Origin of the sequence: Micromonospora sp. DT43 (genome assembly GCF_049841645.1) — a bacterium.
Classification (GTDB): domain Bacteria; phylum Actinomycetota; class Actinomycetes; order Mycobacteriales; family Micromonosporaceae; genus Micromonospora.
Map to the genome: position 1 here is coordinate 1 of NZ_JBNCKR010000007.1, position 56,855 is coordinate 56,855.

A 56,855-nucleotide genomic window follows, 5' to 3' on the forward strand; every position below is an offset into this window, starting at 1 on the left:
GCGTTCCACGCCTTGCGCAACCCAGCGAGGGACCATGACAGCGACGGCGTCAACGCCTCGTGCGCCACGCCGTAGGATCGCTCGGCGCTCCGCTGGTCCATGACCGCCTTGACCTTCGCCAGTGCCCAGTTATGCGCGACCCGGGCCGCCCCGGCATGCGCGAACACGTCACGTTCCTGGCCCGGGGTGAGGTCGAGGGCGAACCGGTACGCCTGGATCGTCTTCACACCGGAGCCTCGGTGGCGGCTTCGACTGCGCGGCGGGCGCGGTTCACGGCGGCGCGACGACCATACAGGCGGGCGCACAGCGAGGTCAGGATCTCGGTGACGTCGCGGACCAGGTCGTCATCGACCTCAGCCGGGTCGACCACCAGCAGACGCCGGCCTTGCGCGGCCAGCGCGGCTTCAACGTACTCAGCACCGAAGCGGGCGAACCGGTCGCGGTGCTCGACCACGATGGTTGACACATCCGGGTCGCGGAGCACGGCCAGGAACTCCTTACGGTGCCCGTTCACCGCGGACCCGACCTCGGTGACTACCCGGTCCACGCCGAGCTTCTGACCGGTGGCCCACACGGTCACCCGGGCGACCTGACGGTCCAGATCCGCCTTCTGATCGGCTGACGACACCCGGGCGTACACCACGGTCTGCCCGGCCTCGGCCGCCGTTGCGGTGACCGGATCTCCAACCATGATCAGGCGGCCGATCCGGTAGGTGGGAATGGGTAGCGTCCCAGACTCGTAACGCCGACGTGCCGTCGCGTACGAGATCCCCGTGGCCGCCGCCCATTCCTTCAAGTTCACAACACCGACTATAGCCCACCAGTGAGCGCTACTGACGACCGACACGCCAGCAGACGACTACCCCGGCTGAGCTGGCGTCCGAGGCGCCGCTGGCGCTGCTCGACCGCGCGTACGCCGAGCTGCGCTCCGAGTTCGCCACGCACGACCCGCAGGACCCGGCCGCCTCCTGGTATGCGCCGGGCCGGTCCGTCGGCTTCTGGATCCGCCGGATGGCGCAGGAGACCGTGATCCACCGCATCGATGCCGAGCTGGGCGTCGGAGCGCCGGTCGCGCCCGTTGCGGACGACCTCGCCGTGGACGGCGTCGACGAGCTGCTCCGTGTGTTCGTGGAGTACTCGGTGGCCGAGTGGGCCGACGCGTTCCGCGAGATCCTGGCCGGCTCACCGGGTTGGACGTTCGCCGTCCGGGCCGACGACACGGCGTGGACGGTGCGTACCGAACCTGCGGTGTTCCGCGTGACCGACGGTGTGGCCGACGCCGCCGACGTGACGGTGACCGGCCCGCCGGCGGCGATGCTGCGCTGGGCGTGGGGGCGGGAGCTGGCCGGCGAGCCGAGCGGCGTCCGCGTCGACGGGCCGGCGGAGGCGGTGGCCGAGCTGCGCCGCTGCATCGTCGCCGCCACCCAGTGAGGCGGCGCGAAGGCTCTGGCGGAGCCGGCGTTCCGGCGGTAAGCTCCGCCGCGATGATCACTTCCTCTCTTTTCAGATTGGGGGTCCGATCCGCGAACGGTGAGTGCTGATGCATTCCCGGGCCGCGAATGCGGATTCTCGACTGTCCTTCTGGCAGAGCGTGCGCGAGTTCGCCGTTCCGCCGTCCATGATCGAGCGCGCGACCGCTCGCCGCCGGGTCGGTGACTGGGCCGGGGCGTGCGCCGCGGCGCGTGTCGATGCCGACATCAACCTGCGCGCGGTCGCCGGCCGCCACGGTCGGGAGTTGGCCGCACGGGTCCGGGCCGACCTCCGTCAGCTGGCCCCGGACCTGCTGCGCTGGCACCTGCCGAGGGTCGCTCCCGACGGTCTGCTGCGTCCGGACCTGATCGTCTCGCTGTCCCGGTACGCCCCGGAGCGGCCCGACGGCGGCTCGGTGCACCTGGTTGCCCGGACTCCGCCGGCCTGGGCCGACGCCGGGCAGCGGATCAGCCTCGGGTTGTGGGACGGGTCGCGCTGCGGATCCGGCGCGCACCCTCACCCCGACCGGCGGTTCCGGCTCGACCTGCACCGACACCTGTGGGACGCGCGCCGGGCCGGTGAGCTGCGGACTCGATCCGGTGCGGACCGGCTGCCGCCCGACGCTGGACCCTCCGTCGTCCCCGACGGGTTGGGCAGGGCGGTGCCGGCATCCGGGTACGCGACGGACCGCTGGCCGGCCGAGGCGGCGCTTCTGCTCCGCGCCGAGGGGCGAGCCGGTGGAGCTGTCGCGGTGCGGCTCGGCCGCCGGCGGTTACTGGTCCTCACGGTGACCCCGGACGGGGACCACGGGCCACCTCCGGTCCGCGTCTCAAGAGCGGGCGGGGCCGGGCTTCCGGTGCTGCCCGACGCGGCGACCTGGGTGCCGCCCGACCTGGCGCTGCTGCGTGCCGGGCTGATCGAGGCCGACCGGCTGCATCCCCTGGTCGCGTCGGCGCTCGTGCCCGAGCATCAGGTGTCGACCGGCCCCACCGCACCGAAGCACGCCGAACTGCCGCGCCTGGTGCCGTGCCGAGGTGCCCTGCATCGCATCGGCCTGGTCGGGGGCGTGCTCGCGGCACTGGACCACGACCCGGCAGAGATCCGCCGGGAGGAGTTGCTGGCCGCGCTCACCGGGACACCGCTGCCCTGTCTGCGGGCGATCGACGAGGCGCACCGACAGCCGGAGTGCCTGCCCGACGTGCGGGCCCGCCTGGACCACGGGGACACCGCCGGCGCGCTGGACACCGTCGAGGCCCTGCTCGGCCCCGAGGCGCTTCTGCGCGACGGATCCCTGCGTGACGAACTCGAAACCGCCGCGCAGCGGCGGATAACCCACGGCCTGTTCCGGGCCGGCCTGATCGGGGCCGGGCCGGGCCCCACGGCACCGGAACCTCGCCGCTCGGGCAAGCGACGCCAGCGCTCGCGGCACGCGACAAACCGCTGACCGCGGAACGCCCCCACTTCACCCACCACGAACCCAAAGGTGATGACAATGCCTGCAACCAGTCCTCAGCTCGACGTCGCCCGCGACCTGCTCGCTCTGCTCGACGCGACCACCACCGAACCGCGCCCCGACACCCAGTTGGCGGCCCTGACCCTGACCGTGGCCGCCGACCTGCCCGTACTCCTCTGGGGTGAGCCCGGCATCGGCAAGACGGCGGCCCTGACCCACCTGGCCACCACCCTGGACCTGCCACTGACCACGGTCGTCGCCAGCGTCCACGAGCCGTCCGACTTCTCGGGGCTACCGATCATCGGCGCCGACCCCGCGAACCACGGTGTTCCGATGGCCCCACCGGACTGGGCCGTACGCCTGGTCCGGGCCGGGCGAGGGCTGCTGTTCCTCGACGAGTTGTCCACCGCCCCGCCGGCCGTTCAGGCAGCCCTGTTGCGCCTCGTGCTGGAGCGCCGCGTCGGTGCCCTGCGGCTGCCGCCCGGCGTACGGATCGTCGCCGCCGCCAATCCGCGGTCGTCGGCGGCCGACGGATGGGAGCTGAGCCCACCGCTGGCCAACCGCTTCGTCCACCTTCGGTGGATCCACGACCACGAGGTCGTCGTCCGGGGACTGGGCGGCACGTGGCCCCGGGCGGCACTGCCCCGGCTCGACCCGGAGCAGCTGCCGGAGGCCGTCGCCTTCGCCCGCCGCGCCGTGTGTGGCCTGCTGACGGTCCGCCCAGATCTCGTGCACCGGCTGCCCACCACGGACGCCGCTCGGGGCGGGCCGTGGCCGTCGCCCCGCAGCTGGGAGATGGCGCTGCGGTTGACCGCCTTCGCGACCGCCGCCGGCGTCTCCCGCGAGGTGCTGTCCCTGCTGGTGCGGGGCACCGTGGGCGACGGCCCAGGGCTGGAGCTGCTGGCCAGCATGGACCGGATGGACCTGCCCGACCCGGAGGACCTGCTGGCCGACCCGGCGGCGGCCGTCCTGCCCGAACGGGGCGATCTGCGCCAGGCGGTGCTGGACGCCGTCGTGGCGGCGGTCCGCAACCGCCCGGAGCGGCCGCGGTGGGACGCGGCGTGGGCCCTGCTGGCCCGGGCCGTCGAGACCGGAGCGCCGGATCTGGTCGTGGTGCCCGCGACCACTCTCGCCACTCTGCGCCGGGAGGACTGGGACGTCCCCGACACGATCGAGCGCCTCGGCGGGGCGGTGTCGCTGTCCCGGCGGGCCGACCAGGCGACGGCCCGCGTCGCGGCCGCCGCCGGGGTGCGACGGTGAACGCTCCGAACGCGACGACGCTGGACGCCGACAAGCTGTACGCGGCCCGACTGCACGCCGCCCGCGTCCGGCCCTACCTGGCGACGGCGTTGTTCGCCCTGCACCCCGTGGCGTCCCGGCAGGTGCCGACGATGGCCGTGGACCGGCACTGGCGCTGCTACGTCTCGCCGGCGTTCGTGGACCGCACCCCGTTGGAGGAACTGGCCGGGGTGTGGGTGCACGAGGTGTCGCATCTGCTGCGCGACCACCACGGCCGGGGTGACCGGGTCGCCCGGGAACGAGGGCTGAGCGGCCCGGGGGAGCGCCTGCGGATGAACATCGCCGCGGACTGCGAGATCAACGACGACGTGTTCGGTGACGGGCTGGCGACGCCCGAGGGTGCCGTCGAGCCGGCGTCGTTGGGCCTCGCCCCGGGGGAGTTGATGGAGGACTACCTGCGTCAGTTCGGGCTCGGCCCGCGTACCCAGGATCTGGTCTGGTTGGACTGCGGCAGCGGCGCGGACGGGCTGGCGCGGGAGTGGGACCTGGGGCCGGACGGCGCGCACGGCCTCAGCGCGCAGGAGCGCGACGCGGTCCGGTTCCGGGTGGCGGAGGGCATCACCGGGCACCCGGGGTCCGTACCCCGGGGATGGCGGCGGTGGGCGGAGGAGGCATTCCATCCCCCGCAGCCGTGGCGGGACCTGCTGGGCGCGGCGATCCGTTCGGCGGCGGTGGCCGCCGGGGTGGGCGCCGACCACACCTACGGCCGACCGTCGCGGCGATCCGCGAGCCTGCCCGGTGTGATTCTGCCCAGCCTGCGCCGCCGACCTCCGACGGTCTGCGTCATCGTCGACACGTCCGGGTCGGTCAGTGACGCCGAGTTGGGCAGCGCGCTGCTCGAGGTGGCGGCGATCTGCCGGGCGGTGGGCGGCCGGCGTGACCTGGTGAGCGTGTTGCCCTGCGATGCGGCGGCCCAGATCGTGCACTCCCTGTGCCGGGCGGAGGAGATCCCACTGATCGGCGGTGGCGGCACGGATCTGCGTACGGGCTTCGCCCGCGCGCTTCGGGCACGACCCTGCCCGGACGTCATCGTGGCGCTTACCGACGGGCAGACGCCCTGGCCGACCGCTCGTCCGGCGGCCCGGACGGTCGTCGGCCTGTTTCCCCGACGCCGCACCTCCTGGCGCGAGGAAGTGGACCAGGTACCGCGAACGCCACCGGCCTGGGCGCGAGTGGTGACCATCGGGCGCGCCTAGAATCGATTGACCTCACTGCTTCGGTGGTGTGGGGCTGGGGGGTTACCACGAAGGGCGGTGCGGACGATGGGACCGGACGAGCGGCGACGGTTGTTCGAGCAGGCACGGGAGCGCGCGACGCGACAGGACACCTGGGCGGAGGCCGACCGGCTGTGGGTCCGGGTGATCGAGGCGTACCGGGAGGCCGTGCCGGGTCCGGGTCGGGTGGCGCTGCAGGACCAGCAGCAGTTGGCCCGGGCGCTGTGGCGGCACAGCATGCTGCTGTCCGCGCTCGGCAGGGCCGCCGACGGGATGGCTCCCGGCGGTGAGGCGGTGGTCGTCTTCGAGCGGGCGTACGACGCCGTGGCGGCCGAGGGTGGAAACGTGGCGGCCGCGCCCCGGGACGACGCCCTCGCCGAGTGGATCACCGCACTGGTGGACCTGGCCGAGGTCTCGTTCGCCGCCGGTCAGCCCGCCACGCGGCGGGATCTGCTGGAACGGGCCGTGACGGTGGGCCTGACCTCTGCCGGGAATCCGCCGTCCGCCGGGCCCCGCACCCGGGAGGCCATGGGCACGGCCTACCACAACCAGGCGACGGCGCTGCTGCACCGGCACCTCACCCGGCCGTCGTCGGGCGACGGCGTCCAGGAGGCCGCGCTGGCGGCGTCGCGGGCCTGCGAGCTGCGGCAGGGACTGCTCGACCTGGCGCGTCCGCTGACCTTCTGGGAGATGGCCAACACCTACGGGGTGTACGCCCAGTGCCTGATCCTGATCGGCGACCTCGACCGGGCGGCCACGGTGCTGGCGATGGGCAACCGCTTCGTGGAGACGCTGGGGCCGGCCGCCGAGGAGCCCGCCCAGAAGCTGCGGACGGCGGCCGAGATGCTGGCCCGGGAGAAGGGTGGGTCGGGGCGGGCGACCGGCTCGCGCCGTTGGGGCTGGCGGCGGGGGTGACCTGCTGATCGGCCCGCATCCGCCCGTCCCAGCTTGCATGACATCGTCGTTGATCGATACTGTGCGTGCAGGCGCCGCCCCGCCGCAGACCACCACCGTCGATCCGAAGCGGGTTCCGCATGCGCACACTGAGACTTGTCACGTCGCTGGCCGTCGCCGGCCTGCTCGCCGGCACGGTGGCCATGATCGCCACGCCGGCCAGCGCGGCAACTGCCGCGTTCTCCGTGACGAACAGCTGGGGCAGTGGCTATCAGGGCCAGGTCACGGTCACCAACGACACCTCCGCGCCGATCAGCAGTTGGCGGGTCGAGTTCGACCTGCCGGCCGGGTCGACCATCAGCCAGTCGTGGAACGCCCAGCAGGTGACCTCGGGCAGCCACTACACGTTCAGCAACGTGTCGTGGAACGGCGCACTCGGCGCCGGCGCGTCGACGTCGTTCGGCTTCCTGGTCAACGGCTCCAGCACTCCGGTGAACTGCACAGTCAACGGCATCAGCGTGTCCTGCACCGGCGGCACGCCGCCCACGACCCCACCGCCGACCACCCCGCCGCCGACGACCCCGCCGCCCACGACTCCGCCACCTACGACTCCGCCACCCACGACCCCGCCGCCGACGACCGGGACGCCTGTGCAGCGGTACGGGCAGCTACGGGTCTGCGGCACGACGATGTGCGACAGGTCCGGGGCGCGGGTGCAACTGCGCGGCGTCAGCAGCATGTGGCTCAACTGGGAGACCGCGCCCTACGCCGAGAACCTGTCCGCGCTGACCTGGATGCGCGACAACTGGAACCTCCAGGTGATTCGCGCGGCGATGGGCGTGGAGCCCGCCGGGGCGTACCTGAGCGATCCGGGCAGGGCGCGGGCGCAGGTGGAGACCATCATCAACAACGCCGTCACCGCCGGGGTGTACGTGATCGTCGACTGGCACGCGCACGAGGCGCAGAACAACCAGTCCCAGGCGGTGGCGTTCTTCGGCGACCTGGCACGCCGCTACGGTCACCTGCCCAACGTCATCTGGGAGACGTGGAACGAGCCGTTGCAGTTCAGCTGGACCGGAGTCATCAAGCCGTACCACCAGGCGGTCGTGTCCGCGATCCGCGCCGCCGACCCGGACAACATCGTCGTCCTCGGAACGCCGACCTGGTCGCAGGACGTGGACGCCGCGGCGGCAAGCCCCGTCTCCGGCACCAACCTCATGTACACGCTGCACTTCTACTCGTGCACCCACGGCGCGTCACTGCGCGCCAAGGGTGACGCGGCGATCCGGGCCGGCCTGGCGCTGTTCGTCACCGAGTGGGGTGCCAGCAACGCCGACGGCGGCCTCGACGGCCGGGCCTGTCTGTCGGAGGCACAGTCCTGGATCGACTGGATGAAGGCGAACGGCATCTCCTGGACGGCGTGGAAGCTCGACGTCGGCACCGACACCACCAACCTGCTCAACCCCGGCGCGCCGGTGACCGGCGGATGGAACAACTACCTGCACGGCCACGCGCCGTTCGTGGTCGCCAACATGAGGTAACCCGGATCGCCGATGTCGGGGTGTCCAGTTGGCCGGGACACCCCGACATCGCCGATCCCGTGTCGATCACCCACGCGCAGCCCTCGCCGGGGCGGTCACTTCCGTAGGCGATATACCTCTCAGTCATATTCATACCTCTGAGGTATATCGCTCTCGATCAGATCCGACCCCGAGCGTCAGTTCAGGGTGTGAAGGCTCGCCGGTACGCGGTAGGGGTGGTGGCGAAGGCCCGCTGGAAGTGCGCACGCAGGTTGGTGGCCGTGCCCAACCCGGTTCGCCGAGCGATCTCGTCGACGCTGATCCCGCCGTCTTCGAGCAGCCTGCAGGCGGCGCGCAACCGTTGCTGGATCAGCCAGGCTCGCGGGCTCGTCTGGAACCGGTTCCGGAAGGCGCGGTGCAACGTCCGAGTGGACATCACCGCCTGCCGGGACAGGTCCGCGACGGTGATCGGGCGATGCAGGTTGTCGCTCGCCCAGGCGGTGACCACAGCCAGCTCGTCGTCCTCAACCGCCACGCCGGCCGGGATGAACTGCGCCTGGCCGCCCGCTCGGTGCAGTGGGGTGACCAGGTGACGGGCGCGCTCGATGGCGACCGCCTGCCCGTGGTCGCGGCCGACGAGGTAGAGGCACATGTCGAGGCCCGCGGCGAGCCCGGCGCTGGTGATCACCTGGCCCTCGTCGACGTACAGCGCAGTGGCGTCCACGTGCACCAGGGGGTGTTCGCGGGCGAGCGCCTCGGCGTGCGCCCAGTGGGTGGTCGCACGGCGGCCGTCGAGCAGTCCGGCCTGAGCCAGCGCGAACGCCCCGGTGCAGATCGACGCGATGCGCGCGCCCCGACGGTGTGCCAGCCGCAGCGCGTGGAGAGCGCGCGCCGGTGCCGGACCGCGGCGGAATCCGGGCACGATCACGGTGTCGGCAGCACCGAGGGCGTCGAGCGTCGTGGCGACGGTCAGGTTCAGGCCCTCGGTGGTGGTGCGGACCTGACCACCGTCCAGTGCGGACACGGTCATCGCGTACCGGCCGTGACCCTCGTGGCCGAAGACGTGCGTCGCGATGGTCAGGTCGAAGGCGACGACGCGGGGTAGGGCGAGGACGACGACCCGATGCGTGGCGGAACTCTTACGCATGATGGCAATGATGCCACTCGTGACCCTCCGGTCGACGGGAGATCCTGGCCGGGTGCGAATTGAGATAGTGGTGTTCGACGGCTTCGACGAGCTGGATGTCATCGGGCCTTTCGAGGTGCTGGCGATCGCCGGGTTCGACGTGGGCCTGGTCGCCGTCGAGCGGCCAGGGCCTGTCACCAGCATGCGTGGGGTGCAGCTCCAGGTCCCCGAGGTGCTGGGCCAGGCCGACGGCGTGATCGTCCCCGGTGGCGGATGGCTGAACCGGGCCGCCGAGGGCACCTGGGCGCAGGCACAGCGCGGCGTTCTTCCGGCGAAGCTGGCCGCGCTCGCGCCATCGACACGGTGGACGGCATCGGTGTGCACCGGCGCGCTGCTCCTCGCGGCCGCCGGCCTGCTGACCGGCCGGCGGGCGACCACCAACCGCGAGGCGTACGACGAACTGCGCGCCTACGACGTGACAGTCCTCGACGAGCGCGTGGTCGACGACGGCGACCGCGTCACGGCGGGCGCGCTCGCGGCCGGGCTCGACCTGGGACTGTGGCTCACCGAACGGGAACTCGGCGCCGCCACCGCCAAGCGGGTCGCCACGACCATCGAGTACGCGCGGACCCCGCCCCGGTAGCCGGGTTCGGTCAGCGTGAGCGTGGCGTGGGCGGCCGGGACGTGTCGGTCGGGAAGTCGATCCGCATGACCACCCGACGCAGCGTGGGGTGGCTGACCTCGGTGAACCCGGCCTCCTCGAAGACCTGCCGAACCCCGACGTGCGCCTCGCCCCAGGTGATCTGCTTGCCGGCCTCGGCGAGCATCGGGTACGCCTCCAGCGCCCGGGCGCCACGCTCCCGCGCGAAGCCCACCGCGGCGCGGGCCAGGGGATAGGTCAGGCCGCGACCCCGGTAGCCCGATTCTGCCTCGGTCGAGGTTCAAGTGTCCGAAGGGGATCAGCGGCACGCCTGATCGCTGGCTGCCCCCGGGGCAGAACGGAGCGTCACCTTAACGCGCCGGAAACACCCCCGGTACCAAGCCTGGGAACGCTCGTCGGACAGTCGAGACCACCGACACGCGAACCGGGGTGACCATGGTCGACAACACCACGAACGCGGCCACGTTCGACGGGCCGGTGGGCCGGTCCAACAACGGCCGGGCCGTGCCCACGCCCCGTCCCGCCCTGGCGACGGCGCTGCACGACGATCCGGCCGACCTCGCCACCATCGGCGTCGAGGAGGAGTTCCACGTCGTCGACCTGCACACCCGGGAGCTGGTGCCCCGGGCCGGGGAGCTGCTCGATCGGCTGCCGGCCACGTCGTTCACCGCCGAGCTGCACCGCAGCGTGGTGGAGACCAACACCGCGGTCTGCCGCACCCTGGACGAGATCCGCGCCGAGCTGACCCGGCTGCGTCAGTCGGCGGTGCAGGTCGCCGACCGGGCCGGGCTGGGCATCGTGGCGGCCGGTACGGTGCCGCTGCGCGCCGACGGCGACCCGAGCGTCACTCCCACCTCGCGCTACCGCCGGATGCTCGACGAGTACCAGATGCTCGCCCGGGAGCAGTTGATCTGCGGCGCGCAGGTGCACGTGGGCGTCTCCGACCGGGACCTGGCGGTGGCCGTGACCAGGCGGGTCCAGCCGTGGCTGCCGGTGCTGCTCGCCCTGTCCACCAGCTCGCCGTACTGGATGGGTCAGGACAGCGGCTATGCCAGCGTCCGCTCGCTGGTCTGGCAGCGCTGGCCCACGGCCGGTGACCCGGGCGAGGTGACAAGCGCCGCCGACCACGAGGCGCTTGTCGCCGAGCTGATCTCCTCGGAGACCATCACCGATCCGGCCATGATCTACTTCGATGTCCGGCCGTCGGCGCACGTGCCCACAGTGGAGCTGCGCATCACCGACGCCAACGCCGACGTGGAGACCATCGTCCTGCTCACCGGCCTGTTCCGGGCGTTGGTGCGCCGGGAGGTCGCCGCCCTGCGCGCCGGGGTCGAGCGCACCGCCGTCCGGCCGCCGGTGCTGCGTGCCGCCGTGTGGCGGGCCGCCCGCTCCGGGCTGGAGGGGGACCTGCTCGACCTGCCCCGCTCGGCCCGGCCGGTGCCGGCCGCCGAGGCGGTACGCCGCCTGGTGACCGATTTGCGCCCGCAGTTGGAGGCGACAGGCGACTGGGAGCAGGTCAGCGAGCTGACCCGATACGCGCTGGAACGCGGCAGCTCCGCCGCGCGGCAGCGGCGGGCGTACGAGCGGCGGGGCCGGTTGGCCGACGTGGTCGACCTGCTGCTCGACGAGACCCGTGGCCGGGTTCGTCCCTCTCTGCCCGTTATGTCGCCGCCGCCCGCGCTGTCCACGTACACCGACGCCGGCGACGAGGTCTTCGGCCCGGACGGGCCGGAGCCGGCGTTCCGTCCGCTGCTCGCCGCCCTGCGCACCCTCGGCGCCGCCGGCCTGCGGCAGCGCGAGCACGACCGGGACGAGGAGCAGCGCGCCCGGGGCGTGACCTTCAGCGTGGCCGGCGAGGCCAGCACCCGGCTCTTCCCTGTCGACCTGGTGCCCCGGGTCGTGCCCGCCGACGACTGGCGGACGCTGCGGACCGGCCTGGTGCAGCGCGCCCGCGCGCTCGACGCGTTCCTGCGCGACGTGTACGCCGACCGGGCGGTGGTGGCCGACGGGGTCGTGCCGGCCTGGGTGGTGGAGTCCTCACCGGGGCTGCGCCCGACCGGGGCGCTGATGGGCCGGCGCGGCACACGCGCCCAGGTGTCCGGAACCGATCTCGTCCGCGACCCGGACGGCGGCTGGTACGTGCTGGAGGACAACCTGCGGGTGCCCTCCGGGATCGGCTACGCCGTGCAGAACCGCCGGCTCACCCAGGCGGTGCTGCCGGAGCTGCCGGTGCCCGACGACCTGCTGCCCGCCGACGAGACGCCCGCGATGCTGTACCGGGCGCTACTCGCCGCCGCGCCCGCCGCCGCCGACGACCCCGCCGTGGTGGTGCTCAGCAGCGGCCCGGGCGACCCGGCCTGGTTCGAGCACCGGCTGCTCGCCGACGAGATGGGCGTGCCGCTGACCGAGAGCAGCGACCTGCTGGTGTCCGACGGCCGCGTCCACCTGGTCCGGGAGGGTCGCCGCAGCCAGGTCGACGTGCTCTACCTGCGGATGGACGAGGAGGCGTTGCTGCACGCCCCGGGCGCCGACGGCGTGCCGCTGGGCTGGCCGCTGCTGGCGGCGGTGCACGCCGGGCGGCTCACGCTCGCCAACGCGCTGGGCAACGGCGTGGGCGACGACAAGGCGCTGTACGCGTACGTGCCGCGGCTCATCGAGTACTACCTGGGGGAGAAGGCGCTGCTCGGCGACGTGCCGACGTACCTGTGCGGGCTGCCCGAGCAGCGTGCCGAGGTGCTGGGCCGGCTCGACGAGCTGGTGCTCAAGCCGGTCGACGGGTACGGCGGGGACCGGGTGGTGATCGGCCCCCGCGCCGAGGCGGAGGAGTTGGACGCCGTCCGGGAGCAGATCCTCGCCGCCCCGCACCGGTGGATCGCCCAGGAGGTGGTGGCGCTGACCACCCACCCGGTCTTCGACGGTACGGCCCTCGCGCCGCGCCACGTTGACCTGCGCGCGTTCGTGTTCCTCGGCGAGACTGCGGAGGTGGCGCCGGTGGCGCTGACCCGTGTCGCGCCGGCCGGCAGCATGATCGTCAACTCGTCGCGGGGCGGTGGGTCGAAGGACACCTGGCTGCTCGGCGGAGCCGATCAGTCCCCGGTGTAACTCACGCTTGACCTAGTTGTCATCGGGACGCAACCCGGTCCGCCAAGCCTGGACCGGTCAGCGGCCCGAGCGGACCGAGCCGATGAGAGGTGTGTGCCATGTGCGGTATCGGAGGCGAGTTCCGCCTCGACGGGGCGCCACCGGACCTGGCGGCGGTGCAGCGGATGCTCCCCGTCCTGTCCTCCCGGGGCCCGGACGGTGAGGGGAGCTGGCAGCACGGCCCGGCGGCGCTTGTGCACCGCAGGCTGCGCATCATCGACCTGTCCGACACCGGCGCCCAGCCGATGGTCGACCCCGAGCTGGGCCTCGCCCTGGTCTTCAACGGCTGCATCTACAACTACCGGGAGCTGCGTGACGAGCTGACCGCCGCCGGCTACTCCTTCCGGTCCACCTCGGACACGGAGGTGATCCTCAAGGCGTACCACAGGTGGGGGACTGCCTGCGTCGAGCGCTTCTACGGCATGTTCGCGTTCGCCCTGGTCGAGCTGGCCACGCACACGCTGGTGCTGGCGCGCGACAGGCTCGGCATCAAGCCGCTCTACCTGGCCGAGACGCCGGGCCGGATCCGCTTCGCGTCGACCCTGCCGGCGCTGCTCGCCGCCGGTGACGTGGACACCGACCTCGACCCGGTGGCCCTGCACCACTACATGAGCTTCCACTCGGTGGTGCCGCCGCCGCGCACCATCCTGGCCGGCGTCCGCAAGTTGCCCCCGGCCACCGTACGCGTCGTCACCGCCGACGGCCGCAGCACCGACACCGTCTACTGGCGGCCGGAGTTCACCCGTGCCGCCGCGCCGGCCATGTCCCCGCAGGAGTGGCAGGAACGGATCATGGCGGCGCTGCGCACCGCCGTACGCCGCCGGATGGTCGCCGACGTGCCGGTCGGCGTGCTGCTCTCCGGCGGCCTCGACTCCAGCCTGATCGTCGCCCTGCTCGCCGAGGAGGGCCAGACCGGGCTGGCCACCTTCAGCATCGGCTTCGAGGCGGCGGCGGGGGAGAGCGGCGACGAGTTCCACTACTCCGACCTGGTGGCCCGCGAGTACGACACCGACCACCACCAGATCCGTATCGGCGCGGCCCGGTTCGTGCCGGCGGTGCACGAGGCCATCGCGGCGATGAGCGAGCCGATGGTCAGCCACGACTGCGTCGCGTTCCACCTGCTCTCCGAGGAGGTGTCGCAGCGCATCACAGTGGTGCAGTCCGGCCAGGGCGCCGACGAGATCTTCGCCGGCTACGACTGGTACCCGCCGATGGCGAACGTGGCCCGCGCGGACGCCGTCGAGGCGTACGCCCGGGTGTTCTTCGATCGTCGGCACGACGCGCTCGCCGGGCACCTGGCGCCGGAGTGGATGCTCGACCACGACGCGAGCCTGGAGTTCGTCACCGCCCACTTCGGCGCGGCGGGCGCGGACACCGCGCTCGACGCGGCGCTGCGCCAGGACAGCCTGGTGATGCTCGTCGACGACCCGGTCAAGCGGGTCGACAACATGACGATGGCGTGGGGGTTGGAGGCCCGGGTGCCGTTCCTCGACCACGAGGTCGTCGAGCTGGCCGCCGCCTGCCCACCGGCGCTCAAGCTGGCCCAGGGCGGCAAGGGCGTGCTGAAGGCCGCGAGTCGGGGCATCGTGCCCGACGAGGTGATCGACAGGCCGAAGGGCTACTTCCCGGTGCCCGCCATCCGGCACCTGTCCGGCCCTCTGCTCGACGACGTGCGGGACGCGCTTACCGCCCGCCCGGCGCGCGAGCGCGGTCTGTTCCGCAAGGACTACCTGGAGGAGTTGTTGGACGCGCCGAACGCCCGGCGGACCACGTTGGGCTCCAACGCGCTCTGGCAGCTCGGGCTGCTGGAGCTCTGGTTGCAGCGGATCGGGGTTTAGATGAGCGTACGGACGCAGGCGCCACTTACCACCCGCCTGGCCCACCTGACCGCGCACCGGCCGGTGCCGCCGCTGCCGGCCGGCGAGGACTTCGCGCCCGCGCCGTCGCCGGACGGCCGACGGGTGGCGTACCTGTCGGACCGGGCCGGCACCCCGGCCGTCTGGGTACGCGACGTCGGTGCCGCCGAGGCCGTCGCGCTGCCCAGCGGCGACGAGCCGGTGCTGGCGGTCAGCTGGTCCCCGGACGGTCAGTGGCTGGCCTGCGTCGTCGCGCCGGGTGGCGCTCCCCGCACCGAGCTGTGGGTGCTGCGGCCGGACGGCACGCAGCGCCGCCAGGTCGCCGGGTTCGGCCGGCGCAGTGCGGCCCTGTCCGGTTGGCTGCCCGGCGGCGCGCTGATGGCGGTCACCGAGACCGCCGAGCGGGGCGCCGCCGTGCTCGTCGACGCCGGCACCGGGCACCGGCGGGTGCTCGCCGAGGGCGACCTGCTCACCCTCCTGGACGTCAGCCCGGACGGCGGATCCGCCCTGCTGCGGCGTGGTCCGCGCAACGCCCGCTGGCTGGAGCTGCTGGACGTGGCCACCGGCGACCGGGTACGCCTGCTGCCGGACACCGGCCGGGGCAGCACCGACCAGGGCTGGTTCGGCCCCGACGGGACGAGCGTGCTGGCGCGCACCGACGCGTTCTCGGAGCTGGCCGCGCTGGTGCGCGTCGACCTCACCCGGCCAGCGCCGACGCCGACGCGGCTCGCCGGCCGACCGGACGCCGAGCTGGAGCACGTCGCGCTGAGCGCGGACCGGCGACGCGCCGCGCTGCTGTGGAACACCTACGGTGGGCGCAGCGAGCTGAGCCTGCTCGACCTCACCAGCGGTGTGCAGCGGGCCGTCGCCGCCCCGGGTGAGGTGCTCGACGGCGTCGTCTTCGCCGCCGCCGCCGACCTGCTCTGCGTCACCGCGCAGGGGCCGGTGCAGCCCCGGGAGGTCTGGCTTGTCGATCCGGCCACCGGCACGCCGGGCCCGCTGCGGCCGGACACCGGCGCCGCGCGTACGGGCGACAGCGGTGTCGCGCCGCAGCTCGTCGACCTGCGCGCCCGCGACGGGATGCCCCTGTCCGGCTGGCTCTACCGCCCGCCCGGTCCGGGCCCCTGGCCGACGGCGATCAGCCTGCACGGCGGCCCCGAGGCGCAGGAGCGTCCCGGCTACAACGAGCTGTTCCAGGCCCTCGTGGCGCAGGGCGTCGCGGTGTTCGCGCCAAACGTGCGCGGCTCGTCCGGTTTCGGCCGCACCTTCGTGGCCGCCGACAACCTCGCCGGCCGGTACGGGGCCATCGCGGACGTGGCGGCGTGTGCCGACCACCTGGTCGACAGCGGTGTCGCGATCCCGGGCCGGCTCGGCTGCCTGGGCCGCTCCTACGGCGGCTACCTGGTCCTCGCGGTGCTGGTGAACTTCCCCGGCCTGTTCGCCTCCGGGGTGGCCGAGTGTGGCATCTCCGACTTCCGCACGTTCTACGCCGGCACCGAGCCGTGGATCGCCGCCGCCGCCGTCAGCAAGTACGGCGATCCGGTGCGCGACGCCGACCTGCTGCGGGACCTGTCGCCGATGACCCACATCGACCAGCTCGACGTGCCGGTGCTGCTGATCCACGGCGCCAACGACACGAACGTGCCGGCCGGCGAGTCGGCCCAGGTGGCGCAGGCCCTCGCCGCGCGGGACGTGCCGCACGGGCATCTCGTGCTCACCGGCGAGGGGCACGACTTCCTGGCCCGCGACAACGCCGAGACGGCGCGTACGGCCACCACCGCCTGGCTCACCCGGCACCTCGCCGTGACGGTGGCCGCCCTCGGCTGAGGCGTTATCCTGCGCCCGTGGACGTTGCGGCGCAGGGTGAGCGGCTGGCCGCCGACCTGGGCCAGTGGCTGGCCGAGCTGACATTCGTCGAGCTGGACACCGACGAGGTGACCGCGCGGATCATCGACGAGGTGGCGCGGTGGGGACAGACGCGGGGCTGGCGGGTCTACCGGCGCGCGCCAAGTGTCGTGCCGCTTCCGCCGCCGATGCAGCAGCGGCACTCCGTTCTCGACGTGGCGTGCGCCCGCCCGGACGGCCCGCCGGTGGTGATCGAGGTCGACCACACCGACCGGGCCCGTACGGTGCAGAAGCTGACAGCCGAGGCGGACGCCGGCCGGATCCCGCTCTGGGTGCGTTGGGGCGTCGGCCGCTTCACCGTGCCGCCACCGCCGGTGCGGATGGTGACAGTCGAGGTGACCCGCCGCGCCGGGCCGGCCGGGCGCGGACGCCTGCACAGCCGCACCGACGACCGGCCCGCGCCGGCGCACTCGACCGGTGGCGGCACGGCGGCACCGCAGGCGCTGCCGATTCCACTTGTCGACCCGGTTTCCGGCGCGGCCGAGGACGCGGGTAAGGGCACCTGAAGCGAATCGTAAGCGGGGGCCGGCAGTGTTCCGGGTGTCAGCAGGACACGACAGACACCCAGGAGATTCCGATGCGCAAGCTCATCAACTCGACCTACATCACCCTCGACGGCGTCATCGAGAACCCGATGTGGACCGGCCCGTACTTCGACGAGGAGTCCATCAGCCTGGCCGGCGAGCTGACCGACGGGGCGGACGCGATGCTGATGGGTCGGGCCACCTACGACGGCATGTCCGTCGCCTGGCCGCAGCAGGACGAGAGCGACCCGACGACCGGGGCTGCCTACTTCAACAACGTCAAGAAGTACGTCGCCTCGACCACCCTCACCAACCCCACCTGGAACAACACGGAGGTGCTCCAGGGCGACCTGGTCGAGGCGGTCACGGCGCTCAAGGCCCAGGACGGCAAGAACATCATCCAGTACGGCTTCGGCTCGGTCACCGCCCAACTGGTCACCGCGGGCCTGGTGGACGAGGTCCGCTTCTGGATCCACCCGGTGCTGCAGGGCGCGCCCAGCCTGACGGTGCCGCTGCCGGACTTCCAGACGTCGTTCGACCTCGTCGACACCCGGGTGCACAAGAGTGGCGTGATCGTCGCCTCGTACCGGCCGAAGACCGCCGCCTGACCGCCTCCTCGCCGCCGCCCCGCCGTCGCCTGACCGTCGCCTCAGAGCTGAGCCCGGGCCTCGCCCGGGCTCAGCTTCGTGCCCTCGGTGACGAGCGCGTCGAAGCGCTCCGGCCCGAGGGCGGCCCGCACGCGTCCGGTCACCCGGTCGACCTCGTCGCGTTCGCTCGGGGAGGCCGGGGCCTCCAGGGCCATCCGGGCTGCCGCCGCCACGCCGAGCAACCGGGCGGCTGCCTCCGGCGAGCGAACCGCCGACGCCATCCCCTCCACCGCGGCGACCCCGTCGCGGGGCGAGGCCATCGCCTCGGCGGCCTCGTACGCCTCGACGTGCAGGGCGAGCGCGACGTCGGGGTCGCCGCCCTGCTCGACGGCGTACCCCAGCTCCACCAGGACCATCGGCAGGTAGAGCGCGGGCCGCGTCTCGGCGCGCCCCCGCTCGGCGAGGTGGCTGAGGTGGGTGACGGCGAGGTCGAGCTTGCCGTCGCGGCGGGCGGCGAACCCGAGGCTCGTCTCGGCGAAGACCAGCGCGCCCGGCGCGTCCTGCTCGACCGCCAGCCGGTACGCGCGCTCGGCCAACTCACGCCCCTGCGGGTAGTCACGGGTCTGCACCGCCAGCCAGGCCAGCCAGGACAGTTCGGTGCCGACCTGCGGCCACAGCTCCAACTCCTCGGCCCAGCGCAGTCCCTCGCGGTGCAGCTCGACGGCGCGTTGGTGCTCGCCGCGCATCTCGGCCAGCCCACCCACCCACTCGCTGGCCTGGAGCCGCCCCCACCTGTCACCGAGGTCGGCGAACAGCGCGGCGCTGCGCGTCGAGGCGTACTCCAGGGCGCTCTGGTCGCCGGCGGCGTGCGCGAGCATGGCCCGGGAGGCGAGCACCGCCGCCTCGGTCCACGCGTCGGCCGGAGCGCGGGGCAGCAACTCCGCGGCCAGGGTCAGCTCGCTGTGCGTGATGACCGCGTTCGCCGCGAACCAGGCGCCTCGTCCGTCCGGGTCGTGGGCCAGTGCGGCACGAATGTCCTCCGGCGCGACCGCCTCGCCGCGTAGCAGCGCGAACCCGACCCGCCACGGGGTCGCGCGGGACTCCTGCGGCGGGTCGCCCGCCACGGCGAGGGCCCGTCGCGCCTCGGTGAGCCGGCCGCGCAGATACCAGTACCAGCTCAGCGCGACGGCCAGCCGCAGCCCGCCGCCGTGGGCCAGCGCGGCGCGCAGGTTCGCCGTCTCGGCGTCCAGCAGCGCCAGCCAGCGCCGCTGGTCGGCACCGCGCAACTGCGGGTCGGCGCGTTCGGCCAGGTCCGTGTAGTAGGCGGCGTGCCGCGTCCGGACGGCGTCGGCGTCGGCGAGGCGGTCCAGGCAGAACGCGGCTACCGATTCGAGCAGCCGGTAGCGCGGACCGGCCGGGGAGTCGTCAAGCACCACAAGCGACCGGTCCACCAGCCGGGCGAGGGCGTCCAGGTCGGCCTGGCAGACCTGTTCGGCTGCCTCCGGCGTGCAGCCGTCGCGGAACACCGCGAGCCGGGCGAGCACCTCCCGGTCGGCCTCGTCCAGCAGGTCCCAACTCCAACCGATCACCGCGGTCAGCGTCCGCTGTCGCGACGGCACGTCGCGCTGGGACGTGGTGAGCAGCCGGAACCGGTCGTCGAGCCGATCCACGACACCTCGCAGGCCCAACGCGCGGACCCGGGTCGCGGCCAGCTCCAACGCCAGCGGCAGGCCGTCCAGGCGACGGCAGAGCTGGGCGACCGCCGGCGCGGTGTGCTCGTCGAGGCGGAAACCGCGGTGCTGGGCGGCGGCGCGGGCGGCGAACAACCGGGCCGCCGCCGAGCGCCGGACCGCGTCCGGGTCGCTGTCCTGGGGCAGCGACAACGGGGGTACCTCCCAGAGCAGTTCCCCGGTCAGGCCGAGTGACTCGCGGCTGGTGGCCAGCACGCGTACCCCGGGCGCGTCGCGCAGCAGCCGGGCCACCAGCGCGGCGACCGGCTCGATGACGTGTTCGCAGTTGTCCAGTACGAGCAGCAGGTGTCGCTGCCGCAGCGCCGCGACGAGTCGGTCGGTGGCCGACAGGCTCGTGCCGGCGGCCTCGCGGGCGTCCAGCGCGCCGAGCACCTGCTCGGCGACGCCCGGGTCGCCGGCGGGCAGCGCTGCCAGTTCGACAAGCAGGACGCCGTCGGGAAGGGACTGGGTGCGGGCGGTCTCGGTGGCCAGCCGGGTCTTGCCGACGCCGCCCGGCCCGATCAGCGTGACCAGGCGCTGCGCGGGCAGCAGGGCCCGCAGCTCGGTGAGCGCCTCGGCTCGGCCGACCAGCTCGTCGAGCTGGGCGGGCAGGCTGTTGCGGATGATCGCGGCCTTCGGCGGCGCGCTCAGGCCGGCGTCCTGTTCGAGGATCCGGCGGTGCAGGGCGACCAGTTCGGGGCCGGGGTCGAGGCCCAGCTCGTCGGCGAGCCGGTCCCGCAGGTCGGCGTAGCTGTCCAGGGCCTCGGACTGACGACCGGCCGCGTACAGCGCGCGGAGCTGCACCGCCCGCAGGCCCTCGCGCAGCGGGTGCCGGGCGACCAACTCGGCCAGGTCGGCCGCGACGAGGTCGTGTTCGCCCCGGGCCACCCGGGCCTCCGCCAGCCGCTCCTGCACGGCGAGACGCTGCTCGGCGAGGCGGGTGGCCTCCGCACGGACGAACTCGGCGTCGGCCACGTCCGCGTACGCCTCACCCCGCCACAACGCGAGGGCCTCGCTCAACCTGTCGACGTCGGTGTGCCGGGCCAGCTCGGCGAACCGGTCGGCGTCGACAGTGCCGGCCCGCAGCAGGTAGCCGGGAGCGCGGGACTCGACGAGGTCCCGCGCGCCCGGCTCGGCGTCGTTGAGCGCCTTGCGCAACTGAGACACCCGCACCTGGAGGGCGCCGGAGGGGTTGGCGGGGGAGTCGTCGCCCCACAGGTCGTCGATGAGCCGGTCGGCGGAGACGACCTGGTTGCGGTTGGTCAGCAGGTCGGCCAGGAGGGCGCGGACCTTCGTGCCGGGCACCACCACCGGCTCGCCGGCGTCCGTGGTGACGGCGAGCGGCCCGAGCACCCCGAACTGCACGGCCGTCATCCTAGTGCGGCTGGAGTGCTAATCCCCTCCTCCTCCTCCGTCTCCTCCTCCATTGCCCTCCAGGCAGTCCTCGATGCACTGGGTGTACTCCTTGTTCGCTTTCGTCATTGCCACGATCATGATTATCAGCATGACCGCAGCGCAGGCGAGGACCAGCGGCGGGAATACCAGGACCGCACAGGCCATCATCCGCTGAACGGCAGCGATCTGCGCGGCGAACAGCTTCATCATGAACGTCAGAAGACATGCGTTCTTGCACGCGCTGGCTTGATCGTCGGCGGCGACGCCGTCGGTGGTCGCGCGCTTGAGTGCATTCATGAACGCCTCGTCACGCCGCATCGCGTCGAAGATCAGCATGTTTTTCGCGTGATCGTCCATTGATGTCAGCTCCGGGAACGCCTCGATCAGCGCCAACCCGTGGGTGAGAGCTCTGTGCATGATGTCGTTGATGTCGGTCGGGGTGAGCCCGGCCAAATGGGCCAGTTTCGCCAGTTCGGCTTCGGAAATCTCCGAACGTTGCCGAGCCAGGGCGCGCAACCGCCGCGCCAGGGCCTCTGCCTCGGCCTGTTGAACGCCTAGCTGATCGGCGGTCAGGTGGCGGACCGCCGCGGTGTGTGCGGGCAGAACCATCAGGCCAACCGACAGCAGTCCCTGAAAAGCTGCGCTCCCGGACAGGTCGCTTGCATTAGGTGTGGGCATCTTCGACTCCTTGTGTAATCGAGGGGTGGCCGCCGGACGACATCCAGGCAAGCATCAACCAATATCAATAGTTACGCCATTGCCCCGTCGGAAGAGCGACTCATCCCCGAGAGAGTTCGCGTCCCACGGGCAAGCAAGAACGACCGCCTCAATGTCGATGGTCAACCACAATTTCGTACGGTGGCATTCGTGCTGGCCTCGGAAAGGAGATCGAAAGCAGACCGTAAGCGCGCCGGCGCACCGTGTGGGCATGGAGATCTATCACGAGACACATGGCAGTGACGAGGGCCGGCCGCTGGTGCTCATCCACGGCGCGCTCTCCGGCATCGGCACCTCATTCGGCACGATCCTGCCGAACCTGGCGAAGTCCCGGCGGGTCATCGCCGTGGAGTTGCAGGCGCACGGCCACACCCCGGACGCCGACCGGCCGTTGACCGTGGAGCACTTCGCCGCCGACGTGGTCGAGCTGCTCGACCGCCTCGATGTCGAGCGGGCGGACGTGTACGGCTGGAGCATGGGCGCGGCGGTGGCGCTGCGCCTGGGCACCGAACACGCCGACCGGGTCGGGCGGCTGGTCCTCGCCTCGGTGAGCTTCGAGGACGCCGGCCTGCACCCCGGGCTGCTCGACGGGATCCAGGATCTGCAACCGGAGCACCTGCACGGCTCGGAGTTCCACGAGGAGTACCTGCGGACCGCGCCGGACCCGGCGGGCTGGGCCAACCTGGTCACCAAGATGAAGGTGCTGGACGCGAACCTGCCGCGCTGGACGCCCGAGCAGATCCGGGCCCTGGCCGCGCCCACCATGATCGTGCTGGCCGACTCGGACATCGTCCAGCCCGAGCACGCGGTGCTGATGTTCCGGCTGCTCGGCGGCGCGGTGCCCGGCGACCTGACCGGTCTGCCGGCCTGCCGGCTGGCCATCCTCCCGGGCACCACCCACACCACGATTCCGCAGCGCGCCGACTGGCTGGCCCCGATGATCGACGAGTTCCTGAGCGACGGGTGAGGCCCGCCGCAGGCGGTGGGGGCCGGAGTGGCTACTTCGCCAGGAGCAGCGCTTCGGCGCCCACCGGTCGAAAACCGGCCGCCTGGAAGGCCCGCACGCTGCGTGCGTTGCCGGCGGCCTGCTGCGCCCAGACCGGCTGACCCTCGGGCACGAGATGCCGGGCGGCGGTCGCCAGCGCCCGGCCCAGGCCCCGGTGGCGCACGTCCTCGTCGACCTCGATCGCGGCCTCCCAGCGACCCGCCACGCCACGGCCGAGGACGACCACGCCGCCCTCGGCCGCCCAGACGCGGACGTCGTCACGGCGTTTGCGCGCTCGGGCCTCGCGGGGATGCTCGGCGTCGGTCAGCTCGCGCAGCGCGAGCGGGGGAGCGCCAGCGAGTGGTGAGGCGACGGTCAGCAGGTCGATCGTGTCCGTCGACCGGCCGGTGCGATCGAGCAGCGCGCCCAGGAAGCGCGGATTCATCGTGGCCGCCAGACCGTCGCAGTCGAGGGCGGCCAGGGTGTCGCGGACCCAGTCGGGGTCCTCGTCGGTGAACACCACGGAGTGGGCGGTGAACGCGATGACCCCGGCGTCTCGACGGCTGTGCTGCGCCACGATCGTGGTCCCGCCGTCCGGGGGCGGGAAGTGCCCGCGTGCTGCCGCGTCCAGGACGTCGGCCAACGTGCCACCCACGATCGTCGCCTCCCCGTTGCGCGCCAGCGTCCATTCTCACCGGTCCGAGGTGAGGTTCGCCGCCCCGTGGTCATGCCGGCGAGAGATCCGCTCCAGGTCGGCGATGTGGGGGCCGGGCGCCGAGATGCGCCCATGTCGGCCATGTGGACCGCGGCCCTGCACGTCAGGAGTGTTCTGATCTGCGCCGGACCGCCGCAAGCATTCGGCGTACGCCGAGCACGTGGCCACCCGAGGTCAGCAGGATCTGTCGGTAGAGGCGGCCGGTCAGGCCGGGGAAGACGGCTCTCGTCTCGGCCCGCAGCCGGGACCGGCCCGGACCGTGCGCGTCCAGGCGGAAGATCAGCGCGTAGGTCGAGAACCGATGGCTGCCCCGCAACGCCAACTCCTGACCGGGGAGCGCGGTCACCACGTGGAAGCCGGGGAATGTCGAGCCCTCGACGAGCGGTCGGGGCCCCGACGCGGCCCGGTCGGCGGCACCCACCAGGCGGGCGTACCCACCCACGCCGGGCCGCGAGAAGGTCCGCTCGACGACGTCGGTGAGGTGCGGCCAGACCTGGTCGGTCTCCGCCGCGATGGGCGTGGCATGTTCGTCCAGGTGGGGCAGCAGGTCGATCTGCATCGGCGCCTCCCCGCGTCACCGTCCATCCTCACCCGCCGGTCCGAAGTTCGCTGTCCCCGGTCAATGCGGAAGGTCGATTTACCGCCGGAGTGGCTACTTCGCCAGGAGCAGCGCTTCGGCGCCCACCGGTCGAAAACCGGCCGCCTGGAAGGCCCGCACGCTGCGTGCGTTGCCGGCGGCCTGCTGCGCCCAGACCGGCTGACCCTCGGGCACGAGATGCCGGGCGGCGGTCGCCAGCGCCCGGCCCAGGCCCCGGTGGCGCACGTCCTCGTCGACCTCGATCGCGGCCTCCCAGCGACCCGCCACGCCACGGCCGAGGACGACCACGCCGCCCTCGGCCGCCCAGACGCGCACGTCGTCACGGCGTTTGCGTGCCCTGGCCCCGCGGGGATGCTCGGCGTCGGTCAGCTCGCGCAGCGCGAGCGGGGGAGCGCCAGCGAGTGGTGAGGCGACGGTCAGCAGGTCGATCGTGTCCGTCGACCGGCCGGTGCTCGCCGCCCCACGGTCGACCCGCACCCGCCTCGGTGCCGCGGTGGTGGAGCCAGGCGCTGGGCCGGTCGCGGGCACGGCAGGGACCGGCGGCGGGCATGGGACAGCTGGCGCTGCAGGCTGTCGCTAGGGTTGGTGATTCGGTCGGCGCTGTCGCGCCGATGGCTGTCAGGAGAGCATGTGGCCATCCGGGTGGCGAGTGCGATGCCGGGCGATTCCTCGTACCCGGTGGAGGCCTGGTGCTGGTGACGTCGTTCTATCGGCCGCTCGGGGACCGGGACGAACCCACCGTGGCCGCTGCGGGTCTGCCGGCTACTGGTGGCGACCGTTGGGGGAGGTAGCCGCTTGACGACCGAGCATCGGATGCTGCTTCCCACCGACGAGCAGATCCGGGCGCTGCATGAGCGGTACGCGCCGACCGAAGAGGCCTTCGAGCTCGTCTACACCCATTGCGAGATCATCTGCGCGGTGGCCGAGCAGCTCCTGGCCGACTACCCCCATCCCCTCAACGCCGCTCTCGTCCGTGCGGGCAGTCTCCTGCACGACATCGGCGTCTACCGCCTCTACGACGCGGCGGGACAGCTCGACCACGGGACGTATGTCCGGCACGGGATCTTGGGGCACACGTTGTTGCGTGATCTCGGGTTCCCCGAGTTGGTGAGCAGGTTCTGTTCTCATCACACCGGGGTCGGGCTTACCCGTGAAGACGTGCTGCATCAGGGCCTGCCGCTGCCAGTTCGCGACTACACGGCTGACACGCTGGAGGAGCAACTGGTGATGTACGCGGACAAGTTCCACAGCAAGACGACGCCGCCAACGTTTGTGACGGCGAGTTCCTACGCTGCCAGCGTGCGGCGGTTTGGTGACGACAAGGTTGACCGCTTCGCGGCAATGGTGGAGATGTTCGGTGAGCCGGATCTCCTGCCCCTGTCCCGCCGCTATCAGCATCCGATGGTCTGACATGTTCGGGCGTTTCTACGCGGGAGGTGCTGGCTGCCCTGGGACGTAAGTCAGCGTCGGGAGTGAACTAAAGTCACGTCGGGGTAGACGTGCGGTAGATGTGGCTGACCGGCCGAGACGCGACGATCGGGGAGTGAATACACCCAGCCTCGCAGGGCGGCGCGACCTCCTCGTACCGGTACAGGTCACCGCGATGGTGGCGCTCAGCGCGGTGAGCGCGGAGTTGTTGGCGGCGTACGGCGACAGTACTGGGGATCTGGGCCTGGCCGCGTTCTCTGTCGTCTACTTCTCCGCGCTCTACGGCGCCCCGGCGCTGCTCGCACGAGAGGTTGCCCGGCGAGCGGGTTGGGGCTGGCCGTCGCTGTTGTTGCTCTTCCTCGCTCTCGGCCTCACTCAGGCCTGCATTATCGACCAATCCATGTTCAGCGACGACTACGAGGGATACGACGGCTGGGAGGAGAGCTGGAAGGCCACCCTTGTTCAACCTCTGGGAATCAACGCCTCCAACACTCTGAACTTTCTCGTGGGCCACGTAATCTTCAGCTTCGGCGCGCCAGTCGCCCTCGCCGAGGCCTGGCGTCGCGCCCGCGCCCGCGCCCGCGCGCCGTGGCTTGGGCGACGTGGCTTGATCATCGCCGGACTTGCCTACCTCGCGGCTGCGACCCTCATCATGTTCCAGCCCGGGTCGCACGCGGCGTCGCAGACCCAGTTGGGGGTGTCGGTCGGACTGGTTGTCGGCTGCGTAGGGCTAGCTGCCCTGGTCGGCCGGCGCCATCGTCAGCGACCCGCGCCGGAGGTGCAACGCGGTCGCCGGGCGCCGACCATCGCGGTGACCTTCACGATCGCGCTGGTCCTCGCCGTGGCACGGGCGCTCGTGGCCGAGACCTGGGCGGGATTTGCGCAGGGCGTCGTCGTAACCGCCCTCGCGGCTGCCTTTGTATGGTTATCGGCACGCCGTCCAGGCTGGGGGATCCGGCACGCAGCGGCAGTCGCGCTCGCGTTCCTCGTGGCCAACGGCCTGTTGGCCTTCACCTACTTTCCCCTGCTGGGCGAGGTCTCGGCCGGCGCCAAGTACGCCCACAATGTGGTGATGCTGCTCGTCGTCCTCACCGCTGGCTGGTTCGCGCTCAGGACGGGCGGTTCGAGCTCCGCCCGACCAGCGGCCCGCCCCGCCCCAACGCCGCCCACGCCCACGGCCTGACGACGCGTCGGTCGGCCCAAGAACTCCGCCGCCTACTCCCCTTTCCGTCCCCTGTGGTCGTTGCCACGCTCAATGCCCATGCCCCTCGCCGGGGTGCTCATTTGCCACTCTTGGACTCCAGGGGGCGACGCAACACCTGAGAAGACCACCGATGATGCTGGAGATCGGACGGCCGGCATCCGGCACGATCGACGTGCCGGGCCCGACACCTCACGACGAGGTGGGCGAAGATGTCCAATCCGCCGCCCGTGACGACATGGCGTGGGGCCGGAGAACCGGGTAGAAACATCAGAGAGCGCTCTCACCGCCCCCAGCTGCGCCGGGAGCACGCCCCGGTCAGCGGAGAGGACGAACCACATGACAAGCCCGTCCCGACGTACCCTCATCCTCGCTCTTCTGGTCGCCACCACGGTCGCGACGAGCGGCACCGCCGCCACCGCCGGCCGCCCGACGCACGGCGCACCCGACTTCGGGCCGAACGTGACGATCTTCGACCCGACCATGCCGGTAGGCGAGATCCAGCAGACCCTCGACGCCGCGCACGCCCGACAGGTCGACAACGAGATGGGCACCGAGCGGCACGCCTACCTGTTCAAGCCGGGCGCGTACGGCACCGCCGAGCAGCCGTTGCAGGCCAAGGTCGGCTACTACACCGAGGTCGCCGGCCTGGGCGGCTCGCCCACCGACGTCGCCGTGAACGGCAAGCTGGAGGTCTACAACCGCTGCCTGGCCGACGGCGGCACCGGAAACTGCCTCGCGCTCGTCAACTTCTGGCGCACCCTGTCCAACCTCTCGCTCACCGTCAACGGCGCCGGGCAGGACGGCTGCCGGGCGACTGCGAACTTCTGGGCGGTGTCCCAGGCGGTCTCGATGCGCCGGCTCAACATCACCGGCGGCGGCCTGTCCCTGATGGACTACTGCACGGCCGGCCCGCAGTACGCCAGCGGCGGCTTCATCGCCGACTCGCGGCTGCCGGCCACCACCAACGGCTCCCAGCAACAGTGGCTCACCCGCAACAGCGAGGTCGCCGGGTGGTCCAACGCCGTGTGGAACCAGGTCTTCGCGGGCGTCGAGGGCGCACCTGACGACGCCACGTTCCCGGACCCGCCGTACACCACGCTCGACACCACCCCGCTGAGCCGGGAGAAGCCCTACCTGTACGTGGACGGCAAGGGCCGCTACAACGTGCGGGTGCCGGCGGCGCAGCGCGACAGCCGGGGCGTCTCCTGGGCCGACGGCATGACGCCCGGGCGGACCATCGGGATCGACGACTTCTTCGTCGCGAAGCCGTCCGACCCGGTACGGGTGATCAACAGTCAACTGGCGCGCGGCAAGAACCTGCTGCTCACCCCCGGCGTCTACGACATCGCCCGCAGCATCGAGATCCGACGGGCCGACACGGTCGTGCTCGGCATCGGCCACGCCACCCTCACCGCGGTGAACGGCGCGGTCCCGCTGGACGTCGCCGACGTGCCCGGCGTGATCGTCGCCGGCGTCACGATCGACGCCGGCACCGTCGAGTCTCCGGCCCTGCTGCGGGTGGGCCGCTCGCACGGCCACGGTCACAGCAGCCCGGCCAACCCGACCACCCTGTCCGACGTGTACTTCCGCGTCGGCGGCCCGCACGTCGGCCGGACCAACACGGCGCTGGAGGTCAACAGCGACAACGTGCTCATCGACCACACCTGGGTGTGGCGCGGCGACCATGGCGTTGAGGGCTTCACCGAGGGCGTCAACGGCGACACCGACCGCTGGCGCACCAACACCGGCCGCTACGGCGCTGTTATCAACGGCGACCACGTGACCGCGACCGGCCTGTTCGTCGAGCACTTCCAGCGGTACAACACCGTCTGGAACGGCGAGCACGGCACCACGATCCTCTACCAGAACGAGCTGCCGTACGACCCGCCGACGCAAGCCGACTGGATGAACGGCACGGTCGAGGGCTTCGCCGGCTACAGGGTCGGCGACCGGGTCCGCCACCACGACCTCTACGGCGGCGGGGTGTACGTCTTCAACCAGAACAACCCGACGATCCGCACCGAGAACGGCTTCGAGGTGCCTGTCACGCCGGGCGTGCGGCTGCACCACATCATGACCGTCAACCTCAGCGCCGGCACGATCGACCACGTGGTCAACGGCGTCGGCGACGCGGCCGACATGACGAAGGTCGGCGCTCCGGTGTTCGTCGCGCAGTACCCGACCCCGTAGTTGCTTCGAGCGTACCGACGGGGGCCGGAACCGGCGCGGTTCCGGCCCCCGTTCGCGCCCGGCTCCTGCCGGCGGCCTGCCTTGATTTTTCATCGAACAGTCGCACTCTTGCGGGGAAGCATCGACTGCTGCCACGATGGCCGTCAATGCCTTCCGTCCCGAAGGAGTGGTCCTCATGGCGGTCTCCCGCCGCAGGTTCGTCACGTCCGTGCTCGCGGGGTCCGCCCTCGCCGCCACCTCCACCACCGAACTGCTCGCCACACTGGCGACACCTGCCGCCGCCGCGAGCCCTGTCGGGGACGTGGTCGGCAAGGTGACTGTCGGCTACCAGGGCTGGTTCAGCGCGCCCGGCGACTCGGCGCCCATCGGCGGCTGGTGGCACTGGAGCCGCGACCGCTTCCAGCCGCCGTCGCCGTCGAACACCACGATCGTGTCCTGGCCGGACATGCGCGAGTACACGCGCAGCTATCCCACCGCGTACCCCAACCTCGGCAACGGATCGCCGGCCACCCTCTTCTCCTCCTACGACCAGCAGACGGTGGACACCCACTTCCGCTGGATGCAGGAGTACGGCTGTGACACCGCCGCGCTGCAACGGTTCAACCCGATGGGCGGGGAGGGGCCGACCCGCGACGCGATGACGCAGAAGGTGCGCTCGGCGGCCGAGCGCTACAACCGCAAGTTCTACATCATGTACGACGTCACCGACTGGCTGACCTTCCAGTCGGAGATCAAGACCGACTGGACGACGAAGATGGCGGCGCACACCGCGTCCAGCGCGTACGCCCGCCAGAACGGCAAGCCTGTCGTCTGCATCTGGGGGTTCGGCTTCAGCGAGTCGAGCCGACCTTTCACCCCCGGGCCCTGCCTGGAGGTCATCAACTGGTTCAAGGCGCAGGGCTGCTACGTCATCGGTGGCGTGCCCACCTGGTGGCGGCAGGGCATCGAGGACTCCCGCCCCGGCTTCCTCGACGTCTACCACGCCTTCCACGCCATCTCGCCGTGGATGGTCTACCGCGCCCGCACCGTGGAGGAACTCGACTCGTACTACAACAACGTCAACGTCGGCGACATGGCCGACTGTGCGGCGCGCGGCATCGACTACCTGCCCTGCGTGATGCCCGGCGACCTGGCCGGTGGGCACCGCAAGCACGGCGACTTCTACTGGCGGCACATCTACAACATGGTCCGGCTCGGCTCCCAGGGCCTCTACGTGTCCATGTTCGACGAGTACAACGAGGGCAACCAGATCGCCAAGACGTCCGAGACGCAGGCCACCACCCCCGCCGGCGCGAACATCCGGGCGCTCGACGAGGACGGTGTGGCCTGCTCCTCCGACTACTACCTGCGCATCACCGGCGACGGCGGCCGGATGCTCAAGGGCCAACTCGCGCTCACCGCCGTACGCCCGACGCCGCCGATGGTCGGCACCCCGCCGCCGGTCACCGGAAACCTCGCGGCCGGCAAGTCCACCTCGGCGAGCAGCCAGAACGGCTCGTTCGCGGCATCGAACGCGGTGGACTCCGACGCCGGCAGCTACTGGGAGAGCGGCGGCGGCTCGTTCCCGCACTGGTGGCAGGTCGACCTCGGCGCCAGCCACCAGGTCAACAAGCTCGTGCTGCGGCTGCCCGCCGGCTGGGGCGCGCGTACCCAGACCATCACCGTGCAGGGCAGCGTCGACGGCAGCTCCTTCTCCACAATCGCCGGGGCCTCCGCGTTCGCGTTCGACCCGGCCACCGGCAACACCGTCACGCGCACGCTGACGACCACCACGGCCCGCCACATCCGGCTGAGCATCGCCGGCAACACCGGCTGGGCGGCGGGCCAGCTCTCCCAGGTCGAGGTGTACGCCTCAAGCGGCACCACGGACAACCCACCGAGCGCCCCGAGCGGCCTCACGTCGACCGGCCGGACGTCGAGCAGTGTGTCCCTGGCCTGGACGGCGTCGACCGACGACAACGGCGTGACCGGCTACCAGGTGCGCCAGGGCGGCACGGTGGTCAGCACTGTCACGGGCACCACGGCGACCGTCAGCGGGCTCAGCGCGTCCACCTCGTACACCTTCACGGTCACCGCCCGCGACGCGGCCGGCAACACCTCGGCGGCCTCGAACGCGGTCACCGTCACCACCGACGCCCCGGCCAACTCCGACCTCGCCCGCGGCCGATCCACGAGCGAGAGCAGCCACGTCCAGAGCTACGGGTCGGGCAGCGTGGTCGACGGCGACGCGAGCAGCTACTGGGAGAGCGCCAACAACGCGTTCCCGCAGTGGGTGCAGGTCGACCTGGGTGCGACGCGCACGGTCGGGCGGGTGGTGCTGAAGCTGCCGCCGTCGTCGGCCTGGGCGACCCGCACGCAGACCCTCGCCGTGACGGGCAGCACCGACGGGAGCAGCTTCGGCACGCTTGTCTCCTCGGCGGCGCGGACCTTCGACCCGTCGACGGGCAACCAGGTGGCGCTGACGTTCAGCGCCGCGCAGACCCGCTACGTACGCATCACCGTGACCGGTAACACCGGCTGGCCGGCCGGGCAACTGGCGGCACTGGAGGTGTACGCCAGCTGACCGGTTGTGGGGCGGCCGCCGGACGCCGACCGGCGGCCGCCACCCACCCGACGAACGGGCGCACCACTAGACTGCTGACCCGGCGCGCAGTGGCGATGCAGGGACGGGGGCGGCGATGAACGCCGAAGATCGCATCGAACGGGCCAGGGTCCTCTACGAACATGCCGTGTTCAGCGGCGATGCTGGCGTGCTCGCCAACGCCGAACGGGACCTGGACGCGGTGGAGGCCGACACCGCGCTGGCCCGCGGGCGGATCCTGCATGCGCGATTCCTCAATGAACGCGCCATCAGCGGCTCGTCACCCGTCGAGGACCCGGCTGAACTGCAGTTGTTCGAGCGTGCGATCGAGCTGTACCAGGCGCTGGGCGACACGCGCGGCCAGGCCGAGGCGCTGTTCTGGATCGGCTGCCTGCATCAGGTGATCCGGCGCGACAACGAGACCGCGGTTCCGCACCTGGCACGGTCCCGCCAGATGGCGGCGCAGGTCGGCGACAAGCCGACTGAGGCCGAGGCACTTCGACACCTGGGCATCGCGGCGCACACGGCCGGTCGACTGGACGAAGCGCGCGAGCGTCTGGAGGAGTCGTCACGGCTGCGCCGAGAGGTGGGGGCACTGCCGGGCGTGGCCGCCAACATGGTCGGCCTGGCCTACATCGCCGCTGCCCAGGACCGCCATGCGGACGCGCTCGCGACACTCGACGAGGCGAACGCCATCGCCCAGGCCCATGGCGCCCATGCCATCGTGCGGCAGATCGAGCAGGCAAGAACACACATCTAAGCATTAGCCTCGACTGATGTCGTCAATCCGCCCGGTCGCCCTTGCCGTGCCACGTCGTGGTGAGGACCTGCTCGTGTTCGAGAGCCACGACTCCACGAAGGACGAAACCTTCTACCGTCCCCTGGGCGGGGGCATCGAATTCGGCGAGACGGCCGAGGCAGCCGTACGTCGCGAACTGCGCGAGGAGCTCGACGTCGAGCTCCTCGACGTACGCCTACTGGGCGTTCTGGAAAACCTCTTCCAGGGATTCGGCCGCGACGGTCATGAGATCGTCTTCGTCTACGACTGCCGGCTTGCCGACCAGTCGCTCTACGAGCGGGACACGGTCGGCGAGATACTCGACAACCCGGGCACGAAAGTCGTGTGGCGTTCCCTGAACAGCTTCACGGCAGGCAGCCCGCTCCATCCCGCCGGCCTCGCGAACATGCTTCGTGGCCGCTAGGGGTCGCCGTCCGCGACGTCTTCGTGTGGGCGGCTAGTACTGCAACGGCAGTTGGTCAGGGGTAGCCGTGTCGTCGGTAGTTGCAGGTTCGGGCTTGGTGTTGGCGTCGTCGGCGCCATCGAGACCAGGCCCAGACGCGCTCTGATGGGTAGGTTGATCGCACTATGAGTGCGGTGAGCAGTCTTCGGGTCTCCGGTATGGCGTAGCCGATCATCATGTCGCCGTCGGGGCTGGATCCCCTTCTGCGGTAAGGGATCGGGCCACGGACAGCCAGGCGTGGGCGGCCATGGACAGGGTGATGTGGGCGTACCAGGCTCGCCAGTCGCGGACCTGGTATTCGTCGAGGCCGGCTTCGTTCTCGGCCTGCTGGAAGCACTCCTCGATCGCCCAGCGTGCCCCCGCGATGCGGGCCAGGTCGACCAGGCGGGTGCGGCGGGTCCGTAGCAGACGTAGTACGCGATCTCCCCGGTCGTCATGCTGCGCCGGGCGAGTAGCCAGTGCCCCCGGCCGGGCTGCCAGCAGATCCGCACGGGGCACCCGCGGCCACCAGTACTCGCGGGGGCCGTGGGCCCCGGCGAGATCTGGGGACATCGAGGCACTCCTGAGGTGGCTGTTCGCGCGGGCCGACCTGGACTGCGACGACTGCAAAGTCGGCAAATGCCCGGCGGGCTGCGAGGTCCTCGCCGGGTGCCTGCGCTTCTACCAGGACAACGTGCTGGAGTCATACCTGATCATCAAGGGCGGCAAGGTCGGCTGGTCGGGACGGCCCGAGTTCACCATCGTCGGGCAAGATGAGGACGAGGACGACTAACGCGCCCGGTCAGTACATCTAGCGCAGTGGGCGGAGCGCCGCGCGGAGCTCGGTGGTGAAGAGTTCCGGTTCTTCAAGGGCCGCAAAATGGCCGCCCCTGTCGACCTCGTTTCAGTAGATGAGCTGGTGGTAACTGCGCTCGGCCCAGGTGCGCGGCGCGCGGTAGATCTCGCCGGGAAAGATCGGCGCGTTCTCGTGGCGGGGGCGGACGTGGATGAAGTGGATGTCGAGTCCGTCAATTTCCGTCATGAACTGTGGCATGGCGTTCAGCCTCGCTTCCACTTTTCGCCAGTCGTACTCTGTCTCCCAGTAGCGGACGAACTCCTGGAGCGTTGCCAGCGGTTCCCCCTGCGATCCGTCGTTGACCGGCTCGCGGTCGGGCCACCGGGTCATCGCCAATCGTTGTCGGAGATCGACAGCGTCGTCTTCCGGTACGTCGATGCGAAAGGGACGGACATCCTGTGACATGAATTCCGCTCCTGTGAGCTATGACGCGGCCGCGGTCCGGGCGCGCCCCGGGCCGGCAGGCCTACCTTAGGCCGGGGCGGAGTCGCGCGAGTTGAGAACACCAACCTCACCGGAACAACCAGCTTAGAGTCCCGCGTACACGTCGGCGGTGGCGAGCGCCAGCGTTTGGCCGGGTGGTACCCCCTCGCGCAACGGCAATACGCCGCGGAGCGCAGTCAGAGATACGACGCCGATGCGACGTGGACGGATGACTCCGGCGGCATGCTCGCTCCGTGGATCAACATAGCAGCGCAACACATCCGACAGCCATCGTCGTCTATCCGGCGGGGAGGCCCCGCCGTGCGTGAGACACCATTTGTGGCCTCTCGGCTGCACGCCCTGAGTGGGTTGCTGTACGTCCTGTCGTTCGCCGCCGCGATGCTCCTCCCAGGGCTAATCAGTTCACCCGGCGAGCCGCTGGTTACGCCGTACTCGTCCGACGCCGATGTCCAACAGTTCCTCAATAGCGGCTCACCCAGTGCACCGGTTGGCGCGTTCTTCCAGGCGCTGGCAGCGGTCGCACTGCTGGTGTTCACCGCGTACGTCGCCGTCACGATGCGCCGGCGGGGCGACATCGGCCGAGCCGCTGGGCTGGCGCATGCCTCCGGTGCGGTCGCCTCCGCGCTGCTGCTGTCGTCGGCGGCCGTTCAATGGATCATATCTCGTCCCAGCAGCGGATCGGATCTGCGGGTCTTCCGGTTCGCCATGGACCTCGCCTTCATGACCGGCGGTCCCTTGCACATCGTGACGCTCGGCCTCTTCGTCGGCGCCGCCTCCGCCGCCATGCTGCGGACCAGGGCGCTGCCGAGCTGGCTCGGAAGGCTGGGGATCGGCATCGCGACGCTGTGCGTACTCGCGATCTTCTCGCTGCTGGCCTCCGCGGCGTCGGTCTTCATCCCGGCCGGAAGGTTCATCGGCTTCATCTGGTTCGCCGCCGCCAGCGTCCTGCTGGCACGACGCGGCCGACTCGCACCCGATCCGGTCGACCTGGCGAGCACGCGATGAGCGGACGAGCTCCTACCGCCCTGCTCGTCACGGCCCTGTTAGTGACCATGACTCTCACGCCAGGCAGCAGTGCAGCGGGCGCGTCGGTGGCGCCATCGGAGGTATCCACGGGTCCGGCGTGGGTCTCTGGGCCGAGCCCATTCGGCGCCTGCCCTTCGGCCGCTCTTGACGATCTCCTACCCGCCGGCGCGCTCGAACCGACCGTCGCCGCCAACCCCCTGAAACGTCAGCAGCTGGTGTCGGTGTGGACACAAGACCGGTTCAGAGGACTGGTCGCTGGGGTGAGCGCCGACGGCGGCCACAGTTGGCGGCGGGTGCTGATTCCGGGGACGAGCCGATGCACGGGCGGGACCTTCGACTACGTCGATGACGTGTGGCTGTCATTCGGCCCAACCGGCATGCTGCACCTGTCGGCGCATGTGTTCGACGCACCCGAGACCACACCCAGCGGACTCATCACGGCCCGATCCCTCGACGGCGGTCTCACCTGGAGTAAACCGGTCCTCGTGGTGGCGGAGCGCGATCCGGAGGGCGGGACGTACGTCGGTGGGGCGATGGTGGCTGATCCGAAGGACCCCGCACGCGTCTACACGGTCGTACCGAAGATCATGGAACCCGACCAGGAGGGCGAGCCGTTCCGCGGAGCGGTGGTCTTCGCCGCCAGCGGTGATGCCGGACGCACCTGGCGGGCGCGGCAGATCTATGAGCCGGGGGAGAACCGGCTGACCACCGGACACCAGATCGTGGTGCTCCCCAACGGGGCCCTTGTCGGCTCCTTCACCCTGTTCGACCTCACCGGCGAGCGGCCCACCCGGCACGTTGCCGTGATGCGGTCGCAGGACCGTGGCGCCACCTGGTCACCTCCCCACCTGGTAGCCGAGATGCGGTCGGCCGGCGTCAGCGATCCGCAGTCGCCGGGGGACCAGGTCTCCAGCGGCAGCGCCGCGCTCATCGACGCGGCGGTCGATCCGGCCAGCGGGCGGATCTACCTGGTCTGGCAGGACGCCCGCTTCAGCGGCGGGCAGGCGGACGCAATCGCACTGTCCGTGTCGGACGACAGCGGGCGCCACTGGTCCACGCCGGTAAAGGTCAACCGCAGCCCGACGTACGTCCCGATCGGCAACCAACAGGCATTCACCGCATCGGTTGCAGTCGCCGCCGACCATACCGTCGCGGTCGACTACTCCGATTTCCGTAACGACGATCCCGCCGGGGCGCTATGGACCGATCGTTGGCTGGTGACCTGTCGCCCGACACGCAAGCTTGATTGCGCGACCGGGGTGGGGTTCGACACCGAGGTAAGACTCACCAACGAGTCATTCGACATGCGGCATGCCCCCTTCCTGAATGAAGTCGGCCCCCCGGGCTTTTTCCTTGGCGACTACGCCGGCCTGACCAGCGCCGGACCACACGACTTCGTCGCCACGTTCTCCCAACCCGACCCGGTGGCGTCCCCGCGCGTCGCCGCCGTACGGGTCCGGGACGCCAACCGATAGCCGCGTTGTGGCTGGCCGTGGCCGGGCGGGACCGGAAACCGGTCCGGTCCGGTCCGGCCCTATCGGTTGATGCCCGGCCCTGGCCCGATCCCTTACCGCAGAAGGGGATCCAGCCCCGACGGCGACATGATGATCGGCTACGCCATACCGGAGACCCGAAGACTGCTCACCGCACTCATAGTGCGATCAACCTACCCATCAGAGCGCGTCTGGGCCTGGTCTCGATGGCGCCGACGACGCCAACACCAAGCCCGAACCTGCAACTACCGACGACACGGCTACCCCTGACCAACTGCCGTTGCAGTACTAGGCGCGGAACCACCCGATCGCTGGCGCACCGGCGTGGTCGGGCCGCAGGTCCCAAGGATGGTCGCGGTGCCAGGCCGCAGCCGCGTCGGCATCGCCGGGGCCGCGGGCGCAAGCCGGCGTGTGCACGCACCCCGGCCCACCCACCACCGCCACGAAGTCACGGGGGTCCGCCCACTCGGCCTTGTGGAGTGGCGAAAGAGCCTGCTGTCGAGGTCAGTCTTCGCCTCGCAGGGGCATCAGCACGTCGATCCGGTCGTGGCGGCGGTAGTGCTCGATGCACGGGCGAGTGTCGTCCCGGTCGCCCGTGCGCTGCAACTGTTCGAAGGTCGGGGTGAGCAGGGCGTAGACAGCAGGTTGCGGTCCACGCACGGTCGCGCTCAGGTATCGGCCGCCCGGAACGACGCCCGTTCGTAGGCCGAGGTGGTCGGGGACGTCACCGGCTCGAATCTGCACGCAGCAGCGGTAGATGCCGCTGTCGTCGAACACACCGAGGAATGTGCGCCCGCGCATCGATCCCAGCACCGTCTCCAGATGGTCCCAGGCCGGCCCGATCTCATCGGAGCCGTCTCTCGCTTCGATGAACATGACAGGCGCCTCGGTGCGCTCGACTCGCCTGAGCGGTAGGTGCATCCTCGGGCCTCCTCCCGTCACGTGGTCCGCGTCGGAGACAAGCTACTCGCGGCCTCTGACACTGTCTGGCCCGCGAACCCGGTCCGGCTGCACTGTTGAGCCGCCGGCGAGGTACACCGGCGCCTGGCGGTCACGGGCACTCGTCGCCGCACGGATTCGTGTGGCGACGTTGGCGGGAAGACGCTGCTCAGCCTCTCGGCGGGTGAAGAAGGCGATGTCCTCCAACTCCTGCCTCGGCAACGTGACGCCGTCAAGACTGGCGAGGGACCCGCAGTCGAACGTGAAGCTGATGATCGCGCGTGGCCGCTGCCCAGCGGGCGGTGCCTAGTCGACTACGAGAAGATCGCCCACCGTCACCGAGATCCCCAACTCCTCCCGGATCTCCCGGGCGCAGGCATCGTGGGGATATTCACCCTCGTCCAGGTAACCGCCGGGGAAGGCCCAGTGGTCGCGATAGGTGGGTTTGACGAGCAGCACGTTGCCGGCCGGGTCGGTGATGAAAGCGGCGGCTGCGGCGTAGAAGGACGCCAGATTGGCGTACCACGTGGCGGGCTCCGTCCAGGTCACCTCGATGACGCTAGCGGGCAGGTTCAGGTGGGCCGGGGCTCTAGAATTCGCGCGTGGGCCCGTCCTCCGAGCTAGCCGCAGCAACCTCGCAGCGTCATCTGCAGAATGTCCTACCCCGCCGCTGGCTGCACGTGCAGGCTGTGGCGGCCAAGGCGGAGAGACTTGCGTACCTGGTCGGAGACGACGCGGACGTGCTGACGGCTGCTGCGTGGCTGCACGACATCGGGTATGCCCCAGATGTCGCCGATACAGGTTTCCACGCGCTGGACGGCGCACGATGGCTTCGGCGGCGGGGATTTGCAGATCGGATCGCGGCTCTGGTTGCCCACCACTCCTGCGCTGTCCACGAAGCAGACGAGCGGGGTCTGGGACAGGCGCTGGCCAACGAGTTCCCGCGCGAGGAAACGGCGACTTCGGATGCGCTCTGGTACGCGGACATGACGACTGGCCCAGACGGTCAGGACCTCACCGTCGACGAGAGGCTGACGGAGATCCGGCAGCGCTACGGGCCGGACGACGTCGTGACGCGGTTCTGGGAGAGAGCTGAGCCGATGCTCCGACACGCCATAAGCAGGACTCAGCATCGGCTGTCAGCTCAGCCGATGTAGGGGGCAGGACGCCGCTGAAATCCGTGGTCGACCCTGAGCCGCATCGACGGGTGGATTGCAAGCTGGTCCAGTTGGTGACGGGCCACCCAAACCACTGACGAGGACTCCTCGCTGGTCTTCGGCTCGCCAGAGAGGTAGAGAGCCCGAAAACAGACCGAGAACTGCTGCCGTACCTCGCCGTCGCTGTACTCCACCACGTGCCTGGGGTCGGAGTAGATCCCGACCATCTCGGTCACCTCGACCTCGATGCCGGTCTCCTCTCGCGTCTCCCGCACGGCTGTCTCGGCGATGTACTCGCCGACGTCCTGAGCACCGCCCGGCAGTGCCCAGAGGCCGTTGTCGGTGCGCTGGATGAGCAGCACCCGCCCCTGCTCGTCCTGTACGAAGACGGTCACGGCGACGACAATGCTGTTCGCCTTCGGCGCGTTCGCGCTGTTGAAGTGCTCGATCCGGGCCATGCCTTCAGCCTTTCTCGGTTGGCGACTCAGTGCTCAGGCCAGACGGCACGCTTCTTGCCGAGGACTCGGTTGAAGCTGGCGACGTAGCTGTCGAACAAGTCTCCTCCACCGAGGCGCCGCAGGTGCAGCACAGGCGCATACGCGGCCGGCGTGCCGTAGAGGTGGGTGTTGACCAGCATCTCGTCATCGAAGCGGTAGATGGAGTTGTAGAGGATGGTGTCGTGGTAGTAGATCCCGACGTTGTCCAGATCCCGTAGGTCCTTGTAGAAGGCCAACGCGTTCAGGATCTTGTTCGACATGGCGGGGCCGATGCCCTCGGCGTGCCCCCGTTCGGCGATGTGCTCGCCGTCCGGGTCGCCGAACAGCAACTCCACCTGCGCTCCGGCCAACGCCTTCTCGCGAAGCGTCGGGATCCAGCGGTGGTTGAACTCCGGCAGGAACAACCCTCCGTAGACCAGGACGCCGACCTGTCGGGTGGCCTGCTCAAGGAGATGCTGCCAGAGGTCGGTGGGGACGGCTCCGCGGCGCGGGTAGATGTGGACCAGCTCCGACTGGCTGATCTGCACGGCTCGCTGCGACGGAAGCGCGTCCGGCCAGAGGTACGACTCATTCTCGTTCAGCAGCTCGGCGATGGAGTGTCGATAGCGCGGGTACGGATTGCGAGTCTGCGTCACCCACCGCTCGACGGTCTTCGGGTCGACACCGAGCTTCTCGGCCAGCACCGATGCGGTCAGGCCCTTCTTGAGCATCCCGTTGCGAAGACGGTCGTTTGGCATCTCGTCTCCTGCTCACCGAGGCTTGGGGACGGATCGGGGACGACTCACCCTAACAAGGACGTCCCCACTCGTCCGTGACTCGCGGTGAAGTTGTCACTACCAATCGGCGGAGCCTGGGTCCACAAACCTGTCGTCCAGTCAGGACAAGGGTGGCCTGGCCAGAGTTCGACGCACGCCCCACAGAGGCAGGGCTTGCCCTGCGCCGATTGACGGAGGTGGAAATGCGGGGCGACGAGGCAGCGAGTAAGGGTGAGCAGGCCGAGGCGGCCGAGCGGGAGGCTGCCAAGCAGCGCCTCCTGGCGCAGGCCGAGGCGGAGCGCGTACCGGTGGAGGACACGACTCGTGCGGTCCCGGACCGGCGGTGGCGGCGTGACCAGCGATGACCTGCCGATCGGCCGCCGCGTCGCGCGCTGGCGGGTGCGGCGGTCGATGACACAGCAGCAGCTCGCCGACCGGCTGCGCAGGTCGAAGAGCTGGGTCGACAAGGTCGAGCGGGGTGTGCGTGCCCTGGACCGGTACTCGGTGATCCAGGAGTTGGCTGACGTGCTGCGGGTCGACCCGGAGGTGCTGCTCGGCCAGCAGCCGCAGCGAACGCCGGTCGGCGCTCTCGAAGGGATGGACGACATCCGAGCCGCTCTCGCCCGCTACGACGCTCCGGAGGCCGCACAGCAGACGACAGAAGAGGCGAGGAGGCAGGTCGGGTACGCCTGGTTGACCTACCAGCATGCCCACTACGCGCAGTTGGTGCGGGTGTTGCCGAGTCTGCTCGACGTCGTGCAGGGCGCGCGGTCACCGGAGGTGCGGGTGCAGACGTGCCGGATCACCTCCGCCCTGCTGGTCAAGCTCGGTGAGGCCGACCTCGGGTGGCTGGCCGCCGACCGGGCGATGGCCGCCGCCGGAGACGATCCGGCGCTCGCGGCGACGGCGGCCGTGTCGGTCGGGCAGGCGCTGCGCGCGTCGGGCCGCGACCGCCTGGCCCTGGCCGCGACGCTCGCCGCCGCGAACCGCGTCCGGCCGCAGCGGTCGCTGGGGGAGTGGGCCGTGGGTGGGACGCTGCTGCTCCAGGCGGCCCTGGCCGCCGCGGGCTGCGGCGAGCACCGCCGCGCCGGGGAGCTGACCGAGCGGGCCGCGGGCGTCGCCGCACACCTTCGGGGGTACGACGATCAGCACCGCACCAGCTTCGGGCCGGTCGCCGTGGAGTTGGCGCGGGTGCTGGTGGCGGCGCTACGGGGTGACGCCGACGAGGCGGTGCAGCGGCATGTGAGCGTCGTTCGACGGGACGGGTGGCGGCGGTTGCCGGCCGAGCATCGGGGCGCCTACCTGCTCGACGCCGCGCGGGCGTACCTCCAGGTCGGCGACCTGCGCGGGGCGGCACGCGCCCTGGTCGACGCGGACAGTGTCGCGCCCGCTGAGGTCCGGTGTCGGCCGTTGGCGCGTACTCTCATCGCCGATGTCGCAGGCGCGCAGCCGGCGCCGGCCGGCGTGACGCGACTGGCGACGCTCGTCGGCCTCATCCATTGACGGACGCGCGCCGGGCCGTCGAGCGGTGCCCGTTGGTGTCCTGGAACGCCGAGAGGTGTTCGCGGTGAATCCGTCAGCCGATGAGCGTCTCCGTGATCTGCCGGGTGGTCTGTGCCGCCACCCGCGCATCGAAGGCGGCGTACGAGCAGTAGGCGTTCAGGCCGGTGGCGAGTGCCCATCCGCGACCTCTGGCCCACGTCGCGTCGTCCACGCCGAGCGCGGCGCGGAAGACGGCACGTGTGGTGCGCGACAGCAGGGTAAAGGCGATTGTCATGTCCCGTGCCGGATCGCCGACACCGAGGCCACCGAAGTCGATCACGGCGCTGACCCGGCCGTTCACGGTCAGGATGTTGCCCGTGTGAAAGTCGCCGTGGAACCAGACCGGCTGGCGATTCCAGCCCGGTGCGTTCAGCGCCGCCTCCCAGACCGACGTCAGGGCCACCGCGTCGAAGACCCCGGCGACCTGCGCGATCGCGGGGCGTGTGTCGTCGTCTCGAGCAGCCAACTCCCGACCGTCGCCCGGTGGCGCTTCACGGACCGGGAACCGCTGAAGTGCGCGGAGAAATCCCGCCAGAGCGACGGCGGCCTCCCGCGACTGCGCCAGAGCATCCGAGGTTGCCACCTCGCCGTCAAGCCATCGGGAGATCGCCCAGGGCCACGGGTACCCGAGGCCCGGCCGGCCCACTGCGACCGGTTGCGGAACGGCCAGCGGTAGGTGCGGGGCCAACCGTGGCAGCCACCGATACTCCTTCTCGGCCTGACTGACGGCACCGGTGTGCCGGGGCAACCGGACCGCGAGTTCCTCACCGAGCCGGTGGATGACGTGGTCGGACCCGCCTGGCTCGACCAGGTGCAGTGGCAGCCCGGCCCACTGTGGGAACTGCGTTTCGATCAGCCGATTGACAAGTAGGCCGTCGATTCGAGGTCGGGTAATCACCACGGACGGCTCCTGCCGGGAGAGAAGTCACGACCATGAGAGCTCACGGCTGACGACCTGTCGACCGGGTTACGGCCTGCATGCAGGTGACGATCTCCATAGGATGCGTGCATGTCTCGGCCACTGATCTTCGACCTCTTCCACACCCTGGTTCACGGTGCCGACGACGAGCGTGACCGGGTAGTTGGCGAGATGGCGCTCGTGGTCGGGGTGGCTCCGGTCGCGCTGGTCGCTGCGTACCACGCGACCTGGCGCGACCGGCTGGTCCGGTGGGACGTGGAGGAGACCGTCCGCATTCTCGCCGGACGCCTCGGCGGCACGCCAACCGACGAACAGGTGACACGCGCCGGTGGACATCGGCGAGCCCTCGCGCGCCGGGTGCTGGGCACTGTCTCGACCGCCACCCTGGACGTGCTTGACGCGCTGCGCGGCGACGGGCATCCGCTGGCCCTGGTCAGCAATGCCACCTCGGAGACCGCCGAGGCGTGGCCGGACAGTCAGCTTGCCCGCCGGTTCGACGCCGCGGTCTTCTCCTGCGAGGTCGGGCTGGCCAAGCCCGACCCCGCGATCTACCGCATCGCCGCTGAGCGGTTGGGCGTCGCGCCGGCAGAATGCGTCTTCGTCGGTGACGGCGCAGACGGTGAGCTGGCCGGCGCGGCAGCAGTCGGTATGACAGTGCTTCGTACCACCGAGCACAACGACACCGACCCAGGCTGGGGTGGACGTGCGATCGCTACCCTTGGCGACCTGCCCGGCCTGCTGCGCGAGTCGACCGGTCCACGTTCGGCCTTCACGTCAGTCACGGAATCGCCCGCCGGAGTCGCATCGGCGTAGACGCGCCTCAAGTGTCGCCCTCAGTCATTCAGCCAGTTGTCGTCGACTTCGTCCGGTTGGCTCACCGGTTGATCGTCCCGCGGGTTTGACGCGGAGGCGCGTCGACGAATCGCGTTTCCGCCCGGGTGGTGCCGGCCCGCTGTGAGACTGGGCGAGTGCCGGCACTGTCGGTGCGTCGGCGCAGGCCGACTCGACGTGGCGAGGTGGGGAAGATGGCCAACGACAACGAAATCCGTCCCTTCCGGCTGGACACACCGGAGGACGCCATCGCCGACCTACGTCGCCGGATTGCGGCTGCCCGCTGGCCCACTCGCGAATTGGTCACCGATCGCTCGCAGGGGGTGCAGCTGGCGACGGTCCAGGAGTTGGCCCGCTACTGGATGACCGATTACGACTGGCGTGCGTGCGAGACGAAGCTGAATTCGTTGCCGCAGTACACGACGAACATCGACGGCGTCGAGATTCACTTCATCCACGTGCGGTCGCAGCACGAGAGCGCCCTGCCGCTGATCATGACGCACGGCTGGCCTGGCTCGGTCGTCGAGCTGCTCGGGGCCGTCGGTCCGCTGACCGACCCGACGGCGCACGGCGGCACGCCCGAGGACGCGTTCCACCTGGTGCTGCCGTCCTTGCCGGGCTACGGCTTCTCCGGCGAGCCGACCGAGCCTGGCTGGAATTCGGCGCGGATCGCACAGGCGTGGGCGAAGCTCATGGATCGCCTCGGGTACTCGCGCTACGTCGCGCAGGGTGGCGACGTCGGCGCGGCCGTCACGGACGCCATGGGGCGTCAAGCGCCCGAGGGGCTGCTCGGCATCCACGTCAACCTGCTCGCCGGGGCGGTCGGCATCAAGGACAAGTTGCCGGCGAATTCCGAGCAGGAACGCGCCGCGCTCGACGCGCTCAAGCTGTTCTCGATGGACGGGTTCGGCTACTTCCTGGAGCAGTCCACCCGGCCGCAGACGATCGGCTATTCGCTGCTGGACTCGCCCGTCGGGTTGGCGGCCTGGATGCTCGACCACGACACGGACAGCTACTACAAGATCTCCCGCGCGTTCCTCGACGGTGATCCGGCTGGCGGTCTCACCCGGGACAGCATCCTCGACAACATCACGCTGTACTGGTTGACCGGCACCGGTGCTTCGTCCGCCCGGTGGTACTGGGAGCAGGGGCGGTTTCAAGCAGCGGCCCAGGCGGCCGGTCAGGCACCGCCGCCGGTCGCGGTTCCGGTTGGCTTCACCACGTTCCCCGGCGAGATCTGGCCCGCCCCGCGTAGCTGGGCGGAGGCGGTGTACCCCGGTATCGCGTATTTCAACGAGGCCGACCGCGGCGGGCACTTCGCGGCGTGGGAGGAGCCGGAACTCTTCTCCGCCGAGGTGCGGGCGTCGTTCCGGCCGCTGCGAAACGCCTGACGGCCTCACCCGCTGACGGACGTGCCGATCGGGACACCCCTGTGCGTGGCATCTGGCCTGACCTGGGCGACGGTGGCCGGCCGCATATCCGGCGACCCGACGGGAAAGCGCGGGGCGTCCGACAGCCCACACCGGAGCAGGAGAAAAACATGCCTTTCATCACCGTGGGGACGGAAAACTCCGCACCCATCGACCTGTACTACGAGGACCACGGATCCGGTCAGCCCGTGGTACTCATCCACGGCTTCCCGTTCAACGGGGCAACGTGGGAGAAGGAGACCAAGGCGCTGCTCGAGGCCGGATACCGGACGATCACCTACGATCGACGCGGTTACGGCAACTCGGCGCAGCCGGCGTTCGGCTACGACTACAACACGTTCGCCGCGGACCTCGACGTGCTGATGACCGAACTGGACCTGCGCGACGTGACCCTGGTGGGGCACTCGATGGGCACCGGCGAGGTGATCCGGTATCTGGGCAACTACGGTTCCCAGCGCGTCAGCCGGGCCGTGGTGCTGAGCCCCTTGCAGCCGATGCTGGCGAAGGCCGACGACAACCCGGAGGGCGTCGACCGGAAGCTCTTCAAGGGTTTCCAGGACGCCATCATCAAGGACCGCTTCGCGTACCTGACGACGTTCTGTGACGCGTTCTTCAACCCGGACCAGAACATGGGCAAGCGGGTCAGCGAAGAGGCGTACCGGGCGCACTGGCAGATCGGCGCCATGGCCTCCGGCAAGGCCACGCACGACAGCGTGAACGCCTGGCAGGAGGACTTCCGCCCCGACCTGCCGAAGATCGACATTCCGGTGTTGATCGTGCAGGGTGACCAGGACCGGGTGCTGCCCTACCCGGTGACCGGCCAGCGGCTCGGGCCGATGATGCCGACCGGCACGCTCATGACGCTCAAGGGCGCGCCGCACGGCATCCCGTGGACGCACGCCGACGAGGTCAACAAGGCGATCATGGACTTCATGAAGCAGCCCGCCAAGGCTCGCGCCTGACTCGTACCGGTAGCCGATCGGACGCCAGCGTCACGATGACGCTGCGGCACCCGACCCCTTCCCGGGTCGGGTGCCGTCGGCGTTTCACGGCCGGCGGGCCACCACCGCGCCGTTCGCGCCGGGGGCGTCGAACGGCAGGGTACGGACGTCGACGAACCCGGCGTCGGTGAGCCACGCGCCGTACTCGGCGGCCGAGTAGTTCCGGCCACCCTCGGTCTCGACGAGCATGTTCATGCCCATCAGGGCCGCCTCCGGTGGCCCGGTGCGCTCGTCGTTGAGCAGCAGCTCGCAGACGACTATCGCCCCACCGGACGGCAGCGCCTCGTGACACCTCGCCAGCAGCGCCCGGTTCGTCGGCTCGTCCCAGTCGTGCAGGATCATGCTGAGCAGGATGACGTCGTGCCCGTCCGGCAACGCGGGATCGGCGAGGAAGTCGCCGGCCACCGCGTCGATCCGGCCGGTCAGACCCGCCTCCGCGATCCGCTCCCGCGCCCGTACGCACACGTGCGGCAGGTCCAGGACCGTCGCCCGCAGCTCGGGTAGGCGACGGCAGAACTCGATCGGGAACGCGCCGGCCCCGCCACCCACGTCGAGGAGCCGACGGTACGCGGAGAAGTCGTACGCGTCGGCAAGCGCGCTCGCCGTGAAGCTGGACGTCGAATACATGGCGTCCCAGAACTGCGCCAGCATCAACGGGTCCTCGGTGTCGAACATGGACTGCTGCGACTCCGGGTCCCAGGTCAACGGTCGATCCGTGCGCAGCGCGTCGCCGATCCGGTGCCACGGCAGGTAGGTGCGCAGGTCGGAGTAGCGGATCTGGGCGCCGAAGTAGTAGGGGCGGCCCTCGACCAGGAACTGCTCGGCCAACTCGGTGTTGCGGTAGCCGTCGCCGGCCTTCTCCAGCAGGCCGAGTGACGCGCACGCGGCGAGCAGCAGGTCCGCCGGCCGGTCGGGCAACCCGAACTCGGCCGAGGCCTGCTCGACTGTCATCGTCCGCCCACCGGCGAGCCGGGTGAACAGACCGAGGTCGACGCCGGCCGCGAGGGTCTTGAACCCCCACACGCCGGCCACGAGCTGCATGAGCGGAGTCGGAGTGACCATGGCGACATGAGATCACACATCACACGTTTCCACGATGGACGATCACGCTCGGATCAGCGTCACCAACCCCGCGGCCACCAGCACCCCGGCCCAGAGCCTGTCGACGTTGAACCAGGCCCGACGCAGCACCCCGACCCCGAGCACCTGGTAGACGAGCATCGCCACGACCAGCGCGGTGCCCAGCATCGCCACGGTGTGCACGCCCGCCGCCGCCAACCCGGTCAGCGCGCCGACCGGCGCGGCGGCCAGGTGCCCGGAGTGACCTCCGGACACCGGCTCGGCGACCAGCACCGGCAGCAGCATCAGCCCCGCGCCGTGCGCCGACGACATGAGGAACGACCAGCCGGCGAGCTGCGCCGAGGACAGCCGCATCCCCGCCCAGCGGAAGTGCCGCTCGGAGAGCAGCCGCCACAACCCGAAGCCGACAAGCAGCACGCCGCCGACCACCGCCAGGGCGGTGCTCGCCGTCACCGACCTGGTCGCGGTGACCAGGGCGGCGACGATCGCCACCGACGCGAGGTGCCCCGCCGCGATCGGCGGCAGCGCGCGCAGCAGCGCCCCCCGGTCGCGTTCCTGCAGGCCCCGGGCCACCGCGAACAGCCAGCCCATCGCCGGGTTCAGGCCGTGGAACGCGCCGAGCGCCGCGAGCGTCGCGAGGGTCCCGACGGTCACGGGAAGCAGTACGAGTCGGAGGACGCGTCCCCGCCCTGCAGGCGGGTCTGGTGCACCCGCCGGCCCCGGAATTCGTCGCCGTGCGGGAAGAACCTCTCGTCGGGCGTGAGCCCGCCGGCGTCCACGTCGACGTCGAGCTTCGCCAGCCAGGCGCCCACCCCGTCCGGGTAGAACTGGTCGTCCCACGAGCCGTAGAGGGAGTTGCTGACGTAGACCCGCCGCCCGTCCCGGCTCACCTCGACCATCTGCGGGCCACCCGCGAGGGCCTCGCCGGGGGCGGACGGGTGTGCGGTGCGGCGGACGATCCCGCCGAGGTGCACCGAGCCGGTCTGCACCGGGTGCAGCGGGTCGCTGACGTCGTACTGGCGCAGCTCGCCGGTGCCCCAGCAGGAGACGTAGAGGAACCGGTCGTCCACCGACAGGTCGATGTCGGTCACCAGTGGCGGCACCGCGCCGAACGGCTTGAGCAGGTCGGGCAGGTCCGCCGGGTCGGCCGGCTCGGCCGGGATGTCGATCACCTTGGTGACCGCCCAGGCGTCCCCGTCGCGGTGCCACAGCCAGACCGAGGCGGACAGGTCCTCGACGCTGATCACCACCCCGACGAACCCGTACGACTTCCGCGGATCGTGCGCCGGGCGCAGCTCCAGCGGCATCTGGTACTGATCACCCAGGTCGACCCGCTGCACGTGCCGACGTTTCGCGAGGTCCCAGAAGTGGATGGCATGGCCGTAGCGCCGGCCCAGCAGCAGCTCGCCGATGATCCCGTCCTCGATCATCGACGGGGTGCCCCACTCGCTGGTGACAAGCACGTCCTGGGTGAGGTGCCACCACACGTCGTACGCCAGGAACTGCGGGCCCCGGTCGGCCTCCCACGCCCCGCGGACGTCGAAGGTGGTGTGGTCCAGGATCGCGATGCCACCCGGACCCTCCGCGCCGTCCGCGCCACCGAGGGCGGACAGGTAGATGCCGTCCGGGCCGCAGTGCACGGTGTGCGGCCGGGAGTAGCCGGCCCGCTTCGACAGCTCCTCCGGCCCGATCACCTTGACGACCTGCGGTTGGCGCGGGTCGGGCTGGGTGTCGAGCACGTGGATGCGCGACGAGCGCAGGCCGGGCACGATCAGGTAGCGCCGCTCGACGTGCGGGTGCGGGGCTGTCGGGCAGAGCGCGCTGCTGCACGCGTTCCACCCGAAGTGGTGCACCTCGTCGCCGAGGTGCGGCAGGTCGGTCCAGCCGACGACCCGGCCGTAGTCGGGGGAGTCGGGGTCGGTGTCCAGCACCGCGATGGCGTCCGGGCGGCTGGCGCTACGGTCGAAGGCCGCCACGTAGGCGAGCTTCTCCGCCGGCGCGGTCGCCGCCTGTGACGGTGACGGGTAGAAGGTGGGGTCCGGTGTCCAGCGGGTCATCACAGCTCCGCTCGTTCAGGTGGTGGGAACGCCGAGTCGGTCGAGCAGGTGCCGGCGCAGCGCGCCGAAGCCCGGGTCGTCTGGCGTACGGGTGGGGCCGAGGTCGACGGGCAGTTCCGCGGCGATGCGGCAGTGGTCGAGGAGCAGGATCCGGTCGGCGAGCAGCAGTGCCTCCTCCACGTCGTGGGTGACCAGCAGGGCGGCGAAGCCGTGCTCGGCGCGCAGCCGGCGCAGCAGCACTTGCATTCGCAGCCGGGTGAGCGCGTCCAGGGCACCGAACGGTTCGTCGAGCAGCAGCAGGTCCGGTTCGCGGACCAGCGCCCGCGCGACGGCCACCCGCTGCGCCTGCCCGCCGGACAGCTCGGCCGGCCAGGCCCGGTGCCGCTCGGCCAGCCCGACCTCCCGCAGCGCACGGTCGACGCGCCCGGCGGTGTCCGGGCCGGACAGGCCGAGCCCGACGTTGGCCGCCACCCGCTTCCAGGGCAGGAGCCGGTGTTCCTGGAAGACCACGGCGGCGGTGCCGTGCACGACTGTCTCGCCGCTGGCGTCGCCGTCCAGGCCGGCGAGAACCCGTAACAGCGTGCTCTTGCCGGAGCCGCTGGAGCCCAGCAGGGCCACCACCTCGCCCCGCGCGATGGTCAGGTCGACCCCGGCCAGCACGACCGTCGACCCGAAGGCCCGGTGGATCGCGTGGGCGGTCAGCACCGGCGTCGCGCCGGTCAGCTGGCTCGCAGTCCGCGTCGCCATGTCAACATCCTCCTCTCCGCAACGCGCAGGGCAAGGTCGGATATCAGCCCGAGCAGCGCGTAGACGAGCAGGCCGAGGACCACGACGTCGGTCTGGCTGAACTCCCGCGCCTCCATCATCAGGAAGCCGATGCCGGTCTGGGCGTTCACCTGCTCGCCGACGACGAGGCTGAGCCAGGCCGCCCCGATCGCGAGGCGCAGGCCGAGAAAGAGCGACGGCAGCGCGCCGGGCAGCACCACGTGGCGCAGCCGGGCGGCCTGCCCGAGCCCGCAGGCGCGGGCCGCCTCCACCAACCGTTCGTCGATGTCCCGGATGCCGGCGTAGGTGTTGAAGTAGATGGGGAAGAACGCGCCCAGGGCCACCAGGCTGATCTTCAACGACTCGCCGATGCCGACCCAGATGATCAGCAGCGGCACGAGGCCTAGGTGCGGCAGCATCCGGGCCATCTGCACCGGCGGGTCGACCAGGTCGTCGCCGAGGCGCAGCAGCCCGGCCACCGTGCCCAGGACCAGCGCCAGGACGCCGCCGATGAGCAGCCCCGCGCCGGCCCGGGTCAGGGAGTCCAGGAGGTGGACGGCGAGCGTACCGTCGCGGGACAGTCGCCAGCCGGTGGCGAGCACGTCGCTCGGCGCGGGCAGCTTCTCCGGCGCCAGCAACCCGGTGCGGGCGGCCAGCTCCCAGCCCAGCACCAGCACGACCGGGCTGACCAGCCGTCGCCACCGCCGAGCCGGCCGGGGTCGTCGCGGGTCGGGCGCCGCGACGGCCGCGGCCTCCGGCGGCGTTTCCAACAGAGGTGTACGGCTCACTGGAACACCGCGCTGAAGCGGTCGTCCACCCGGCCTTTGATGTCGACCGGGCCCGGGATGAGGTCCAGCGCGATGAAGCTGTCGGTGATCGCCTGGAGTTCGTCGCCGATGGCCGGGGTGACCGGGGCGAGCGGCTTGGCGCTGCGGTCCAGGGCGCGACTGGTGACGTCCTCCGGGATCTTCAGCTCCGGCGCGAGCGTGCGGGCCCGTTCCTGCGGGTTCGCGATGCCCCAGTCGGTCACCTCGCGGTAGCGCTGCAGGAACGCCCGGATGTCGTCCGAGCGCTTGTCGACCGCGTCGGGGGCGGCCAGCACGTACTCGCGGTTGCTGGCCAGGCCTGTCGCGTCCGCGAGCACCCGCACGCCCGGCTGCTCGGCAAGCGCGAAGTACGGGTCCCAGATCACCCACGCGTCGACCTGCCCGCTGTCGAACGCGGGCCGCCCCTCGGCCGGCTTGAGGTACTTGACCTCGATGTCCTTCAACGTCATCTTGTTGGCCTCCAGCAGCCGGACCAGCAGCCAGTGCACGTTGGAGCCCTTGTTGAGGGCGATCGTCTTGCCCTTGAGGTCGGCGAAGCTGCGGTAGCCGCTGTCGGCCTTGACCAGCACCGCCTCACCCTGCGGGATCGGCGCCGAGGTGCCGATGATGGAGAACGGGATCTTCCCGGCGGCGGCGAAGACGGGCGGGGCCTCGCCTACCTGTCCGATGTCGATCGACCCGGCCTTGAGCGCCTCGGTGAGCGCCGGCCCGCTCTCGAACAGCGACCACTCGACGCCAGGGGTCTCGCCGCGCGCCTTGACCAGGCTCAGCCCTCCGAAGCGCTGGTAGCCGATCCGCAGCTTGCCCGCCTTGCCTCCGGCGTCGGCGGACCCGCCGCAGGCGCTCACGGCGGCGCCGGCGAGCAGGACCACTGCGGTGAACGCGGCAGTCAGCAGGCGGCGACGCGGGGGATGACTCGACGAGGGGGTACGCATGGCGGCTCCTTGGATCGGGCAGGTGCGCCGGGCCGCATCGACCGGCGTGAGGTGGCGTGGGCGGTAGCCTACTAACCCGATAGGTTTTATGGGTAGGCTGTCGGCGGGATCGTCCCACCCCTCAGGAGGTGCCCGCCTCACCGCGCGCGCCACCCGCACCCGCACCGCCGCGCACTGGAGGAAAGAGCCCCGATGACCCTCACCTTCCACTGGTTCCTGCCCACCAACGGCGACAGCCGGGACGTCGTCGGCGGCGGCCACGGCGTGCCGACCGGTGCCGCCGGAGGCGCCCGTCCGGCCAGCGTGGCGTACCTGGGGCAGATCGCCCGCACCGCCGAGCAGCTCGGCTTCGTCGGCGCGCTCACCCCCACCGGCGCGTGGTGCGAGGACGCCTGGTTGAGCACGGCGATGCTCACCGAGGTCACCGAACGCCTCAAATTCCTGGTGGCCTTCCGGCCCGGCCTGACCTCACCCACCCTCGCCGCCCAGATGGCCTCGACGTTCCAGCGGCTGTCCCGGGGCCGACTGCTGCTCAACGTGGTCACCGGCGGCGAGTCGTCAGAGCAGCGGGCGTACGGCGACTTCCTGGACAAGGACGCCCGCTACGCGCGGGCCGACGAGTTCCTGCACGTCGTCCACGCGCTGTGGCGGGGTGAGACTGTCGACTACACAGGCGCCCATGTGCGCGTCGAGCAGGCGCGACTGCACCGGCTGCCCGACCCGACGCCGCCTGTCTACTTCGGCGGCTCGTCCGCCGCCGCCCTGCCGGTGGCGGTGCGGCACAGCGACGTCTACCTCACCTGGGGCGAGCCGCCGGCCCAGGTCGCCGACAAACTGGACCGGGTGCGGGCGCTGGCCGCCGATGCCGGCGGGGCCCTGCGGTTCGGCATCCGGCTGCACGTCATCGCCCGGGACACCGCCGACGAGGCGTGGGCACAGGCCCGCCGCCTGCTCAGCGGCATCTCCCAGGCCGACATCCGGGCCGTGCAGGACGGGCTGCGCCGCAGCGAGTCCGAGGGACAGCGCCGGATGCTCGACCTGCACGGCGGCTCCCGCGACAGCCTGGAGGTCTCGCCCAACCTGTGGGCAGGCGTCGGGCTGGTCCGGGGTGGCGCGGGCACCGCACTCGTCGGTAGCCACCGCGAGATCGCCGACCGGATCGCCGAGTACCACGCGCTGGGCATCGACGAGTTCATCCTCTCCGGCTACCCGCACCTGGAGGAGGCGTACTGGTTCGGCGAGGGCGTCCTGCCGATCCTGCGGGAACGCGGATTGTGGCGGCACCCCGACGGCCGGCCGGGGCCGACCGACCACGTCGACGTCCCGTTCGCCGGCACGTCGACACCTCGCCCGGCGCCGGAACCCGCCGCGGCCCGCTGACCGGCCCACCCGTGGCGGTGGGTGCCCCGGCGGGCACCGCGTGACTTGTCGTGCGGTGCTACCACTGAGGCACATTCGCGAACTGGTGGTGATGGCGTGGGCGACGAACGGGCAGCCGACGCGCCCGAACCCGAGGGCTGGCCGCTGCCTCGACGCGCCCGGCCCGACCCGATACCGACGGACGTCACCGACGACGACCTGCTGTTCGCCGACGAGGACCCCTACATCGAGCCGCTCGACGGCGAGCCGGTCGACAGTGAGCCTTTCAGCGAGCCCGAGTTCGACGAGGTCCCCTGGTGGGTCACCCACGGTGAACGAATCGACGCGACGGCCCGGGCCAACCGCAGGAACACACGCGAGAAATTCGGGTGGGACGGTCTTCCCGCCGGTTACGACACGTTCTGGGGTCACGTCGACGTCGACCCGGTGTCGGTGGCGCCCGCCGTACGGGGTGCCAGGATCACCCTGGACTGGCTGGACTTCGCGTCGCGTTCGGTGGGGACGCCGCAGCGGCTGCCGCTCCTGCTCGGCGCGGTCGTGGCCACCGTCGGGGCGTTCGGCATCGTCGGCGGGTCACTTGTCGACCGGTTGGCGGCCTGCGCCACGAGCCTCGTCCTCGGGGTCGTGGCGGCACTTGTCGCGTCTCACCGCGCCCTGTCGTACCGGGCGGCGGCGACCGGGGGCGCCGCCATGGCCGTGGCATGCGTCGCGGTGTCGACAACTTCCACGATCCGTGCGACCCGGTGGTACGACGTCCTGATGGGGCTCGCGTTCGCGGGCGCCGGCCTGGTCGTCGCCGCGCTCTGGCCGATCGTGCGCCGGTGGCGTGTCGAACGGGACCTGTGGACGCGTCCCGAGCTGGCGATGGTCGCCGCTCTCCTGGAGTTCGCCGACTGCGTCGAGTCGGATCCGGAGACCCAGGACCGACGCGATGCCGTTCAGGCCCTCGACCGCGCCGCGACCAGGTTCGAGTTCGCGTGGCATCGCGTGCACCGGACCGGTGTCGACGTCACCGACAGGCAACTGCGCGGGTGGGCCGGCCGGATCCGGGCGGAGACGCGCGAGCTGCAGCGCGCGTTCGCGTTCGGTGATCCATCGAAGGTCCGCCTGCTCCTGAGCACCTACCTGCTGATCCAGGCGATCGTCAACCGCTACTCCCTCGACGACAACGAGGACGACTGGGTACGCCACGGCAGCTGGCGCCGGCCGCCGACGTCCGCGATCGCACGGCTGTGGGCACTCGGCAAGCAGTCCGGTCGGTACGTGCGTCAGTGCCTGCTCGCCGCCGTCATCGCGAGTGCCGCGCTGCTGCTGCTCGCGGTCACGGTATGGAGCGCGGTGCCGACCTTCATCGGCGAGCACGTCTCCCGCGACCTCGGCTCGGCGCTGGCCTTCGACCCGACGATGCGTGTGTTCGTCGCCACGATCAGCCTGTCGCTGTTCGCTGTGGCCGGGCGCGCATACACCCACCGGCGCTGAGCCGGCGAGCCGCGCGCCCCTGATCGGTGGCAGCTGAGCAACTCGACACGCCGCGCACCGCCCTGCTGAGCTGACACCGATCGCCGCGCCGCCTCGTCCCGGGGCGGCCCGGTTACGCGCCGGTGGCGTCCCAGACCACCACGTGCACGACGAACGCCTGGTCGGCGCGGGTGTTCGTGATGGTCGCGAACCCCAGCCGACCCTCCGAGGTGCGGAAGCAGAAGTCGGCGCCGTCCGTGAACGAGTCCCGCGCCGACCCGGTGGCCGACGCGACGCAGCCGGCGTACGCCTGGGCGGGGTTGCCCCCGGAGTACGGGTAGACGTTCGGCGCGTTGGCGACCTGGACGTTGTCCGACCGCACCTGTCCCCAGTCGTGGTAGAGGTCGAGCCCGCCGGTCGCCCCGTCGGAGTGTTTCGCGACGACCTGCTGTTCGGGCCGGTCGACGTCGACGGCGGCGAAACGTGGTAGCAGCACGTCCCGCTCCACGAGGGTGCGGGGCGCGTCCGGGTCCGCCGTCGTACTCGCTGCGGTCGGGGTGGCCGGTGCGGGCGTCGACCCGAGCGGCGCGGCGGCGGCAGCGGTGGTCGGTGCGGGCGCGGGCGCCGACGTCGGCGGCGTTGACGTCGACGAGCCGGCGGTGGGCGGCGTCGACGACTGGCGGTTGAGCTGGGTCGCCACGACACCGCCGAGCACCAGGCAGCCCAGCGCCAGCAGCGCGATCGCGAGGCGGGTCCGCCGGTACCACAGCCAGAACCCGGCGAGCAGCAGGACCGCGGTGAGGGTGAGGACGAACAGCAGCACGTCCCGGCGCAACACGCTCTCCACAGCTGTCACCACACCGAGGACGTTTGCCGCCACGCCGATCACGGCGAGCGTCCTGATCCGATGGTCGCCGCTGCCGCTGCCGCTGCCGCTGCCGCTGCCGCTGCCGCTGCCGCTGCCGCTCGTTGCGGGCGGCGTGGCCGACTCTGTCAACGCTTACCTCCACTGTGGATGTCGCACGACTTCACGGGTGGGCGGGACCACCCGCCCCGTCATGATTCCATCGACTCGCTTGTACGCCAGGCGCCGCGCACCGCGAGGATGTGCGGACGGCGAGTCGGCTATCCGACGGGCCACGGCGTCGCCGTCGATCCCGAACGGACTGTTGCCCCGGCCGCTGGCGATCCTCTACGGTCTGCTGAAGCGGTGGGCGGTGCGGTCCGCATCCGACCGAACACCGCCGGATGCTCGTCGCGCGGGCCGGGATGGTGGAGTCCCGGGCCACCCGTGGGCGGGAGTTCCGGCGGACGTGTGACTCCAGCTCGTACCCCGGGTGACTGCTGCCCGGCGCGGCTCCACGCGGAGCCGACGGCGAGCCGGACACGCCGATCACCACCGGAGAGTCCCCGTGTTCCTCAGCCCGCACGAGCAGGACCGCCTGCTCGTCCACGTCGCGGCCGATGTCGCCCGCCGCCGCCGCGAACGCGGCCTGCGCCTCAACTACCCCGAAGCCGTCGCGATGATCACCGCCTTCCTGCTCGAAGGGGCCCGCGACGGCCGGTCGGTGGTCGACCTCATGTCGGCCGGCCGGACCGTACTCGGCCGCGACGACGTCCAGGACGGCATCCCCGAGCTGCTGAGGGAGGTGCAGGTGGAGGCCACGTTCCCGGACGGCACCAAGCTCGTGACGGTGCACCACCCAATCCCGTGATCCCCGGAGAGATCCTGCCGGCGGCCAGCCCGGTGGAGATCAACGTGGGCCGGCCGGTGACCACACTGGTCGTGGTCAACACCGCCGACCGGCCAGTGCAGGTGGGCTCGCACTACCACTTCGCCGAGACCAACCCGGCCCTGAGCTTCGACCGGGACGCCGCCTGGGGGCAGCGCCTCGCCGTACCGGCGGGCACCTCGGTCCGCTTCGAGCCGGGCGTCAGCCGCAGCGTGGACCTGGTCCCGCTCGGCGGCGCGCGCATCGTGCCGGGCCTGCGCGGGGAGTGCGCCGGCCCGCTGGACGACGCATCCCCGGCCGCGCTCAAGACCGATGCGCGGGGAACCGACGTGCCGACGACCGACGTGGCGGCGACCGACGGGTCGGCGCGGTGAGCGCCGTGCGGCGGGACCGCTACATCGACCTGTACGGGCCCACCACCGGCGACCGCATCCGACTTGCCGACACGAGCCTGCTGATCGAGGTGGAGACCGACCACTGCGTCGGCGGCGACGAGGCAGTCTTCGGCGGTGGGAAGGTGATCCGCGAGTCGATGGGGCAGTCGCGGGCCACCCGCGCCGAGGGAGCCCTCGACACCGTCATCACCGGCGCGGTGGTGCTCGACCACTGGGGTGTGGTCAAGGCCGACGTGGGGCTGCGGGACGGGCGGATCGTCGCCCTCGGCCGGGCCGGCAACCCGGACACCATGCCCGGCGTCCACCCCGACCTGGTCATCGGCCCGGCCACCGAGGTGATCGCCGGCAACGGCCGGATCCTCACCGCCGGCGCGGTCGACACCCATGTGCACTTCATCTGCCCGCAGATCGTCACCGAGGCGCTCGCCAGCGGCATCACCACGCTCGTCGGCGGCGGCACCGGCCCCGCCGAGGGCACCCGGGCCACCACTGTCACCCCGAACGCCTGGCACCTCGCCCGGATGCACGAGGCGCTGGACACGATGCCTGTCAACGTGCTGCTGCTCGGCAAGGGCAACACCGTCTCCAGCGAGGCGCTCTGGGAACAGTTGCGCGCCGGTGCGGGCGGTTTCAAGCTGCACGAGGACTGGGGCACCACGCCTGCGGCGATCGACGCCTGCCTGCGGGTGGCCGACCAGTCCGGAGTCCAGGTGTCGATCCACACCGACACCCTCAACGAGGCCGGGTTCGTGGCCGACACCCTGCGCGCGATCGGTGGGCGGGCGATCCACTCGTACCACACCGAGGGAGCGGGGGGCGGGCACGCGCCGGACATCATCACGGTGGCCAGCGAGCCGAACGTGCTGCCCTCGTCGACTAACCCCACCCGCCCGTACACCCGGAACACCCTCGCCGAGCACCT

53 protein-coding genes and 3 pseudogenes (1 of these 56 running past the window's edge) are annotated in these 56,855 nt (G+C 71.3%); 33 read left to right on the top strand and 23 right to left on the bottom strand.

From position 1 onward, the window contains the following. The coding region (locus ACLQ26_RS18090) for a helix-turn-helix domain-containing protein (protein ID WP_425745515.1) at positions 1–227 on the bottom strand (227 nt) is incomplete at its 3' end. Continuing rightward, positions 224–802: an IS607 family transposase gene (locus ACLQ26_RS18095; protein WP_425745818.1), complete on the bottom strand. Its 579-nt coding sequence runs from the start codon at positions 800–802 to the stop codon at positions 224–226. The genes ACLQ26_RS18095 and ACLQ26_RS18090, both read right to left, overlap by 4 nt. Positions 803–861: 59 nt before the next feature. On the opposite strand from ACLQ26_RS18095, the pseudogene ACLQ26_RS18100 reads away from it, so the two are divergent. From ACLQ26_RS18100 to ACLQ26_RS18130, 7 genes and pseudogenes are all read left to right on the top strand, one after another. Further along, positions 862–1,035 (top strand): annotated as a pseudogene (locus ACLQ26_RS18100) (maleylpyruvate isomerase N-terminal domain-containing protein); the annotation flags it as partial. Continuing rightward, positions 1,012–1,431, top strand: coding sequence for a hypothetical protein (locus tag ACLQ26_RS18105; protein ID WP_425745819.1), 420 nt, complete (start codon positions 1,012–1,014; stop codon positions 1,429–1,431). The pseudogene ACLQ26_RS18100 and the gene ACLQ26_RS18105, both read left to right, overlap by 24 nt. Positions 1,432–1,540: 109 nt before the next feature. Further along, the gene (locus ACLQ26_RS18110; RefSeq protein WP_425745516.1) at positions 1,541–2,914 is read left to right on the top strand and encodes a hypothetical protein; all 1,374 of its coding nucleotides are present in this window, start codon (positions 1,541–1,543) and stop codon (positions 2,912–2,914) included. A 42-nt stretch (positions 2,915–2,956) separates the two neighbouring features. Then, entirely contained in the window at positions 2,957–4,183 is a 1,227-nt protein-coding gene (locus ACLQ26_RS18115) for an AAA family ATPase (RefSeq protein ID WP_425745517.1), read from the top strand. After that, entirely contained in the window at positions 4,180–5,418 is a 1,239-nt protein-coding gene (locus ACLQ26_RS18120) for a DUF2201 family putative metallopeptidase (protein WP_425745518.1), read from the top strand. The genes ACLQ26_RS18115 and ACLQ26_RS18120 overlap by 4 nt, the downstream gene beginning before the upstream one ends. A 66-nt stretch (positions 5,419–5,484) precedes the next feature. Further along, the gene (locus ACLQ26_RS18125; protein WP_425745519.1) at positions 5,485–6,351 is read left to right on the top strand and encodes a hypothetical protein; all 867 of its coding nucleotides are present in this window, start codon (positions 5,485–5,487) and stop codon (positions 6,349–6,351) included. 119 nt (positions 6,352–6,470) lie between these two features. Next, on the top strand, positions 6,471–7,871 hold the full coding sequence (locus tag ACLQ26_RS18130) for a cellulase family glycosylhydrolase (protein WP_425745520.1): 1,401 nt from the start codon (positions 6,471–6,473) through the stop codon (positions 7,869–7,871). A gap of 181 nt (positions 7,872–8,052) precedes the next feature. Here ACLQ26_RS18130 and ACLQ26_RS18135 read toward each other — a convergent pair whose 3' ends face one another. Then, positions 8,053–8,997, bottom strand: a complete 945-nt coding sequence (locus ACLQ26_RS18135) for a GlxA family transcriptional regulator (RefSeq protein ID WP_425745521.1) — start codon at positions 8,995–8,997, stop codon at positions 8,053–8,055. A gap of 52 nt (positions 8,998–9,049) precedes the next feature. On the opposite strand from ACLQ26_RS18135, the gene ACLQ26_RS18140 reads away from it, so the two are divergent. After that, positions 9,050–9,619 carry a DJ-1/PfpI family protein gene (locus ACLQ26_RS18140; protein WP_425745522.1) on the top strand — a complete coding sequence of 190 codons (570 nt, stop codon included), beginning with the start codon at positions 9,050–9,052 and terminating at the stop codon, positions 9,617–9,619. Between the two features lie 10 nt (positions 9,620–9,629). On the opposite strand, the gene ACLQ26_RS18145 is transcribed toward ACLQ26_RS18140, so the two are convergent. Next, positions 9,630–9,851: a hypothetical protein gene (locus ACLQ26_RS18145; RefSeq protein ID WP_425745523.1), complete on the bottom strand. Its 222-nt coding sequence runs from the start codon at positions 9,849–9,851 to the stop codon at positions 9,630–9,632. Between the two features lie 221 nt (positions 9,852–10,072). Here ACLQ26_RS18145 and ACLQ26_RS18150 point away from each other — a divergent pair, with 221 nt between their 5' ends. From ACLQ26_RS18150 to ACLQ26_RS18170, 5 genes are all read left to right on the top strand, one after another. Next, positions 10,073–12,739 (top strand): glutamate--cysteine ligase, encoded by a 2,667-nt coding sequence (locus ACLQ26_RS18150; protein WP_425745524.1) that lies wholly within the window; start codon positions 10,073–10,075, stop codon positions 12,737–12,739. A 98-nt stretch (positions 12,740–12,837) separates the two neighbouring features. Next, on the top strand, positions 12,838–14,616 hold the full coding sequence (locus tag ACLQ26_RS18155) for an N-acetylglutaminylglutamine amidotransferase (protein ID WP_425745525.1): 1,779 nt from the start codon (positions 12,838–12,840) through the stop codon (positions 14,614–14,616). Beyond that, positions 14,617–16,461, top strand: coding sequence for a S9 family peptidase (locus ACLQ26_RS18160; protein ID WP_425745526.1), 1,845 nt, complete (start codon positions 14,617–14,619; stop codon positions 16,459–16,461). Between the two features lie 17 nt (positions 16,462–16,478). Then, on the top strand, positions 16,479–17,045 hold the full coding sequence (locus tag ACLQ26_RS18165; RefSeq protein WP_425745527.1) for a hypothetical protein: 567 nt from the start codon (positions 16,479–16,481) through the stop codon (positions 17,043–17,045). Positions 17,046–17,116: 71 nt separating this feature from the next. Then, entirely contained in the window at positions 17,117–17,671 is a 555-nt protein-coding gene (locus tag ACLQ26_RS18170; protein WP_425745528.1) for a dihydrofolate reductase family protein, read from the top strand. A gap of 41 nt (positions 17,672–17,712) precedes the next feature. Here the strand turns inward: ACLQ26_RS18170 and ACLQ26_RS18175 are convergent, their stop codons facing one another. Both ACLQ26_RS18175 and ACLQ26_RS18180 read right to left on the bottom strand, forming a co-directional pair. Beyond that, positions 17,713–20,745 carry a BTAD domain-containing putative transcriptional regulator gene (locus ACLQ26_RS18175; RefSeq protein ID WP_425745529.1) on the bottom strand — a complete coding sequence of 1,011 codons (3,033 nt, stop codon included), beginning with the start codon at positions 20,743–20,745 and terminating at the stop codon, positions 17,713–17,715. 27 nt (positions 20,746–20,772) lie between these two features. Then, complete coding sequence (locus tag ACLQ26_RS18180; RefSeq protein ID WP_425745530.1) at positions 20,773–21,453, bottom strand: hypothetical protein; 681 nt, start codon at positions 21,451–21,453, stop codon at positions 20,773–20,775. 250 nt (positions 21,454–21,703) lie between these two features. Here ACLQ26_RS18180 and ACLQ26_RS18185 point away from each other — a divergent pair, with 250 nt between their 5' ends. Further along, the gene (locus ACLQ26_RS18185; protein ID WP_425745531.1) at positions 21,704–22,459 is read left to right on the top strand and encodes an alpha/beta fold hydrolase; all 756 of its coding nucleotides are present in this window, start codon (positions 21,704–21,706) and stop codon (positions 22,457–22,459) included. Positions 22,460–22,490: 31 nt separating this feature from the next. Here ACLQ26_RS18185 and ACLQ26_RS18190 read toward each other — a convergent pair whose 3' ends face one another. The 3 genes and pseudogenes from ACLQ26_RS18190 to ACLQ26_RS18200 form a co-directional block, all read right to left on the bottom strand. After that, positions 22,491–23,132 carry a GNAT family N-acetyltransferase gene (locus tag ACLQ26_RS18190; RefSeq protein ID WP_425745532.1) on the bottom strand — a complete coding sequence of 214 codons (642 nt, stop codon included), beginning with the start codon at positions 23,130–23,132 and terminating at the stop codon, positions 22,491–22,493. Positions 23,133–23,295: 163 nt separating this feature from the next. After that, the gene (locus tag ACLQ26_RS18195; protein WP_425745533.1) at positions 23,296–23,751 is read right to left on the bottom strand and encodes a hypothetical protein; all 456 of its coding nucleotides are present in this window, start codon (positions 23,749–23,751) and stop codon (positions 23,296–23,298) included. A gap of 93 nt (positions 23,752–23,844) precedes the next feature. Next, a pseudogene (locus ACLQ26_RS18200) lies at positions 23,845–24,240 on the bottom strand (GNAT family N-acetyltransferase); the annotation flags it as partial. A 363-nt stretch (positions 24,241–24,603) separates the two neighbouring features. Between ACLQ26_RS18200 and ACLQ26_RS18205 the strand changes: the two are divergent. The 6 genes from ACLQ26_RS18205 (at position 24,604) to ACLQ26_RS18230 (ending at position 32,395) form a co-directional block, all read left to right on the top strand. Beyond that, the gene (locus ACLQ26_RS18205; RefSeq protein ID WP_425745820.1) at positions 24,604–25,200 is read left to right on the top strand and encodes an HD domain-containing protein; all 597 of its coding nucleotides are present in this window, start codon (positions 24,604–24,606) and stop codon (positions 25,198–25,200) included. Between the two features lie 133 nt (positions 25,201–25,333). Then, a complete protein-coding gene (locus ACLQ26_RS18210; protein ID WP_425745534.1) occupies positions 25,334–26,401 on the top strand; it encodes a hypothetical protein in 1,068 nt (355 codons plus the stop codon). Between the two features lie 357 nt (positions 26,402–26,758). After that, positions 26,759–28,612 carry an adenylyl cyclase gene (locus tag ACLQ26_RS18215; RefSeq protein WP_425745535.1) on the top strand — a complete coding sequence of 618 codons (1,854 nt, stop codon included), beginning with the start codon at positions 26,759–26,761 and terminating at the stop codon, positions 28,610–28,612. A 175-nt stretch (positions 28,613–28,787) separates the two neighbouring features. Next, positions 28,788–31,175, top strand: coding sequence for a discoidin domain-containing protein (locus ACLQ26_RS18220; protein ID WP_425745536.1), 2,388 nt, complete (start codon positions 28,788–28,790; stop codon positions 31,173–31,175). A gap of 115 nt (positions 31,176–31,290) precedes the next feature. After that, positions 31,291–31,953, top strand: a complete 663-nt coding sequence (locus ACLQ26_RS18225; protein WP_425745537.1) for a tetratricopeptide repeat protein — start codon at positions 31,291–31,293, stop codon at positions 31,951–31,953. 16 nt (positions 31,954–31,969) lie between these two features. Beyond that, the gene (locus ACLQ26_RS18230; RefSeq protein ID WP_425745538.1) at positions 31,970–32,395 is read left to right on the top strand and encodes an NUDIX hydrolase; all 426 of its coding nucleotides are present in this window, start codon (positions 31,970–31,972) and stop codon (positions 32,393–32,395) included. Positions 32,396–32,608: 213 nt separating this feature from the next. On the opposite strand, the pseudogene ACLQ26_RS18235 reads toward ACLQ26_RS18230, so the two are convergent. After that, positions 32,609–32,968 (bottom strand): annotated as a pseudogene (locus ACLQ26_RS18235) (IS701 family transposase); the annotation flags it as partial. A gap of 349 nt (positions 32,969–33,317) precedes the next feature. Beyond that, entirely contained in the window at positions 33,318–33,674 is a 357-nt protein-coding gene (locus ACLQ26_RS18240) for an epoxide hydrolase N-terminal domain-containing protein (RefSeq protein WP_425745539.1), read from the bottom strand. A 387-nt stretch (positions 33,675–34,061) separates the two neighbouring features. Between ACLQ26_RS18240 and ACLQ26_RS18245 the strand changes: the two genes are divergently transcribed. Both ACLQ26_RS18245 and ACLQ26_RS18250 read left to right on the top strand, forming a co-directional pair. After that, entirely contained in the window at positions 34,062–34,718 is a 657-nt protein-coding gene (locus tag ACLQ26_RS18245; RefSeq protein ID WP_425745540.1) for a hypothetical protein, read from the top strand. Between the two features lie 281 nt (positions 34,719–34,999). Continuing rightward, positions 35,000–36,214 carry a sialidase family protein gene (locus ACLQ26_RS18250; protein ID WP_425745541.1) on the top strand — a complete coding sequence of 405 codons (1,215 nt, stop codon included), beginning with the start codon at positions 35,000–35,002 and terminating at the stop codon, positions 36,212–36,214. 522 nt (positions 36,215–36,736) lie between these two features. Here ACLQ26_RS18250 and ACLQ26_RS18255 read toward each other — a convergent pair. Then, positions 36,737–37,108: a hypothetical protein gene (locus ACLQ26_RS18255; protein WP_425745542.1), complete on the bottom strand. Its 372-nt coding sequence runs from the start codon at positions 37,106–37,108 to the stop codon at positions 36,737–36,739. Positions 37,109–37,477: 369 nt separating this feature from the next. Continuing rightward, positions 37,478–37,720, bottom strand: a complete 243-nt coding sequence (locus ACLQ26_RS18260; RefSeq protein WP_425745543.1) for an NUDIX domain-containing protein — start codon at positions 37,718–37,720, stop codon at positions 37,478–37,480. Between the two features lie 53 nt (positions 37,721–37,773). Between ACLQ26_RS18260 and ACLQ26_RS18265 the strand changes: the two genes are divergently transcribed. Beyond that, a complete protein-coding gene (locus tag ACLQ26_RS18265) occupies positions 37,774–38,328 on the top strand; it encodes an HDIG domain-containing metalloprotein (RefSeq protein ID WP_425745544.1) in 555 nt (184 codons plus the stop codon). Here the strand turns inward: ACLQ26_RS18265 and ACLQ26_RS18270 are convergent. After that, on the bottom strand, positions 38,316–38,786 hold the full coding sequence (locus ACLQ26_RS18270) for an NUDIX hydrolase (protein WP_425745545.1): 471 nt from the start codon (positions 38,784–38,786) through the stop codon (positions 38,316–38,318). The two genes, ACLQ26_RS18265 and ACLQ26_RS18270, sit on opposite strands and share 13 nt — an antisense overlap. Before the next feature lie 26 nt (positions 38,787–38,812). Continuing rightward, positions 38,813–39,562, bottom strand: coding sequence for a helix-turn-helix domain-containing protein (locus ACLQ26_RS18275; protein ID WP_425745546.1), 750 nt, complete (start codon positions 39,560–39,562; stop codon positions 38,813–38,815). Between the two features lie 206 nt (positions 39,563–39,768). Here ACLQ26_RS18275 and ACLQ26_RS18280 point away from each other — a divergent pair, with 206 nt between their 5' ends. Both ACLQ26_RS18280 and ACLQ26_RS18285 read left to right on the top strand, forming a co-directional pair. Continuing rightward, complete coding sequence (locus tag ACLQ26_RS18280) at positions 39,769–39,945, top strand: hypothetical protein (RefSeq protein WP_425745830.1); 177 nt, start codon at positions 39,769–39,771, stop codon at positions 39,943–39,945. After that, positions 39,932–41,083, top strand: a complete 1,152-nt coding sequence (locus ACLQ26_RS18285; protein WP_425745547.1) for a helix-turn-helix domain-containing protein — start codon at positions 39,932–39,934, stop codon at positions 41,081–41,083. Before ACLQ26_RS18280 ends, ACLQ26_RS18285 begins: the two co-directional genes overlap by 14 nt. A 73-nt stretch (positions 41,084–41,156) precedes the next feature. On the opposite strand, the gene ACLQ26_RS18290 is transcribed toward ACLQ26_RS18285, so the two are convergent. Beyond that, positions 41,157–42,023 carry an aminoglycoside phosphotransferase family protein gene (locus tag ACLQ26_RS18290; RefSeq protein WP_425745548.1) on the bottom strand — a complete coding sequence of 289 codons (867 nt, stop codon included), beginning with the start codon at positions 42,021–42,023 and terminating at the stop codon, positions 41,157–41,159. A gap of 108 nt (positions 42,024–42,131) precedes the next feature. Here ACLQ26_RS18290 and ACLQ26_RS18295 point away from each other — a divergent pair, with 108 nt between their 5' ends. The 3 genes from ACLQ26_RS18295 (at position 42,132) to ACLQ26_RS18305 (ending at position 45,264) form a co-directional block, all read left to right on the top strand. Further along, entirely contained in the window at positions 42,132–42,854 is a 723-nt protein-coding gene (locus ACLQ26_RS18295) for an HAD family hydrolase (RefSeq protein ID WP_425745549.1), read from the top strand. 212 nt (positions 42,855–43,066) lie between these two features. Beyond that, positions 43,067–44,263 carry an epoxide hydrolase family protein gene (locus ACLQ26_RS18300; RefSeq protein ID WP_425745550.1) on the top strand — a complete coding sequence of 399 codons (1,197 nt, stop codon included), beginning with the start codon at positions 43,067–43,069 and terminating at the stop codon, positions 44,261–44,263. A gap of 149 nt (positions 44,264–44,412) precedes the next feature. Next, the gene (locus ACLQ26_RS18305) at positions 44,413–45,264 is read left to right on the top strand and encodes an alpha/beta fold hydrolase (RefSeq protein WP_425745551.1); all 852 of its coding nucleotides are present in this window, start codon (positions 44,413–44,415) and stop codon (positions 45,262–45,264) included. A gap of 84 nt (positions 45,265–45,348) precedes the next feature. Here ACLQ26_RS18305 and ACLQ26_RS18310 read toward each other — a convergent pair whose 3' ends face one another. Genes ACLQ26_RS18310 through ACLQ26_RS18335 form a run of 6 tightly spaced genes read right to left on the bottom strand, consistent with a single transcriptional unit; the run spans position 45,349 to position 50,967 of the window. After that, a complete protein-coding gene (locus tag ACLQ26_RS18310; RefSeq protein WP_425745552.1) occupies positions 45,349–46,365 on the bottom strand; it encodes a methyltransferase in 1,017 nt (338 codons plus the stop codon). Positions 46,366–46,407: 42 nt separating this feature from the next. Further along, a complete protein-coding gene (locus ACLQ26_RS18315; RefSeq protein ID WP_425745553.1) occupies positions 46,408–47,037 on the bottom strand; it encodes a hypothetical protein in 630 nt (209 codons plus the stop codon). Next, on the bottom strand, positions 47,034–48,440 hold the full coding sequence (locus ACLQ26_RS18320; protein ID WP_425745554.1) for a selenium-binding family protein: 1,407 nt from the start codon (positions 48,438–48,440) through the stop codon (positions 47,034–47,036). Before ACLQ26_RS18320 ends, ACLQ26_RS18315 begins: the two co-directional genes overlap by 4 nt. 15 nt (positions 48,441–48,455) lie before the next feature. Further along, positions 48,456–49,187 carry an ABC transporter ATP-binding protein gene (locus ACLQ26_RS18325; protein ID WP_425745555.1) on the bottom strand — a complete coding sequence of 244 codons (732 nt, stop codon included), beginning with the start codon at positions 49,185–49,187 and terminating at the stop codon, positions 48,456–48,458. Next, positions 49,160–49,993 carry an ABC transporter permease gene (locus ACLQ26_RS18330; RefSeq protein WP_425745556.1) on the bottom strand — a complete coding sequence of 278 codons (834 nt, stop codon included), beginning with the start codon at positions 49,991–49,993 and terminating at the stop codon, positions 49,160–49,162. Before ACLQ26_RS18330 ends, ACLQ26_RS18325 begins: the two co-directional genes overlap by 28 nt. Then, the gene (locus ACLQ26_RS18335) at positions 49,990–50,967 is read right to left on the bottom strand and encodes an aliphatic sulfonate ABC transporter substrate-binding protein (RefSeq protein ID WP_425745557.1); all 978 of its coding nucleotides are present in this window, start codon (positions 50,965–50,967) and stop codon (positions 49,990–49,992) included. Before ACLQ26_RS18335 ends, ACLQ26_RS18330 begins: the two co-directional genes overlap by 4 nt. A 192-nt stretch (positions 50,968–51,159) precedes the next feature. Here ACLQ26_RS18335 and ACLQ26_RS18340 point away from each other — a divergent pair, with 192 nt between their 5' ends. Next, positions 51,160–52,347 (top strand): LLM class flavin-dependent oxidoreductase, encoded by a 1,188-nt coding sequence (locus ACLQ26_RS18340; RefSeq protein WP_425745558.1) that lies wholly within the window; start codon positions 51,160–51,162, stop codon positions 52,345–52,347. 96 nt (positions 52,348–52,443) lie between these two features. Next, the gene (locus ACLQ26_RS18345; protein WP_425745559.1) at positions 52,444–53,826 is read left to right on the top strand and encodes a hypothetical protein; all 1,383 of its coding nucleotides are present in this window, start codon (positions 52,444–52,446) and stop codon (positions 53,824–53,826) included. Between the two features lie 112 nt (positions 53,827–53,938). On the opposite strand, the gene ACLQ26_RS18350 is transcribed toward ACLQ26_RS18345, so the two are convergent. Then, entirely contained in the window at positions 53,939–54,802 is an 864-nt protein-coding gene (locus ACLQ26_RS18350) for a hypothetical protein (RefSeq protein ID WP_425745560.1), read from the bottom strand. 415 nt (positions 54,803–55,217) lie between these two features. Here ACLQ26_RS18350 and ACLQ26_RS18355 point away from each other — a divergent pair, with 415 nt between their 5' ends. The 3 genes in view from ACLQ26_RS18355 to ACLQ26_RS18365 are tightly spaced (each overlapping or abutting the next) and all read left to right on the top strand, a layout consistent with a single transcriptional unit that may run on beyond the window. Continuing rightward, complete coding sequence (locus ACLQ26_RS18355) at positions 55,218–55,520, top strand: urease subunit gamma (RefSeq protein ID WP_007461188.1); 303 nt, start codon at positions 55,218–55,220, stop codon at positions 55,518–55,520. Beyond that, positions 55,517–55,912, top strand: coding sequence for an urease subunit beta (locus ACLQ26_RS18360; RefSeq protein ID WP_425745561.1), 396 nt, complete (start codon positions 55,517–55,519; stop codon positions 55,910–55,912). The genes ACLQ26_RS18355 and ACLQ26_RS18360 overlap by 4 nt, the downstream gene beginning before the upstream one ends. After that, positions 55,909–56,855, top strand: partial view of an urease subunit alpha gene (locus tag ACLQ26_RS18365; protein ID WP_425745562.1) — the 5' portion only. It continues 757 nt past the right edge of the window; only the first 947 of its 1,704 coding nucleotides appear in the window; it begins with the start codon at positions 55,909–55,911; its stop codon lies off the right edge, out of view. Before ACLQ26_RS18360 ends, ACLQ26_RS18365 begins: the two co-directional genes overlap by 4 nt.

Bases quoted from the DNA above. Each gene is read 5' to 3' on its own strand.
- ACLQ26_RS18305 (WP_425745551.1), top strand. From the start codon at position 44,413: ATGCCTTTCATCACCGTGGGGACGGAAAACTCCGCACCCATCGACCTG.
- ACLQ26_RS18220 (WP_425745536.1), top strand. From the start codon at position 28,788: ATGGCGGTCTCCCGCCGCAGGTTCGTCACGTCCGTGCTCGCGGGGTCC.
- ACLQ26_RS18105 (WP_425745819.1), top strand. From the start codon at position 1,012: ATGGCGCAGGAGACCGTGATCCACCGCATCGATGCCGAGCTGGGCGTC.
- ACLQ26_RS18320 (WP_425745554.1), bottom strand. From the start codon at position 48,440: ATGACCCGCTGGACACCGGACCCCACCTTCTACCCGTCACCGTCACAG.
- ACLQ26_RS18115 (WP_425745517.1), top strand. From the start codon at position 2,957: ATGACAATGCCTGCAACCAGTCCTCAGCTCGACGTCGCCCGCGACCTG.
- ACLQ26_RS18300 (WP_425745550.1), top strand. From the start codon at position 43,067: ATGGCCAACGACAACGAAATCCGTCCCTTCCGGCTGGACACACCGGAG.
- ACLQ26_RS18255 (WP_425745542.1), bottom strand. From the start codon at position 37,108: ATGTTCATCGAAGCGAGAGACGGCTCCGATGAGATCGGGCCGGCCTGG.
- ACLQ26_RS18335 (WP_425745557.1), bottom strand. From the start codon at position 50,967: ATGCGTACCCCCTCGTCGAGTCATCCCCCGCGTCGCCGCCTGCTGACT.
- ACLQ26_RS18240 (WP_425745539.1), bottom strand. From the start codon at position 33,674: ATGTCACAGGATGTCCGTCCCTTTCGCATCGACGTACCGGAAGACGAC.
- ACLQ26_RS18215 (WP_425745535.1), top strand. From the start codon at position 26,759: ATGACAAGCCCGTCCCGACGTACCCTCATCCTCGCTCTTCTGGTCGCC.
- ACLQ26_RS18310 (WP_425745552.1), bottom strand. From the start codon at position 46,365: ATGGTCACTCCGACTCCGCTCATGCAGCTCGTGGCCGGCGTGTGGGGG.
- ACLQ26_RS18155 (WP_425745525.1), top strand. From the start codon at position 12,838: ATGTGCGGTATCGGAGGCGAGTTCCGCCTCGACGGGGCGCCACCGGAC.
- ACLQ26_RS18230 (WP_425745538.1), top strand. From the start codon at position 31,970: ATGTCGTCAATCCGCCCGGTCGCCCTTGCCGTGCCACGTCGTGGTGAG.
- ACLQ26_RS18170 (WP_425745528.1), top strand. From the start codon at position 17,117: ATGCGCAAGCTCATCAACTCGACCTACATCACCCTCGACGGCGTCATC.
- ACLQ26_RS18195 (WP_425745533.1), bottom strand. From the start codon at position 23,751: ATGCAGATCGACCTGCTGCCCCACCTGGACGAACATGCCACGCCCATC.
- ACLQ26_RS18110 (WP_425745516.1), top strand. From the start codon at position 1,541: ATGCATTCCCGGGCCGCGAATGCGGATTCTCGACTGTCCTTCTGGCAG.
- ACLQ26_RS18130 (WP_425745520.1), top strand. From the start codon at position 6,471: ATGCGCACACTGAGACTTGTCACGTCGCTGGCCGTCGCCGGCCTGCTC.
- ACLQ26_RS18125 (WP_425745519.1), top strand. From the start codon at position 5,485: ATGGGACCGGACGAGCGGCGACGGTTGTTCGAGCAGGCACGGGAGCGC.
- ACLQ26_RS18275 (WP_425745546.1), bottom strand. From the start codon at position 39,562: ATGCCAAACGACCGTCTTCGCAACGGGATGCTCAAGAAGGGCCTGACC.
- ACLQ26_RS18160 (WP_425745526.1), top strand. From the start codon at position 14,617: ATGAGCGTACGGACGCAGGCGCCACTTACCACCCGCCTGGCCCACCTG.
- ACLQ26_RS18135 (WP_425745521.1), bottom strand. From the start codon at position 8,997: ATGCGTAAGAGTTCCGCCACGCATCGGGTCGTCGTCCTCGCCCTACCC.
- ACLQ26_RS18340 (WP_425745558.1), top strand. From the start codon at position 51,160: ATGACCCTCACCTTCCACTGGTTCCTGCCCACCAACGGCGACAGCCGG.
- ACLQ26_RS18270 (WP_425745545.1), bottom strand. From the start codon at position 38,786: ATGGCCCGGATCGAGCACTTCAACAGCGCGAACGCGCCGAAGGCGAAC.
- ACLQ26_RS18225 (WP_425745537.1), top strand. From the start codon at position 31,291: ATGAACGCCGAAGATCGCATCGAACGGGCCAGGGTCCTCTACGAACAT.
- ACLQ26_RS18180 (WP_425745530.1), bottom strand. From the start codon at position 21,453: ATGCCCACACCTAATGCAAGCGACCTGTCCGGGAGCGCAGCTTTTCAG.
- ACLQ26_RS18205 (WP_425745820.1), top strand. From the start codon at position 24,604: ATGCTGCTTCCCACCGACGAGCAGATCCGGGCGCTGCATGAGCGGTAC.
- ACLQ26_RS18185 (WP_425745531.1), top strand. From the start codon at position 21,704: ATGGAGATCTATCACGAGACACATGGCAGTGACGAGGGCCGGCCGCTG.
- ACLQ26_RS18325 (WP_425745555.1), bottom strand. From the start codon at position 49,187: ATGGCGACGCGGACTGCGAGCCAGCTGACCGGCGCGACGCCGGTGCTG.
- ACLQ26_RS18295 (WP_425745549.1), top strand. From the start codon at position 42,132: ATGTCTCGGCCACTGATCTTCGACCTCTTCCACACCCTGGTTCACGGT.
- ACLQ26_RS18150 (WP_425745524.1), top strand. From the start codon at position 10,073: ATGGTCGACAACACCACGAACGCGGCCACGTTCGACGGGCCGGTGGGC.